This window comes from Epilithonimonas lactis, from assembly GCF_900110605.1.
Taxonomy (GTDB): Bacteria; Bacteroidota; Bacteroidia; order Flavobacteriales; family Weeksellaceae; genus Epilithonimonas; species Epilithonimonas lactis.
In genome coordinates this window covers 173,015-230,685 of sequence record NZ_FOFI01000004.1, presented here as the reverse complement: position 1 = coordinate 230,685, position 57,671 = coordinate 173,015, and the positions used below count along the sequence as shown (strand labels likewise).

Genomic DNA, 57,671 nt, shown 5'->3' with positions numbered 1-57,671 from the left:
ATAATGGGACAAATGCTGGAAGCGAGAGCGCATCAAAAAACAGGAAAAGCCATTGAAGCGTTGATGAATCTCTCGCCGGAAACAGCCAATTTAGTTGTTAATGAAAATGAGAAAAAAGTTTCGCTTTCTGAAATTAAAATCAATGATATTTTAAGAGTAAAACCGGGCGAAAAAATTCCGGTGGATGGCAAAATTATCGAAGGAAATTCTAACGTTGACGAATCGATGATTACGGGAGAACCAATTCCGTCAGAGAAAAAATCGGGCGACAAAGTCACATCCGGAACCATCAACGGGAACGGAACTTTCCTGATGAAAACGGAAAAAATCGGCGATGAAACCTTGCTTTCAAAAATCATCAAAATGGTGAACGATGCCAGCCGAAGCAAAGCGCCAATCCAGAAATTAGCGGATAAAGTTTCGAAGATATTTGTTCCAACTGTGATGGCGATTTCGGTTTTAACATTCGTTGCGTGGTACATTTTCGGTGGAGAAAATAAATTGACCTATGCTTTTATAAACGCTGTCGCTGTGTTGATTGTCGCTTGTCCGTGTGCTCTCGGATTAGCAACACCAATGAGTTTGATGGTCGGAATTGGGAAAGGTGCGCAGAATGGAATTTTGATAAAAAATGCTGAAGCCTTGGAACAAATGCACAAAATCAATGTCCTAATTACAGATAAAACGGGAACTTTGACGAAAGGAAAGCCAAGTCTGGACAACATCGAAACTTTAGAAAATCAAGATAAAAATACAATTCTGAAACTCGCTTCATCACTCAATCAAAATTCTGAACATCCTTTGTCGAATGCGGTTTTGAATGAATTTAAAAAATCCTTCGACTCAGCTCAGGATGACAAATTTGAAAAAGTAGAAAACTTTGAAAATATTTCGGGAAAAGGTGTGAAAGGAATCATTAATCAAGAAGAAATTCTATTAGGAAACGAATCTTTGCTGAATCATTTTAACATCAATATTCCAGAAAATCTAAAATTAAAAACCAACGAAAAACAAAACGAAGCGAAAACCATTTCTTATCTGGCAAAAGCTGGAAACGTTCTTGGATTTTTAAGTTTTTCGGATAACATTAAACCAACTTCAAAACAAGCAATTGAACTTCTGCAAAATCAAAACATCGAAGTGATAATGATGACGGGTGATAATGAAAACACGGCAAAAGTAGTCGCTGAACAACTCGGAATCAAAAATTTCAAAGCCAATTGTCTTCCCGAAGATAAAATGAACGAAATCAAAAAACTTCAAAACGAAGGAAAAATCGTGGCAATGACAGGCGACGGAATCAATGATGCGCCAGCTTTGGCTCAAGCCAACATCGGAATTGCAATGGGAACCGGAACCGATGTCGCGATAGAAAGTGCAGAAATCACATTGCTAAAAGGCGATATTCTCGGCGTTGCAAAAGCGAAAATCCTCAGTGAAAAATTATTGACAAACATCAAAGAAAATCTGTTCTTTGCCTTTATTTATAACGTTTTGGGAATTCCGCTCGCCGCAGGACTGCTCTACCCTTTCTTCGGCATTTTATTGAGTCCGATGATTGCGGCCGCAGCAATGAGTTTCAGTTCGGTTTCTGTGATTCTTAATTCTTTGAGATTGAATAATGCGAAATTGGATGTATGATTTGAACCACAAAAGTCACAAAAGAAAATTCTGAAAATCATTTTAAAAAGTTCAAAAAAGAAATTCCTGATTCTTTTTTGAACTTTTTGTTTTCGTAGAAATAAACTATAACCTTTTGTGACTTTTGTGGTTAAAAAAAACGACACCGAGGAAAACCCCGATGCCATTTCAAAACAAATATAAAACCTTAAAAAATCGTCTGATTAAAATGAGACAGTCAGCTTGCTGAAGACGTATCTTCCGTTTTGTCCAAACTGAGACGAAGAACGTGAGTAGATAAACTGGTCATTGTTCGTAGAAGCTGTCACATTCTTCGTGGGATAGATATCGAACAAGTTATTGGTTCCAACTGTCAGGTTGAAGTTTTTGCTGATATTGTAACCAATCGATAAATCGGTGATGATCTTGTCCGAAACCAATTGATGTTCGTTTGGTAAGATGATGCCGTCAAAGTTCGCATCTACAACGTCTGCTCCATACACTTTGCCGTAATAAGTATTTCTCAAATAGACACTGAAATCATTCCAAGTCAAACTGTGAGACAAACTCGCTTTTACTTTTGGAACTGAATCTTCCAAATAGACTCTGGATCTTTCACCAAAATATGTATTTTCCAAACCAGCATTTTTCAACAGATCAGATGCGTGAATATCGCCCACTTTTTTGGTTTTGTTAAAGTTGATTGCAAAATCGTTAGTCAGTTTCACATCGCCAGTTCTGTAGTTATGGCTGATGACCACGTCCAAACCTTTTGTCTCTGTATCGATGGAGTTGGCAAAGAATTGTGCGGCATTCACATTGTTTTTATCAAATTCCTGTTGTAGTGCTAACAGATTAGAATTGTTAGGATTATTAGCAATCTGCTGGTCTGTTGGTCTTGCAAATTGATCTGTCAATACAATTCTGTCATCAATTCTGATGAAATACGCATCTGCCGTGATATTCAAATTCAGAGCAGGAATCTTATACGTGAATCCTGTGCTTACAGATTTTGAAGTTTCTTGTTTCAATTTATTAATTCCCAATCCTCTTGCAACCGTAGAATCATTACTGAAAGTTCCTACTTCTACCAATGATGGTTGAGGGTTTGGATTCTCTGGCGTTGGCGGAAGTGTAGTAAATAAAGTTGATGTCGTGTTATAATAGATCTGATGAATCGATGGTGCGCGGAAACCTGTGGAACCTGCAAAACGGAAATTAAGATCGTTTGAAAGTTTGATCCTGGAAGCCAACTTGTAATTGAAAGTCGAACCAAAATCTGAATAATCCTCGTAACGAACCGCTGCATCTACCAATAACCAATTGGTAAAATTGAATTCTACATCAGCATATCCGGCGTAGGAATTTCTATTTTTATTCGTAGCATTCTCAGCTCTGAAGCCTGAGAAAACCTGAGAACTTCCTGCCAAAGCAGCTCCAAAAAAGTCAGTTGGTTTCAAAGAGTTTGGAGTCGTAGGTGTCTGAGGATTTCCGTTGATATCATAAGCTGTGTAAGAAGCTTCCTCACCTGGATTGATCCTGAAATTCTCGTGACGTTGTTCTGCTCCGAAAGCTACGTTAATCCCTTGGAAAACGTCAAACGATTTGCTGAAATCCAAATTGATCGTGTTCTGCAAAAACTGCAATCCACCAGCTTTGAAAGTGCTTGGAGAATTGAATCTTAAACTCGTATTTCCAGTATTTTCAATCGTGTAATCAAAACTGTTTTGTCCGAAAGTATTGCTTAGATCAACATTCCATCCATTCCATTTTCCCTTAACGCCTGCAGACAATGAAACATCCTGAATTCTTGTATGGATTTCTGGCAAATAACCGTCAATGTTAAGTCCTGTGAAAGTTCTCGCTTGGTTTGGTCTTCTGTAAAAACCGCCTGATTGCCCATCTCTGATAGAGTAACCTCCGAAAGTATAAGCTTTCCAATTGTCATTCAGTGGCACTTCTGCGTTTAAAAATAATTGGTGGTTGTTCAGTTTAGACTGCCCAACTTGCATGTTGAAGTCTTTTCTGGTTTGTCCTCTGTAAGCCAATTCATTATCAGTCACATTCGCGCCCAATAGACCTTGAAGGGCTGTAATTGTGGATGCATTTTGAATACTTGTTTGGAAACCAGAATCAAAATAACCAACGCCTTGAGAATATTGATGAATCAAATTCACAAAATCTTGTTCACCTGCAGTTCCTTTCAGATTTGTGATATTATTGAAATAAGACGAAAGATTGACGCCATTTTCAGCCGCTCTTTTCTCGATTGCGTTGTACGCGTTGTAGATTGAACTACTTTCTGTTCCAGCTCTTCTCGTAGGATCACGGAATTGGGAAGACCAGGTGATATTATAAAAACCACCTTTGTTGCCAATCTTATTTCCGTAGTTCAAATCCAATTGATATTGCTGACCGTCGTAGTTTCCTGTGTGGTCTTTCGCTGCGTTGGTCAGATAACCACCGTAGTTCAATTGTCCTGTTAGTTTCCCTGTATCTCTTTTCAACTGGAGGTTCATCACGCCTGCAATTGCATCAGAACCATATTGTGCAGACGCACCGTCTCTCAAAACCTCGATTCTGGAAAGTGCAAAAGCTGGGATGGCATTAAGGTCAGTTCCTACGGTTCCTCTTCCTGGAGCGCCATTCACATTTACCAAAGCTGATGTATGTCTTCTTTTGCCATTAACCAAAATCAAGGTCTGATCTGGTCCTAGACCTCTCAACTGTGCAGGATCTGAGTGATCCGATCCATCTGCATTGGTCTGAATGGTTGATGTAAAAGACGGCGCAATCGTATTAAGGATTTGATTGATGTTCGTCTGCGGCAAACTCTGCTGGATCTCTTTCAGGTTGAAAACGTCCACTGGAACCGGGCTGTCCGCTTTGGAACGTCCACCACTTCTGGATCCGACCAAAACCACTTCCTCAATCTGTTTGTCGGACACGGTATCTTTGGCAGGATTTGTTTCCTGAGCTTGTGCGAATGTAATCCCAGAAAAGAAAATTACCGCCGCTGTGAGCGCAATGCCTTTCCTTGAATTAATAATAGTTACTTTGTTCATATATTCTAAATTTTACGTTCTATAAATAAAAAAAAACTTCCCCCAGACAAGTCTAGAAGAAGTTATATAAGGATGTGTTTGGTCCAATAATAAAAACTTTTAAACTTATTTTTCCTTTTTTCAAAGGCTGAATGCAACACCTTTCCTCTCGGCAGGTTGTTAAGACGTCATAAGGTCAGTTCCCTCGGTCTTTCTTAATAAGTATGACAGCAATTCGTAATCACTTTGCAAAAGTAGGGTCAAAAGATTTATCCATCCAAATTTATTTCATACTAATTCGGTATGATAAATATCATAACAGATTTAATTAATTGATTTAATGATAATTGGCACAGAAATTAATCATTAATAAAAATGAAAACTTCGAAGACAAAATACCACATTGGCTGTTCCGGATTTTACAATGCAGACTGGAAAGGTTCGCTTTATCCTGCAGATTCTCAGAACAAGGATTTCCTGAAATTATATTCTCAGAGATTTGATATTGTGGAAATTAACAGCACATTTTACAGAAAACCAACGGCTAAAACACTTCAAAAATGGGTATATGAAACGCCAGATGACTTCAAATTCTTTATTAAAATTCCAAAAACGATTTCTCATCAAAAACCTTTTGAAAATAAGAAAGAGGAGATTGAAGAATTCTGCAATTACATCAAGACTCATCTTGGGGAAAAGTTGGCAGGCTTTCTTTTCCAATTTCCGCCTTCCTTTCATTACACATCAGAAAATCTGAAATGGCTTAATGAAAATCTGCCTGATGGCTTTCTAATTGTGGTAGAATTTCGTCATAATTCCTGGTGGAGTGACGAGATTTTAAAAATATTCAAAGACAAAAAATGGATTTTCAGCGGAACAAGTTTTCCAGGAAATTTATCCGAAGATATTATTGTCACCAATTCGAAAATCGGCTACTATCGCCTCCATGGGAAACCGACGCTTTATAAATCGCCTTATTCAGAAGACTTTTTAAATGACCTGGCAGAGAAAATTAAAAAAACTGAAAAGGAATTTTACATCATGTTCAATAACACTTGGGGAACTTCTGCGGTGGAAAATTCATTATATTTAAAGAAAATTTTAAATCAATGAAGAAACTGGTCGTGCTTTCCGGCGCAGGCATTTCAGCAGAAAGTGGTATCAAAACATTTCGTGATTCCAATGGACTTTGGGAAAATCACCGTGTGGAAGATGTCGCTTCGCCCGAAGGTTTTGCTAAAAACCCGAAGTTGGTTTTGGACTTTTATAATGCCAGAAGGAAACAGCTGAAAGACGTAGAACCCAATGCGGCTCACAAATTGCTTGCAGAACTGGAGGATTTCTTTGATGTTTACATCATCACGCAGAATGTGGATGATCTTCACGAGCGAGGCGGTTCCACCAAGATCATTCATCTTCACGGCGAACTTAAGAAAGCAAGATCTGTCGATAATGAAAATAAAATATTGGATTGGGAAGACGATATTCATTTAGGCGATCTTCATAGCGATGGCTCGCAACTTCGCCCTCACATTGTCTGGTTTGGCGAAATGGTTCCTGAGATGGACAATGCGATTGAGATTGCTTCACAAGCTGATTTGTTCCTGGTCATCGGAACTTCGATGCAGGTTTATCCCGCGGCTTCTGTCGTGAGATATGTTCCAAGTCATTGCGAAGTTTTTGTCATCGACCCTAACCTAGAAAATCCAAACTCGTTCACCCGAAATGAGAATTATTTCAAAGCCTCGGCCACGGAAGGAATGAAAACTTTAAAACAAATATTAATAGAAAAGTATAAATAATGCAGGTAGAAATTAGAAAATTGACCGTTGATGATTATGATGATCTGGCAGAAGCAATGCAGAAAGCCTATCCCGTGATTGACGACAATGTCTGGAGCAAAAGGAATATCCAAAAGCTGACATCCATATTTGCAGAAGGACAAATTTGCATCCTCGTCGATGGAAAATTGGCGGCAGCGGCTTTGTCCATCAATGTCAATTACGAGCTTTACGGCGACCAACATACCTACGATGAGATCACAGGAAATGGGACTTTCAACACGCACAGCAATATCGGAAATGTGCTTTACGGCATCGAGGTTTTCGTGGATCCCGATTTCAGAGCTTTGAGACTTGGCAGAAGATTGTACGACGCAAGAAAAGAACTCTGCGAAATTATGAATCTAAAATCCATCATCGTAGGTGGCAGAATCCCAAATTATCATTTATATAGCTCAGAGTTATCACCTCGAGAATACATCACGAAAGTGAGAAACAAGGAAATCTTCGACCCAGTTTTGAGTTTTCAAATTGGTAATAATTTCTCACCTGTCAAAATCCTGAAAGGTTATCTCAAAGGCGATTCCGAGTCCGAAGAATACGCTGTACTTCTGCAATGGAACAACATCTACTACACAGCGAAGAAAAATACGATGCAGGACAGTGTCATTCGCCTCGGCCTTATCCAGTGGCAGATGCGACCTTTAAAAGACATTGAGGAATTTTACAAACAAGTCGAATTTTTCGTAGATGCAGTCGCTGGCTACCAGTCAGATTTTTGTCTGTTCCCGGAACTCTTCAACACACCTCTACTCGCCCCTTTCAATCATTTGAATGAAAGAGAATCAATGGAAAAACTCTCTGAACTCACGGAAGAGATCAAAGAAAAAATTTCCGAAATGGCTATCAGCTACAATGTCAATATCATCTCCGGAAGTATGCCGATCTTGGAGGAAGGTCAACTGTTCAACGTGAGTTATCTCCTTCACCGAGACGGAAAAATCGATGAATATAGAAAAGTCCACATCACGCCAAACGAAAAGAAATATTACGGAATGACCGGCGGAAATGAGATCAAGGTCTTCGATACAGATTGTGGAAAAGTGGGCGTTATCATTTGCTATGATGTCGAGTTTCCAGAATTGCCTAGATTGCTGGCCGACCAAGGAATGAAAATTCTATTCGTCCCCTATCTTACAGATACTCAGAATGCTTACACGCGCGTTCGCCATTGCGCGGCCGCAAGAGCCATAGAAAATGAATGTTATGTCGCGATTGCAGGTTGCGTAGGGAATTTACCTGGCGTGAACAATATGGATATTCAATACGGTCAGGCCACGGTTTTCACGCCTTCGGATTTTGCGTTTCCGTCCAATGCCATCAAAGGTGAAGCAACGCCAAATACCGAGATGACCATCATTGTCGATGTGGATTTGAATTTATTGAAAGAGCTTCATTACAACGGTGCCGTGAAAACTTTGACCGACAGACGACAGGATTTGTACGATGTGATATTGCGAAATCAGAATTAAAATTTGGGCAGCTATTTCCGCCTTCCGTTCCCGCTTTTTTTGCCAAGGCTTTTCCCAATTCAAAAAAGAGCTCCACTCAAGTCGGGCTGCGGGATTGTGTATAACAATAACATTTTTCAGAAATTACTTTGTGAGTACATTTAACAACGCTTCAAATTAATCATCTAAATTTGTATAAAATTATAAATAATGAAAAAAACGATTTTCTTAGCTGCTGGTTTAATATTTTCAGTTTCCTCTCAAGCGCAAACGCAAACACAGATTTTTGATATTCTAAAATCAGCTGTCAAAACCAAAACAGGCGTAGATTTGAACAATACGAAAACACAAAACCCGACTACGACGGGTTCTACCACCACGACTACGAACTCAAATTCCAATATCAATCTCGGCAGTTTAACTTCCACTCAAATATCATCAGGCCTAAAAGAAGCTTTGAATCTTGGTGTGAAAGAAGGCGTACAAAAATTAGGTGTAACGGATGGTTTCCTAAAAAATGAAGCCGTTAAAATCTTAATGCCAGAAAAACTGAGAAAGATTGATACGACACTTAGAAGCATTGGTTTAGGAAGTCTGGCAGACCAAGGCGTTAAATTGCTCAACAGAGCGGCAGAAGACGCCGTGACAGAAGCAACTCCGATTTTTGCAAGCGCGATAACATCAATGACAATTACGGATGCAAAGAATATTCTTTTGGGAAGCAACAATGCAGCGACCAATTATCTTCAAACCAAAACGCAGACGCAACTTTTCACCGCTTTTCAGCCAAAAGTACAAGCTTCATTGAGTAAAGTTGGCGCAGACACGGTTTGGAAAAATATGATTTCAAAATACAACACCTTCACTGGACAAGCTGTAACGACGGACCTTAACGAATATGTGACCACAGAAACCATCAACGGTGTTTTCAAAATGGTGGCTGAAAAAGAAACTGGAATCAGAAACAATGCGGCTATGAGAACCACTTCTATTCTACAAAAGGTTTTTGGAGCGGTTAAAAAATAAATTTAGAATTTAGAATTTAGAATTTAGAATTTAGAATTTAGACAAAATTAAAGTCGCAAAGTGGAAACTCTGCGACTTTTTTAATCTTTTAATTATTTAATCTTTTAATTTTTAAAACTGCATCTCCGGAATCTCACCTTCAATAATCAAATCAGCTTCTGTTGCTTTGATAATTTCATCTACAGAAATTCCTGGAGCTCTTTCCAGAAGTTTGAAACCTTTGTCGGTCACTTCCAAAACGGCTAATTCTGTCACTACTTTTTTGACGCAATTCACACCTGTCAAAGGAAGCGTGCAATTCTTCAAAATCTTGGATTCTCCAGCTTTGTTCACGTGCATCATTGCGACGATGATATTTTCTGCCGACGCTACCAAATCCATTGCGCCACCCATTCCTTTCACCATTTTGCCTGGAATTTTCCAATTGGCAATATCGCCGTTTTCGGAAACTTCCATTGCGCCGAGAATCGTAAGGTCAACTTTTTGACTTCTAATCATCCCAAAACTGAAAGCCGAATCAAAAAAAGAACCGCCCGGTAGAATCGTGATGGTTTGTTTTCCCGCATTGATAAGGTCTGCATCTTCTTCGCCTTCGAATGGAAAAGGTCCCATTCCCAAGACACCATTTTCACTTTGGAATTCTACGGAAAGATTGTCTGGGACGTAGTTTGCCACCAATGTCGGAATCCCGATTCCGAGGTTTACGTAGTAGCCGTCTTTCACTTCTTTGGAGATGCGCTGTGCGATTTGTTCTTTTGTAAGCATAGTCAAATGTTGTCCTGCAATTTATATAAAAATCTTGATTACATAACATTTTTTAATAACATTTGCCTTTCATTATGCAAAATTTAAACGCAAAGATTTATTAAAACATTCATACTTAAGTTAGCAAAGAATCACCAATAAATTGATTTGATGAAGGTCAAAAAATTAATTACTTTTTGGATTGAAAGAATTCAACCGCAAGCTTCATCAACACAGATTTATCTGTCTTTGCAATCTAAAATTTTCAATTTTCAAATTAAATCTTTGCGTTTATTTTCTTTGTTATATAGTTAATCTTTGTCTATGTGGCTTCATCGATTTTATAGATTCTATTAATCCTAAATTATTTCTGAGTCAAGAGAAATTATATCAGTAATTTTGCACCAATTATTATGAAGACATTATTACACTATCTCAAACCTCACAAATGGTTGTTGATTACTTCCCTAATTTTAGCAACTATCAATCAGGTTTTTTCTTTGTTTGCGCCCGCTATCACAGGAAATATTCTCGACCAATTGGTCACACATCCCAACTTTTTTGATAAAGAAAAATTAATGCCCAGAAACCTGAATCAATTTCTTTATGGAAATGATGTTTTCCACGGTGCGTTTTATTTTCTTGGATTATTGATTGGAACCGCGATGATAAGCCGTATTGCTAAGGCTTTTCAGGATTATGTCGTGAGTGTGATTACGCAGAAATTTGGGGCGAATATTTTCACGGATGGTCTACAACACTCGATGGCGTTGCCGTATCAGGAATTTGAAGACCAGAGAAGTGGCGAGACCTTATCGATTTTAACTAAGGTTAGAGAAGATTCGGTGAAGTTTATTACCAATTTTATCAATATATTCTTTGGAATATTAGTCAGTATTATTTTCGTTTCCGTTTATGCGATTCGTTTGCATTGGTCGATAATGCCGGTTTATGTCGTTGGAATTTTTCTCATTGCTTTTATCACAAATCTATTAAGCAAAAGAATTAAAAATATCCAAAAAACAATTGTCACTGAAACCACGAGTTTAGCGGGAAGCACGACGGAAAGTTTGAGAAATATCGAAATCGTAAAAAGTTTGGGCTTAACCAAACAAGAAGTTAAACGTCTGAACAACAACACTTACAAAATCCTCGGACTTGAATTGAAGAAGGTCAAAAGCATCCGTTCATTAAGTTTCATCCAAGGAACGATGGTGAATTTTCTTCAACAATTGATTACGCTGACGCTTTTATATTTGATTTTCAGAAACATTGTGACGCCAGGACAATATTTGTCATTGATGTTCTACGGATTCTTTATTTTCGGTCCGATGCAGGAGATTGGAAACATCATCATTTCTTATCGAGAAGCCGAAGCGTCCTTGAAAAATTTCGATAACCTGATGAAGAAGCCAGTCGAAGAAAAACCTTTGACACCGAAACAAATTGGCGCGATTGAGGAACTTGAATTCAGACACGTCTCTTTCAAGCATCAGTCTGCGCAATACAAGGCTTTGAACAATATTTCATTTGATGTCAAAAATGGCGAAACGATTGCGTTTGTCGGGCCAAGTGGTTCCGGGAAAAGTACGTTGGTTAAGCTTCTGGTGGGACTTTATCGCGCTCAGGAAGGGAATATTTTTTATAATGAAATTAATGGGAAGGAATTTGATTTTGATGAATTGAGAAATCAAATCGGTTTTGTGACCCAAGACACGCAACTTTTCGCTGGAACTATCCGAGAAAATCTGCTTTTCGTAAATCCCGACGCCACCGAAGCTGATATCCAAATGGCTTTGAAAAAATCAAGTTGCACAGGCTTATTGGAACGCGCCGAAAAAGGAATTGAAACCGTCATCGGCGAAGGTGGATTGAAATTAAGTGGTGGCGAAAAACAAAGAATTGCAATTGCCAGAGCATTGTTGAGAAAACCACATCTTTTGATTTTTGACGAAGCCACTTCTGCTTTGGACAGCATCACGGAAGAAGAAATCACAACCACCATCAAAGATATTTCTGAACAAAAAGAACAAATTACCGTTCTCATCGCCCACCGATTGAGCACCATAATGCACGCCGACAGAATCTACGTTTTGGAACGCGGACAAGTCATAGAAATGGGTTCTCACGACAATCTGATTGCCGAAAAAGGTTTGTATTATGCAATGTGGAGACAGCAGATTGGAGAGAGGAAAATATAAAAATAGCTTTTTTTAATTGTAATTATTTACATTCAAGCGTTACCTACAATTTAAAAAAATGGAAAGAACAAAATCAAATTTAATTCACGAAAAGAGGGAAATGAACAAAATGAGTCTAGATTCATATGTTCTTGATAAACATAATGTTTTGGACAATCCAATTGACAAAATAATTGATGACTTAGGTAAGAAACTTAAGAACAACTGGAAAGAACACGATGAATGGCGAAAAATGGAGCAGGAAAATCCAGAAAAATATAATAATCTAAATGAAATTGCTGAACAAACAGGTCATAGCTTAGAACAACAATTATATGGTTATTACATAGAAAACGTATATATCGAAGAAGAAATCACAGCCTTATTAGAAGTGAAAATAATTTACGCCTTTAAACACTTTGAAATTAATCTAAAAAAACTAATTAAAGCAGCTTATGATGATAAGAATTTTGACAAAAATTACAAATGGGAATCTATTAGACAATATTTGTCTTTAAAAAACATCGAAATAAAGAACATTAAAAATTATACAGAAGTTAACCAACTTAGAGAAATTAATAACGCAATAAAACACTCTGAAAATTACTTTGAAAATAATGATTTAAAAAACAAAATTCCTGAGTTTAAAAATAAAGAACCATCAATAAGAGAATTGTATAAATTTTATAAAAGAATAAAAAAATGTCCAAATGTATTCCTACAATCTTTATGCTCTAAAATATATGAAGATTTATATGATTTTACAGAAGATAAAATTGAAGAATTAGCCGACTCAATTGCAATTAGAATGGATTTCAAAGAAGCAAAAATATTAATTGAAAAACTTAAAGAAAATTATTAAAAAACAGCTAATAGGATATTAATAAAGTAGGAACTTAAACTTTCTTCCTCACAGTCCTCTGCTCTATCCTTTTCTCATAATTCTCGCCTTGGAAAATCCTTTGGACCATAATTCCGGGAATGTGGATTTCATTCGGGTCCAATTGTCCTGGTTCTACCAACTCTTCCACTTCTGCAATCGTGATTTTTCCGGCGCCTGCCATTGGGAAATTAAAATTACGGGCTGAACCTTTGAAAATCAAGTTTCCGGCGTGGTCGCCTTTCCAGGCTTTTACGATGGAAAATTCTGCTTTGTAGGCGTGTTCCAAAATGTGTGGTTTCCCATCAAAATCTTTGACTTCTTTGCCTTCCGCCACTTCTGTCCCGAAACCTGCTGGTGTGTAGAATGCAGGAATCCCAGCTTGTGCTGACCTGCATTTTTCGGCAAGTGTTCCTTGTGGCGTGAGTTCTACTTCCAACTCTCCTGAGAGCATTTGTCGCTCGAATTCTGCGTTTTCGCCAACGTAGGACGAAATCATTTTTTTGATTTGTTTTTTCTGTAATAATAATCCCAATCCGAAGTCGTCAACGCCGGCATTGTTGGAAATGCAGGTCAAATCTGTTACATTTTTGTTGACCAATTCTGTGATGCAATTCTCAGGAATTCCGCAAAGTCCGAATCCGCCGAGCATTATCGTCATTCCGCTTTCTATATCTTTTACCGCTTCTTGGGCGTTTTTCACTCTTTTATCAATCATAAAATTGAGTTTTTGTCTTTCAGTTTCTTAGTTCATAAATATAAAAAATTCCGCTTGAGTAGAGGAAATAAAATGGAGAAAAGATTATTTCTATTGAGAAAGACTTCGACTCCGCTCAGCCTGACAATGTAATCAGACTTAATTTTTCTGAAAACTGATTGGATGCTGACGTGAAAATTCAATCACAAAACTTCCTATTTTGCGAAGCGCGCCCCGGCTTGAACGGAGCTCTTTTTGTTAGCGCAGGAAAAAGCCTTGGCACAAAAAAGCGGGAGTGGAAGACGGATAAAGGCGCCCAAATAAATCAAAAAAAAAGCCATATACGAGATTGCATATGACTTTCTTTAATAACAATTTAAACATTTATCTATTATCTATCGTGACACTCACAGGCATCACATAAGTCGTAGCCATCATATTTTGGTTCAGCTTGTTGACGTCCACTTTGTAAAGAAGATTGGCCAAAACGTTTTCCAGTTCCTTGCTTACATTTTTGCAGTCGCCTTTGGCGTGGATATTTGTGATTTTTCCGTTCTCAGCGAGACTGAATCTGAGGTCTGAATTGATGACGCCTTCCTTATATTCCGAAGCTGTGAAATCGAAATTATCTTTTACGAGTTTCCTAAGTTCCCCGAACGCATTGCCAGAGCGAAGCACCACTTCCTGTATATTTTTCTCAGATTCCTGAGCCTGAGCCACACTGAACAAACCTGCCAATACAAATATTGATAATGCAACCATTTTGCTAATCATTTTCATTTCCATAATCAATTGATTTTGAGTTAATATTTATCTTACCTAACGACAAAGTTACAACATTTTAATATTCCGTTCATATTAAATTAACATTGAAGTTAAAAATTTAACATTGGGATTTCAAAAAAAAATTCCAAGAAAACGAATCTCCTGGAATTTCTAAATTTTATTTTAAATATTTATTTACGATGTCCTGGCGCGAAAGGCCTTGCAGACTTGCTTCCGTAAACTTTTTTAGCGTGTCCGGGTGGCATTGGTCGCGCACCGTGTCTTGGATGCTTTGGTGGTTTCGGTGGTCTTGGTGGTGCGACGCAAGAAAAACTAAGAAGGAAAATACCAGTTGCTAAATAAATTTTTAAAGATTTCATAACTTTTATTTTTATGATTAATGACAAAATTGATACCATTTGAAAATTTTCGGTCGGAGCAAGTGGTTCATATTTGGTTTTTCTAATGATAATCAATAAATTTGATTTTACTGAATTAAGAATATCAATATGTCCATCACCAACGAGTCAGAATTAATCGGAATGCAAAAGGCCAGCGAGGCTGTAGCTTATGCTTTGAAGGAAATGAGAAACTTTGCCAAAGCAGGGATTTCGACTAAGGAATTGGATGATTTTGGCGGAAAAATATTAGAAGAAATGGGTGCCAAATCTGCTCCGTATTTGACTTATGGATTTCCCGGTTACACTTGCATCAGCGTCAATAATGAATTCTGCCACGGGATTCCGTCCGAGAAAACGATTCTGAAAGAAGGCGATTTGATAAACATCGATGTTTCTGCTGAGCTGGATGGATTTTGGTCAGACAACGGCGGTTCTTTTGTGATTGGCGAAGACATTAACCACCATCAAAAACTGATTGACGCTTCAAAGGAAATCCTGCAAAAAGCAATTTCCAATATCAAAGGTGGCGTGAAAATCTCAGACATTGGTCATCTGATGGAAACCGAAGCCAAGAAACGCGGTTACAAAGTCATCAAAAACCTGACTGGACACGGCGTTGGCAGAAGTTTGCACGAGGAACCTCACGAGATTGCCAATTACCGGGACCGATTCAATACACAACGATTCAAGAAAAATTCTGTGGTGGCGATTGAGACTTTCATTTCCACAACTTCCACAATAGCGAACACTCAGAAGGACGGCTGGACAATGGTTGGAAACAAAGGTGGTTTTATGGCGCAACACGAACATACGATTGTTGTGACGGATGGAAAACCAATGATTCTGACGGAAGCTAATGGGATTTATAATTAAAAATATCAAACAAAAAATGTCACTCCACTTGGACTGACATTTTTTATTTATTTACAAAGTCTAACTTCTAAAATCTAAGCTCTAGCTTCCAATTAAGTTACATTTCCTTTTTCAAAAACTTCGCTGTCAAACTTTTCTTGGATTTGATAATCTGCTCAGGCGTTCCTTCCGCAATGATTTGTCCGCCGTGTTTTCCACCTTCCGGGCCGACATCGATAATGTGGTCAGCGAGTTTGATAACATCCATATTATGCTCAATGATGATGAAAGAGTTTCCTAATTCAACTAATTGATTGATGGCTTCCATCAAAACTTTCACGTCTTCAAAATGAAGTCCTGTTGTCGGCTCATCAAGAATATATAAAGTGTTTCCAGTTTGTCTTTTTGAAAGTTCCGTCGCCAATTTTACACGCTGTGCTTCTCCTCCACTCAAAGTCGTGGATTGCTGACCAATCGTGATGTAACCCAAACCAACATCCTGCAAAGTTTTCACTCTGATGTAGATTTTCGGAATCGGCTGGAAGAATTCTACCGCTTCATTGATGGTCATTTCCAAAACATCAGAAATCGATTTTCCTTTGTAACGCACTTCCAAAGTCTCACGATTGAAACGTTTTCCGTGGCAGGTTTCGCAATGCACGTAAACATCGGGCAGGAAATTCATTTCAATCACTTTTAAACCGCCTCCCTGACAAGTTTCGCAACGTCCACCTTTTACGTTGAAAGAAAATCTTCCGGCTTTGTAACCACGAATTTTACTTTCTGGCAACTCCGCAAAGAGATTACGAATATCCGTAAACATTCCCGTGTAAGTCGCTGGATTTGAACGTGGTGTTCTACCAATCGGACTTTGGTCAACATCTACGATTTTGTCGATATTATCGATGCCTTCGATGCTTTTGTAAGGCAAAGGTTCCTGAATCGCTCTGTAAAAATGGCGGTTCAGAATTGGATAAAGCGTTCCATTAATCAAAGACGATTTTCCACTTCCGGAAATCCCCGAAACGACCACCAATTTTCCTAATGGAATTTCAAGGTTTACATTTTTAAGGTTGTTTCCAGTTGCACCTTTCAGAACAATTGATTTTCCGTTTCCGGCTCTTCGTTCTGCAGGAATCTCGATTTTTCTTTTTCCCGTTAAATAATCTGCCGTAATTGTATTGGCTTTTTTGATGTCTTTCGGATGACCTTGCCAAAGGATTTCACCACCAAATTTCCCCGCTCTCGGACCAATATCCAAAACGTGGTCGGCTTCCAAAATCATATCTTTATCGTGCTCAACAACTAGAACCGAATTCCCAATATCACGAAGATGTTTCAAGGAATTAATCAATCTTTCATTATCTCTTTGATGAAGACCAATCGAAGGCTCATCCAAAATATAAAGAACGTTCACGAGTTGAGAACCAATTTGTGTTGCCAAACGGATTCGCTGAGATTCGCCTCCAGAAAGAGTTTTTGAGCTTCTGCTGAGACTCAGATAATCCAAACCGACATCCAGAAGGAATTGCAATCTGGTTTCGATTTCTCTAAGGATTTCGTACGCGATGATTTTATTTTTCTCGCTGAAAGTATCTTTCACATCGGCCAACCATTCTTTCAAATCTAACAAAGAAAGGCCGTTGATTTCTGCAATATTTTTTCCATCAATCTTGAAACTCAAACTTTCCTGACGAAGACGCGCACCTTTACAAGTCGGGCAAACTTCCTCAGTTGTGAAATTTCTTTCCACCAAAACAGCGTCATAATTTTCACGTTCGTCCACGATTTCTTCCAGAATATGAACCAAACCTTCGAAGTTGATTTTAATCTTTTTCGAGATTCCGGCGTGTTTCAGTTCTTTCGTAATGTCCTTATTATGACCGTAATAGATGTATTCCAAAGCTTCTTTCGGAATATCTTTGAACGGCGTTGTCAAACTCAAATCGAAAACTTCCAGGATTAATTTAATCTGAGAAAGAATCCATTTGTTGGATTTGATTTGCTCAAGTGGCAACAGCGCACCTTGATTGATTGATAATTTATCGTTTTCGACAAAATAGTCGGTGTTCACTTTTTTAACCGTTCCGAGACCTTTGCAAGTTTCGCAACTTCCTTTCGGTGAGTTGAATGAGAACGTATTCGGTTCCGGCAAAGCCATCGAATCTCCCGTGATATCGTCCATCAAATTCTTAGAGAAAAAATGAATTTCTTCACTTCCCATTTCCTGAATCGCAATCAATCCTTCGCCCATATCAGAAGCGGTTTTCAGAGATTTCTGCATTCTCAGTTCAGTCGCAGATTCTCCGATAATCCATCTGTCCACCACTACTTCTACGTCGTGGGTTTTGTAACGGTCGAGTTTCAAATCATATTCGATGTCTTGAAGAACACCATCGATTCTGGCTTGTGAATAACCTTTTTTGGAAAGATGAATGAACAATTCGTGGTAATGTCCTTTTCTGGAACGCACAACCGGCGCCATCAGATAGACTTTTTTCCCTTTGAAGTTTTCCTTGATGGTCTCAAGAATCTGGTCTTCCGTGTAACTCACCAAACGCTTCCCCGAGCTCATTGAATAAGCATCCGAAACCCTTGCGAACAACAGTCTCAGATAATCATAAAGTTCGGTAATGGTTCCAACGGTTGAACGTGGATTTTTGTTGGTCGTTTTTTGTTCGATGGCGATAACTGGAGAAAGTCCTTCAATTTTATCAACATCCGGACGTTCCAATCCGCCAAGAAACTGCCTTGCATACGCAGAAAACGTCTCGATATAACGCCTTTGCCCTTCTGCAAAAATCGTATCAAATGCGAGGGAAGATTTTCCGCTTCCGGAAAGTCCTGTGATGACCACCAATTCGTTGCGTGGGATTTTGACGGTGATGTTCTTGAGGTTGTGTTCTCGAGCGCCGTATATTTCGATAAATTCCTGATTATCTTTCATTTATAGATATTCATTTCTTTTTTAAAGGTCCAATGGAATCGCTAATTTTTATTGTTTTCTTCACTTTTTAATGACAGCGATTTCATTGAAAAGTCCAATTCTGGGAAAACGCAAATTTACGGAAATTAACTTGTTTATGAATCATTGCAGAGTACCAAGTTTTGTTAAATTAGTAAGGTTTGAAAAGTCGTAAGTGAAAAACTTTGAGCTTAGTATTTAACACAAAGACACAAGAAAAATCCGTTGAAAACAGTTTAAGGCACGGGAAAATCAAAGATTTTCATTTTATAGCTATTTTGATATTATAATTTGTCTTTGTGTAATAATTTAATCAGCGTCAGAATCCAAGTTTAATAATATTTAACAGAGTTTTGGACTTAAATAAATTTTTGATAGACCTATCTTTGCGACTTGAAATAAATTAAAAAAATGAAAAGTATTTTATCAAAATTCACATTTGCTGTTTTAATATTCTCATCGTTCTATTGCTTCGCTTGGGGATTGACGGGACATCGCGTGATTGCGGAGATTGCTCAACATCACTTGAGTTCGAAAGCCGAAAGAAAAATCAAGAAACTTCTGGAAAATCAGAAATTGGCTTACTACGCGAACTGGCCGGATTTCATCAAGTCTGATACAACTGGCGTTTGGAAGGAAACGTCGTCCTGGCATTATGTGAACATCAATGCACAGAAGAATTTTCAGCAATTCAAAGATTCTTTGGAGGCTCAGAAAAGTCCGAATCTTTACACGCAAATCGAAAGTCTAGCAATAAAAATCAAAGATAAAAACACATCGGAATCTGATAAAAGAAATGCTCTGATTTTCTTGGTCCATTTGGTGGGTGACCTACATCAGCCACTTCACGTTGGGCGTTTCGAAGATTTGGGAGGAAATAAAATCAATGTGACTTATTTTGGACAAAACACCAATCTACATTCACTTTGGGATTCGAAAATGGTAGAGGACAGAAAATATTCTTACACAGAATTTGCCAATCTCTTGGACATCAAATCTAAAGATGATGTGAAAAATATCCAGGGCGGAACTTTGCAGGATTGGTTGTACGACAGTCAGAAAATTGCAAATTCAATCTATTTTCACACGCCGAAAGATTCAAAATTGAGCTACGACTATAATTACCGTTTTGAATCTACTGTTGAAAGACAATTGTTGTACGGCGGATTGCGTTTGGCGAAAGTGCTGAATGACGTTTTCGGATAAGTAAAATTTAAAATCACTTCTTTATTAAGTCCAATTCCAGCAGGTTATTGGACTTTTTTATTTCTTCCTTCAACCGTTTTTCTCTTTCGCGGAGATAGTCATTTTTGTTGACCATTTTTCCATTATCATTGACCTCGTCCATCTCACTCAAAGTTTGTCGAATCGACTTATTCGGGTCATCTCTGAATTCTTTTAAAATCTGTTTATACTTGTCCTGAGACACATTTTGATTGGTTCCGAAATCGAAAACAAAATTATCATCTTTTGAATAGACACTTTTTAATTTCCGAATTCCAGCCAGTGTTAAAGTATGAGAATTAGTAGAATCGTGAATCTTTAAAATGAGTCCCGGCAAACCTCTGAATTTGTACGGACCTTCCTGAATTGGAATTTCCGTCGTGAACCAAGCTGTCCATTTTCTGCCAGCAAATTCGGTTTCTGCTTTTTGGATTTTAAAATTTCCCAACACATCATTTTCAGGTGAAATGTTCCAACTAATAGTCCTATCGTCTTTGACATTATATTTAACCTGACCAATTCTAGAAATCATTAAAACAGAAAAATCAGGATAATTTTTGATGATAAAGTACGAGTTTTTACTTTTTTTAATTTTTAAATTTGAATCAGAAATCCCTTTGTCAACATTCGATTTTGAGATTGAATCATATTTAAAATTATCGTAGCTGTAGAATTTTGAAAATCTGTCTGAGACATCCAGAGCCATCAGTTCTGATTCAATTTTGTCACGATTGAGAGAATCCGAAATAGATTTGTATTCGTAAAGAAATCGCTGGTTTTGGGATTTTAAATTGAAAGAAATGGTAAGTAATATAAAAAGGAGTTTTAACTTCATTCGAAAATCATTTCAAATAAAGATAAGAAAATTTTAGTCTAATTTTTTAATCATCCAAAGATTACAGCCAGAATGCCCGGAATTCCCCAAAGGTTTTTCCAAGTATTGAAATCCTTGTTTTTCATAAATAGAAACTGCTTTGCTAAATTCTGGAATACTTTCGAGATAAACTTTTTTATAACCTAATTCTTCAGCTTTTTCCAGACATTTTTCGAGTAATAATTTTCCAATTCCTTTTCCTCTTGACTCTTTTGAAAGGTAAAATTTGGCGAGTTCAGTTGTATCTTCAGGCAAATTGTCGGTTGGAAAAATTCCGCAACAACCTAAAATCAAACCATCATCTTCTGCTACAAACAAAGCTGATTTTTCAGTTTGAAATAATGAATATAAATCATCTGTGGTTGGGTCAGAATAAACTGTTCCGTTGGTGCAACTTACTTCAAAATCGTGGAATGCTGTTCTGATGATTTTGGAAAGAATGGCGTTGTCTTCAGCTTTGTTTTCTCTAATGATTACTGACATTTTTTTGAGAATATTTTAAATTAACCAAGGATATTTGTGATAGATTCCGTCCAAAAGCATTGCCAGAATTCCGAAGAAAATCCAAAGTCTCAGAAGATTCAAAGATTTGAATTTGTCGTTTTTTTGATTTCTGAACAACATATAAACTGTTCCCAGAATCACAATTGTTGTCAGTAGAAAATACCAAGCAATAATATTTTTGAAACCAATTCCAATACTTAAAATCAATGAAACAATCAAGGTGATAATTAATAAAATTAATAAAATCGACCTCGTGTTTTGAAATCCCAATCGATTCGCAATCGTCTCGTAGCCAAACATTTTATCGGCATTTCTCGTCAAAGTATCTTTTGTAACATCGATGATGAAAAGCATTAGGAAAAGGAAGATTGCCAGAAATAAAATCTTCAGCGAAAACGTTTGATAATAAATCAACATTCCAAAGAAAGGATATAGCGTCAACGCTACGAAAGTGAAGTTATTAAGGACAATGATTTTGCTGAGTTTGTGGCTGTAAAACCACATCAAAAACTGATAAATCAAGAAGAAAATAAAAACCCGATGCGATACGAAAAACGCCAACCCAAGCGATAATGCATTGAGAATGACATATGCGGTCAAAAAATATTTTTCTTTGAGGAAATTCTGTAATCTGGAACGGAAAGGTTTTACCAACTGGTCTTTTTCCTTATCATAAAACCGATTGATAATTCCGCCAGCTAATATGCTGAGAACGGAACAAATGATGATGAAGTGAACCTTATAATCGAAGACAAAATTCCTGAAACTCTCTTCACGATTGAACAAGAAAAACGTGGAAACGTAAAGTGCAAAAGTGAGCAAAACCGCCACGAAAAAACGTGCGCCCAACAGAAAACCCATCAACTGAGAAACACGGTACAGGGCATTTCGGGAAGCAGGTTTTGTTTCGTTGGTCATTTTTTATTTTTGATAAATCTTTTAACCACAAAAGTCACAAAAGATTTTGATACAATTGATAATTCAAAAAGTAAATTCAAAAGAGCAAAAAGGCGAAACTTTGTAGACTTTTAAGTAAAATCTTCAAGCTATACTTTTGTGACTTTTGTGGTTGAAACTAGAATCTGTAAATCACTTCTTTGTGAAAACCTTCCAGCATTTTCTCCGCCTTTTCATAATCTTTGGAGAAGCCGAGAATATAGCCTCCGCCTCCACTACCACAAAGTTTTAGGTAATAAGCATTAGAATCGATTCCCTTTTTCCAGATGTTGAAAAGATTTTCCGGAATCATCGGACGGAAATGTTCGTAAGCCCAAACGGATAATTTCTTCAGGTTTTTGAAAAACGGATTCATATCTTTTCTAAGGAAAGCGTCGATGCAAGCGTTGTTGTAACGGATGAATTCTTCTTTCAAAGTTTTGCGGAAACCTTCGTTTTTCAACTTTTCAAAGAAGATTTGAATCATTGGTCCAGTTTCGCCAATCGTTCCAGAATCAATCAGGAAAATTGCGCCTTTGCCCAATTCTTCTGCAGGGATGGAAACTTTGTCAACGCTGTCTTTGCTTTCAATCAGAATCGGAAGATTCATAAAGCAAATTAGAGGGTCGATTCCTGAACTTTTTCCGTGGAAATAACTTTCCAACTGACCGAAAATCATTTTCAAATCTTTCAGTTCGTTTTTGGAAATCGTATCAGGTTCTCTTTTCGTGAAAGAATATTTTTCGAAAATCGCGGCCACCAACGCGCCAGAACTCCCTACTCCATAACCTTGCGGTATATTGGAATCGAAGAACAAACCTTTTGCGATGTCTGCTTTGAAAGATTGTACGTTGAGTTTAAATTCCTCAGGCAATTCCAAATCCAAAAGATAATTGGAATATTTTTCCAGAGATTGGTTGGATTTCTTTTCAAAATCGTTGTCCAAATCGGAAAATTTAAGTGTTCCTTTATAAAAACTGTACGGTAAAGTGAGCCCTTGAGCATCCTCAATAATGCCATACTCACCGAAGAGAAGAATTTTAGCGTAAAATAAAGGGTTTGTCATAGTGTGTTTTGATGTTGCAAATTTACAAAAAATAAACTATTCGACTATTATCAAAAAATGAACCGCGATTTTAAATTTTTATTAATAATCCAAAATTAATCTGATGATGGATACAATTTCAAAAATCCTTCGTAAACACTTCGGTGCAAAATGGTTGCGTGATTGTCGTCCTGCATTAGATTATATTCTAATTTCAATTTCTTTTTACCTGAATTTTTGAGAACTTGAAAAAGTGAATCCGCATCTTTCACCATTGTTTTATGTTCATTTTTCCCAACAGAAACATAAACAAATCTTTCTTCATCTTTTTGTGAGGAAAGTAATGAATTAGCCTTATTCAAAAGACTTTCATCGTCCCACCAAAGACTTGGACTGATGATGAAATAATGGGTGAAAAGTTCTGGCTTATTCAATAAAATCTCAGTTGCCAAAAGTCCGCCGAGAGATTGACCAATGATATATTTTGTCTTATCTGTCTTATAATTTTTATTGATGAAAGGTTGCAATTCTTTTTCAACAAATTCAATAAACTTGTCGGAATGTCCTGTCGTTGGATAATCTTTCTGCAAATCTTTCAAATCTGTATGGAACGTGAAATCCCTTTTTCTATCAACGTTTGCAATACCAACAATGATGAAATCCGGCATTTTGAACTGCATACTAAAAAATTGCTGAAGTCCCACCAAATGCAGGAAATCCTCATTCATACTTCCGTCCAGAATATAAATGACAGGATAACTTTTCGTCTTGTCATAAGTCTGTGGAAGATAGATATTGAGTGTTCTCTTTTCGTTAAGAATCTTAGAATCCAAAGTGATTTTCTTCCCAATAATCAAATCTTCTGAAATCGAAGTTTGAGCGTTGAAAGCTGTAAACAGTAATAAGAACAGGAAACCTAAAATTCTCAAAATGATAATTATTTGGTATTATTTTTCACTTTCATAAAACGAATCAATATCAATCCAATCGCGAAGAAAATCGTCATCGATAAAGCGGCGTAACGCATATTGTTGTAATATTCTATCAACGTTGCGAAGATGAAAGTTCCTAAGATAATGGCAATTTTTTCCAAGACATCATAAAAGCTAAAGAACGTCGTGTTGTCCATAGAATCCTGTGGCAACAACTTGGAATAGGTTGACCGCGACATCGCCTGCAAACCGCCCATCACCAAACCAATCACAGCAGCGATTCCGTAGAATTGATATTCTACATTCGGATTTTCTTTGTTCAAATAATAGGCTGAAAGACAAGCGCCAATCCACAAAGCAACGGTGATGCTAATGACATTTTTGTTCCCGATTTTCTTTGATAACCAAGAGAAAAACAAGGCTCCGATAATCGCCTCGATTTGAATTAATAAAAGTGTCATTATCAATTTATCCTGCGCCATATTGATTTCACGCTTTCCAAATAATGTTGCCATTAGGAAAATCGTCTGCATCCCAACACTGTAGAAAAAGAAACTGGAGAGGAAGAATTTCAAATTTTTATCGGCAAAAAGATGACCGCCAACTTTGAACAATTCGCGGAAACTTTGTTTGAATACGTCAAAATAAAACCCGAAATTATCTTTCAAAACTTCGAAGAAACCACCTTGTTCTCTGTGACTTTTGAAGATATTTTTATAATTAAGCAAAACCAAATCTTTCGGCAATTGCTCCTTAACCTGACCAAATTGCGGTAAATGTTTGAAGGTATATTGAGAAAAGCCAAACCACCAAGCACCAGTCAAAAGGAAACTTACACGCGTGTAAATCTGCGCCTGCTTAGGCGTTTCCGCACAAACCTGAATCAAAATCAAACAAATAATTACCAAAATAACTGAACCGATGTAACCGTAAACGTAACCTTTTGCAGAAAGCGCATCCTGCTTGTCGGGCGTTGCAATATCCGGCAAAAAGGAATTATAGAAAACCAAACTTCCCCAGAAACCAACACTCGCCGTAACGCTGAACAATAATCCCAGCCAAACAGTTCCCATTCCTGTAAACATCGCCAATCCCATACAAGATGTTGCGCCCAGATAACAGAAAAACTGAAGGAAAGATTTCTTGTTCCCTATCGTGTCTGCCAATGACGATAAAATCGGGGAAAGCAAAACGACAATCAAAAAGGAAAGCGTGAGAGAATAACCATAAACCGTGTCTGGATGGTATTCTTTGCCAAATATCTTAATCATATGCGGAACTGCAACATCAATCCACTGTTTGGTTTCTGCAACATATTCTTTCTTTTCATACGCCGTCGTAAGAATTGCGTAATAAATTGGAAAAATTGTGGACGTGATAACCAAGGAATAAACCGAGTTTGCCCAATCATACAACGCCCAGGCGCGCATAATTTTCGGATTATTTTTGATTGAGTTTTCTGGAATTGTTTTTTCTATTTCGGACATTGGAAATAATTATTTAGACAAAAGTAAAAAAAGGAATTACAAGTTGACAAAAAAATGCGTTTGTATCAAAAATTTAATAACAAAAACCCTTTCAAACTTGAAATCTGAAAGGGTTTTGAAATTTATTTTAATATTTCAACCACAAAAGTCACAAAAGCCGAAGTCTATTTTTACTTAGTAAAAGTTCAAAAAAGAAGTCATTCTAAAAATTTTTTTTTGGGATTTTCTTTTGTGCCTTTTGTGGTTTTAAAAATCTATTGCAAATTCTCAATCACAATAGCGGTTGCGCCACCGCCACCGTTGCAAATTGCGGCCGCACCATATTTCCCATTGTTTTGTTTCAAAACATTAATCAAAGTGACAATAATTCTGGAACCAGAACTTCCAAGCGGATGGCCGATAGAAACTGCGCCACCATTCACATTCACTTTTGAAGCGTCCAATCCTAAAACTTTGGTATTAGCCAAACCAACTACCGAAAAAGCTTCATTCAATTCGAAGAAATCGATGTCATCTTTTGTCAAGTTTGCTTTCTTTAGTGCAATTGGCAAAGCTTTCGAAGGTGCCATTGTGAATCTTTCAGGTTCTACAGCTGCATCAGCGTAAGAAATAATTTTCGCCAGAGGTTTCAATCCCAATTCTTCCATTTTTTCTTTTGACATCAAAATCAAAGCAGATGCGCCGTCATTCAATGTTGATGCGTTGGCAGCAGTTACTGTTCCATTTTCTTTTTGAAAAACTGTGCCTAATGTTGGGATTTTATCAAACTTAACCGTTTTATATTCTTCATCTTCCGAGAAAATAATCGGGTCGCCTTTTCGTTGAGGAATCGAAACAGGAACAACTTCGTCTGCAAATTTTCCAGCTTCCCAAGCCGATGCGGCTCTTTTGTAAGATTGGATTGCAAAAGCATCTTGTTCTTCTCTCGTGATGTCGTTTTCTTTCGCGCACAATTCTGCGCAAACGCCCATATGCTGTTTGTTGTAAACATCGGTCAAACCATCTTTCAGAATGCCGTCCTGCATTTTGATTTCGCCTAATTTCACACCATTTCTTCCATCAATATAATGAGGAACCATCGACATATTTTCCATTCCGCCAGCTACGATGATATCGACGTCGCCAGCTTTTATCGCCTGAGTTGCCATTGTTACGGCTTTCATTCCCGAAGCACAAACTTTATTGATGGTAGTAGAAGGTGTATGATTGGACAAACCTGCGCCCAAAGCCACTTGTCTCGCCGGAGCCTGACCTTCGCCAGCCTGCAAAACATTTCCCATATAGATTTCCTCGACCAAACTCGGGTCAAGGTTGATTTTGTCTAAAGCTCCTTTTACAGCAACAGTTCCCAATTGTGTTGCAGGAACCGTCGAAAGACTTCCCATAAAACTTCCCATTGGTGTTCTGACCGCTGATACAATGAATACTTCTTTCATAATATTTTTAATTTTTTTTGATTTAATATTAATTCTTAACACAAAGTGCACAAAGTTTTTTTTTAACTACTAAATGTTTTAAGGTCACAAGGTTTGACTTTGTCAAATTTCAAAAATCAATTGTGCTCATTGTGCAAATCTTTGTGACTTTGTGGTTTAATTTTACTTTTTCTAAATGCAATTAAAATAACAACTGCGCCCAGAAACTCGATGAACCATCCCCAGGATAATTTCACGATTCCTGCGAATGTGGATTGCCAGGATTTGAAAGGCAAAAAACTGAAATAATCTAAAGATTTCAGCTTAATGGCAACAATTGTGAAAACAAAAAGCAATATCTTTAAAAATGACATTATTCTCACCAATTTAGTTTTGTCAATCAGGATGAAAACCAGCGTCAATAAAGAAAATCCCCAAAGTACGATGGCGAGTGTGTTATCCACTTTCCAATAGTTCCAGTTTCCAACAATTGGAATATGGACCAACGGCAAAAAACTGCCTGCCACAACCAAAAACAATCCGATTAACTGTAAATTTTTCATTTCTAAATCCTGTTTGCCAATGTAAATAAAAATTTAGACTTGCAAAAGTGATGCTGAGATGAATTTTTTAAGTTTATTATTTTGTAATTTGGTTTTCTATAACAAGCTTATTATAATGATAAAGACAATTAATAAATACAGACAAATCATTTTCTTTCTAATTTATTTTATTTTAACTTTTCCGTTTATAAGCATTGCTTATTCTTTAGATTTCTTCAATTATCCTAGCATCAATTTTATTCTAGAATTTGGAATTTTAAATTTTATCCTTGCTCACTATTTCCTTAAATTAAATACCTATTTGAACATTCTGTTTGCATTCATTACTTCCTCGGTAGGCATTGCAATTGTTTATTTAGGCTGGCATTTTAAAATCGCTCCTGATTGGGATGATTATGGAATCTTTACAGCTATTTTTTCTAATATATTAATCTCGATGTTATTTTGGGAAATAGCATTCAGATTGAAGAATAGCTATTTTAAAGACTAAAAAAGCACACTTTTTTCAAAGTATGCTTTCAGAAAATAATAATAAAAATAGTGTTCTGTGTAAAATGTTATCAATTAAAAATCAATATTAGCAATCTCGATTCCAATTTGGATTCCGTTTTTGTTTGGTAAAATGGTTTTGTCATTGAAGATTGGTGTGAAATCTTTCTTAATAAATAAAGTTACACCGCCATAACCCAGACTGAATTTTCCTCCGAAAAGAAAAGCATTCACGCCGTCATCCAAAGTATAATCATACTTTTTGAAGTTGCCATTTTCGTTGTAATATTTCACTTTTACGATACTTCTCGTATTGACACCGGCGTAAGCTCCTACTCCAACCTTCCACATTTTTTTTCGCACGTCGAGATATTGTTTCCCGTCGTATTCTGTGTATTTTGGATTTAGATAAAGCTGGAATTCGATTGGTAAGGTCAAATAAACATTTCTGAGTTTTGAACGTTTCAATCTGCCTTCTTCGAAATCCTCAAGGAACAATTGCGAATTTTCCTGGACAAAAACCTGCGGACGTTTCGGCATATAAGTGTCGGTTCTGTAAGCCAAACCGTATCTCAAAACCCACGGACTAGTGAAACTCCCCAACTGACGGTCTTTTCTGAACTGAACTTCAACGCTGTGAGAATTCCCGATTCTCATTTCGGAATCACTTTCAAAAGGATTGAAACTGCCTTTGTCTTTGGTCAGATTTGCGAAAGCGTAACTAACACTTAATGAGCTTTGATTTATATATTCCTTTGGCGATTTATCTTTCTTTTTTATCGAAAGAGATAATCCATTTCCTCCAAGAGACAATTCGGCTTGTGAAGCAGTTTTCCCGTTGAAAGGTTTTTCGTAGATGGATTCTTTGACAGTTTCTTTCGTAATTTCATCCAAATGATTTCTTTCGTTTTCGATTTTTTCATTGATGAGTGTTTCGTACTTTTTAGAAACCGCTTCTTTCTGAGCAATTTGTTCTGCTTTTGTGATTTTCCCAGAGTTGAAAGCTTCATCGATTTTGTCGGTTTCAGATTTCATATTCGCTTTTTCTGTCGCTACGATGGAATTGACTTTCTCGGTGTAAGATTTCATTTGATTATCGAGCGTAGTTTGGGCTGTAGCAAAGCTTGAAAGCATTGCCAAAAGTAGAATTTTGACTTTCATAGTTTAATTATTTAGTTGTTATAGAATCTTTGTCGTAGAGCGTAATTCCGAAGAGTTTGATTCGTTTTGGATTGGGAAAATCCGAATCAATTTTAGGTTTTGAAATATTGATTCCCATTGCCGATTTTGGCGTTTCGGTTTTCGCTTTGTCTATTTCCACGCCGAAAAGTAAATCGGAGGAGGAAACATATTTTGGTCGTTCTTTAGGTTTTTGAATTTCATTCTGAGCCAGTTTTTCTTCCGGCTGAGGAATAGAAATTTCTTCTTTTTTGATTAAAATTTCTTTCTCAGAAACCATATTCTTATTTTGATTTTCTTTATTAATTGATTCTGAAGTCGAAGGATTCACATTTTCAACAGCCAATCTTTGATTATCAGCTTCAAAATTATTGATTGGATTTTTTTTCCCAACTTCATTTCTTTCTGATGGTTTAATTATATTTGAATTAGAATTTTGATTTTCACTTTCAGTCTGATTTGCAAATTCCTGATTATCCTTAATATCAGATTTGCTATTAATCATCCAAAAACTTCCACCCAAACCAATCATTAACAAAATCACCGCAACAAATCTCCACCAAAAGACTTTCGGTTTCTTCTTTTCCGCAGGAACTTGGTCAAGTTTCTCTTCCAATCTGTCCCAAAGACCGTCGGAAACTTTCATTTCCTTTTGTTCGTATTTAGATTTCAGATTCTGCATTTTGTTTCGTGTTTTGTTGATTAAAATAATCTTGTAGCCATTTTTTCGCCTTACTCAGCTGACTTTTGCTGGTTCCTTCCGAGATATTCAAGATTTCCGCAATCTCCTGATGTTTCTTTTCCTCAAAAACCGAAAGGTTGAAAACCAACTTATAACCAATCGGCATTTCCCTGAAAATCACTTCCAAATCAATATCCTGAGAAATCGCATCCACATCTTCCGTCTGTTCCGCAACCGAATCCGTAAATTCAGTTTCTGCATACAGAATATGCTTGTTTGTCCGAATAAAACTAATCGCATCATTCACCACAATTTTCCTCAGCCAAAATGGAAACGATTCGTAATTTTTACAATCCGAGAGCTTCGTAAACGCCTTGTAGAAAGCATTCATCAATACATCTTCCGCATCATCCCGATTATTGATGTAAGAATTCGCCACCGACAACATTTTCCCCGAAAACATCTCGAACAAACTCTTCTGAGCCAGTCGGTCATTTTTCTTTGCTTTGGAAAAGATATGTTGTAAATCTTGATTCATTTTCTCTTTCTGACTATAAGACGGCAAAATACCAAAATGGTTGCCTCGGTTTTCAAAACAATTTGAAATTAATTTACAAACAACTGATTATCAATAAAATAAATTCAAATACTTTTTACATTTTACATCCTACATTTTACAATTATGGCAATCCCCTCGCCTTTCCAAATCCCACCGCTCGGGTCGGGCTATCCGCTACAATCTTTTTTGTGGAAGACGTTTCTCAATTTAATTGGAACATTTCCCAACCACAAAAAAGGATTTCCACTACTATCCCTATTGCAGGATTTGCCATAGAAACAAAGTTTTCACCAACCATTACGCACTAAACCATAATTTTGTCATTCCGTAGGAATCTAGGCAGTTGAGATTCCTACGGAATGACAATATTGTAAAAAATGATTCTTATGTGAGCGAAGCGCCTTTGTGGACCTTTAAAATATTTTCAGAGAGATTAAAAAAATCTTCGTGCACTTTGTGTTAAAATTTCTGTATCAAACATTAATTCCAAACATTCATTCCGCAAAATATTAGCAGTTGAGATTCCTACGGAATGACAATATTATGTAAGAAAAGATTCTTTGATGAGTTTTACGTCTTTGCGAACCTTAAAATATTTTCAAAAATCTCACAAAAATCTTCGTGCACTTTGTGTTAAAATTTCTGTATCAAACATTAATTCCTAACATTCATTCCGTAAAATATTAGCAGTTGAAATTCCTAGGGAATGACAATGTTATGCAAGAAAAGATTCTTTGATGAGTTTACGTCTTTGCGAACCTTAAAAAATATTTTCAATTAGATAAAAAAAACCTTAGCGGACTTTGCGTTAAAATTTCTCCTTCAAGCATTATTTCCCAACATTCATCAATTTCTTCTTATTTTTGCAAAAATTAAAACAAACGTGGTAAACACAGACCAAATAAAAGATATCCAATCCAGAATAGAAGACCTGCACAAGTTCCTCCAAATCGAAAAGAAAAAAATCGAAATTTCCAACGACGACGAAAAAACCGCAGCACCAGAATTCTGGAACAACTCAAAAGAAGCTGAAGTGTTTCTGAAACAACTCCGTTCCAAGAAAAAATGGGTGGAAGGTTACGACGACATCAAAACAGAATTTGAAGACCTTCAGGTTCTGTTGGAATTTGCAAAAGAAGACCCAGATTCCGAAAAAGAATTGGACGAGACTTTCCCAAAATTGGTAGAGAAAATCGAAAATCTGGAATTCAAAAATATGCTTTCCAACGAAGGCGATGAATTGTCAGCCGTTCTTCAAATCACTGCCGGAGCTGGCGGTACAGAATCTTGTGATTGGGCAAGTATGCTAATGCGGATGTACACAATGTGGGCGGACAAGCAAGGCTACAAACTCCGTGAACTCAACTTTCAGGAAGGTGATGTGGCAGGAATAAAAACAGTAACGATAGAAATCGACGGTGAGTTTGCTTTCGGATATTTGAAAGGTGAAAATGGCGTTCACAGGTTGGTGAGAATTTCGCCTTTTGACAGCAACGCAAAACGTCACACGAGTTTCGTTTCAGTTTATGTTTATCCTTTGGTGGACGATACGATTGAAATTAATATCAACCCAGCCGACATCAGTTTCGAAACAATGCGAAGTTCCGGAGCCGGTGGACAGAACGTAAATAAAGTAGAAACCGCCGTTCGTCTTCGCCACGCACCGACAGGAATTATCATTGAAAACTCAGAATCACGTTCTCAGCTTCAGAATAAGGAAAAGGCAATGCAACTCCTGAAATCCCGACTTTATCAAATCGAACTTGATGAACGCCTGAAAGCCAGAAACGAAATTGAAGCCGGAAAAATGAAAATCGAATGGGGTTCTCAAATCCGAAATTATGTAATGCAACCTTATAAATTGGTAAAAGATGTACGTTCTGGATACGAAACTTCTGACGTGGACAGTGTAATGAACGGGAATATCACGCCTTTCCTGAAAGCCTATCTGATGAATGAAGGACAAGCTGGAAGTGGGGAGATGGATGATTTGTAGAAAAATGTGAAGTTAATTTGAGATAATATTTCTAAATTTGATTTAAAGTATTGAAATAATGAATACACAAATTCTAAATAAAAAACTTGAATTAATCCAATGGTTATCAACCTTAGAGGATAAGTCCATTATAGAAAAACTATTAAAATTCCGACAAGAAGAAACCAAAGATTGGTGGGAATCAATTTCTGATGAAGAAAAAAAATCCATTGAAAAAGGAATTTCCGAAGCTAACAACAATGATTTAAAACCACATTCTGAAGCAAAGAAACTCTATGAAAAGTGGTTATGATATTGTTTGGACGCCAAATGCGCTAATTGAATTGGAACAAACTATTGAATATCTTAGTCAAAATTTTTCTGAAAAAGAAATTAAAAAACTGGCTGAAAAAATTGAAAGCACTATTGTATTAATCTCAAAAAATCCAAACCTTTTTCCAATTTCAAAAAATCGCAATTTTCATAAAGTGGTTATAATGAAATACAATTCGATGTACTATCGTATCAAAAATGAGAATATTGAAATTTTATCATTCTTCTCCAACAGACAATCTCCAGATAAAAGAAAAACATAAAAAAAAGCCTCAGAAAATTCTGAGGCTTTGATTTTATATTTCTGTATTGAGGTCCCAATTTTCGAGATAATCGTTGACGTGTTTCAGGAACATTCCGCCTAAACTTCCGTCCACTACTCTATGGTCATAAGAATGTGACATAAACATCTTCTGACGGATGGCAATTACATCGCCGAACTCAGTTTCGATAACGGCCGGTTTCTTCACAATCGCACCAACTGCCAAAATTGCAACCTGAGGCTGAGGAATAATCGGTGTTCCCATCAGGTTTCCGAAAGTTCCAACATTTGAAATGGTGTAAGTCGCACCTTGCGTATCGGCTGGCGTCAGTTTTTTATTTCTTGCTCTGTAAGCCAAATCGTTAATTGCTTTTGCCAATCCGGACAAACTTAATTGGTCAGCATTTTTGATTACTGGAACAATCAGATTTCCGTCCGGAAGCGCTGTTGCCATTCCAATATTTATATTTTTCTTCTTAATAATCTTATCGCCATCCACAGAAACGTTAATCATTGGAAAATCCTGAATCGCTTTCACGACCGCTCTGATGAAAATTGGCATAAAAGTCAGTTTCTCACCTTCTCTTTTCTGATAGGAATCTTTGTTCTTCGCTCTCCAGGTCACGACATTCGTCACGTCGGATTCTATGAAAGAAGTCACGTGTGGCGAAGTGTGTTTGCTATTCACCATCGCTTCTGCAATGATTTTGCGCACACGATCCATTTGGATGATCTCATCGCCTTCGGAGAGTTGGAGGGTTGGAGCGTTTGAGGGTTTAGGAGCAGGTGCTGAAGTCTGAGTAGGCTGAGAGATAACTTGCTGTGCAGGCGCGGATTTAGTTTCAGCATTATTCCCTCTATTTTTAACAAAATCAAGAATATCTTCTTTTGTGATTCTGCCATCTAGTCCGCTTCCTTTGATATTTTTAAGTTCAGAATCAGAAATATTTTCCTGCTGAACAATATTTTTGACTAACGGCGATAGATATAAATCTGAATTCTGATTAGCAGCATTTTCAAAAACATTGGTCAATGGCTGCTCCAAAGTATTGATTACTTCTGGCTCAGGCTGGTGGATCTGGTCTTTTACTTCTTCATAAGATTTCGGTTCCGGTGTCTCGGATTCCGAAGAACCGCTTTCCGTTTCCAAAATCGCAATGGCCTCACCGATCTTTGCAACATCATCTTTCTGTTTCAGAATCTTGACGATCTTCCCCGAAACTGGTGTTGGAACGTCGGAATCTACTTTGTCTGTCGCAATTTCTACTACAGAGTCATCCTCTTTTACAAAGTCACCTTCATTGAACATCCAGCTGATAATTGTTGCTTCCATAACGCCTTCGCCCATGCTTGGGAGCAATAGTTTGTATTCTGCCATTGTTTCTTTTTTGAATTTCCCCAAAAATACATTTTTTTTTATTAATTATATAATTCTATTTTTCAAATTTTATAAGAATCATTTTTTAATAAATTTGATGATCTTAAATTTTAAAATAAATCCATGAACATTTACTTAAGCGCGGTCTTTCATATCAAAGAAAACTCTATGATGGACGCCATAGAATTACTGAAAAAACTGGTCATAGAAACCCGTAGGGAGAAAGGCTGCATCCAATATGACCTTTATGAGGACAATAGGAACAAAGGTGTGTTCTTCATCCACGAGAATTGGGAATCCAACGAAGATCTGCATAACCATCAGGTATCTGACCATATGATGAAGTTTAGAGAAGCTATAGTTTCATTAACAGAAAACCCCACCCTGGTTTACGCTGGGAACAAATTATTCTAATTGCATTATCAATAAATTTTTAGTTAAAGTTTTAACAAATGATTAAACATTTGAAAATTGTTTATATTTAATTCATTAAAAAAGAAAATTTTAAATATTTTTGTTAATCATTTTTTTTAAATAAATTTAATTATAATATGAAAATAAATCAACTATCTAAATGCGCCGGCATTGGCGTTTTCTTTTTGTTTGCCAATCTCAATGCACAATCTACGGACAAGATCATCAAGAATTTTATACAGAATGATGTCAGCTTTCGAAACACTGGAAATGTAGAATTCAAAATCATTAATGAAGAAAATTCGGCAAGTCTAAAATCGGATATTGTCAACGTTCAGCAATACCATGGTAATACACCTATCTATAAATCGTTGGCAAAAGCTGTTATCAGAGAAGGTAAAGTTCTTTCTTTCAATAATAATTTCCAAAAGATCAGTAATACAGTGATTGCGGATAAAATTGACAAATCAGAAGCCTTGTCAACTGCTTTAAGATTTTTGGATATTAAGGACAATGGATTCCAACTTATGGATGAGAATGATGGTGACCTAATTAACCTTCCCGATAATAAAGTGGCTAGCGTTAGATTTTATTTTGAAAAAAATAATTCATTAATTCCAGCCCAATTATTTTTCATCAACCAAAGTAAAGACAATAAATTTTTTGGGACTTTAGTAAGTCTTACGACTGGTGAGATTTTAGAGAATAACAAGATGATTGACGAGTGTTCTTTCGATGCGGATCATTTTTCCGGTGAAACTTCTGCAGAGGTCTCTAATCATTTGGTAGCTCATTTCAACAATCACACAGCTACGAAAAATACATCAAAAGCTGCGACAGATGCTTCTTATAGCGTCTTTCCATTCCCAATAGAGGCACCAACTTTTGGAGCAAAAAGCACCGTTACCAACCCTTGGGACCTTACTGCGTCTCCAGAAGGATGGCATTCCAACGGTACAGTAAACTATACTAATACTTACGGTAACAATGTACTTGCCTATGTAGACAACAGTGCTACCAATACCGCTGGATTTTCGCCAGTAAGTACCACAACTGGAAGTTTGACATTTGATTTTCCTTTTGCTGAGGGTGCAGCACTTAGCGCCTATGAAAATAGAGCATCAGCCGTGACCAATTTGTTTTATGCCAATAATATGATACATGATATCATGTACAAATTTGGATTTACTGAATCTTCAAGAAACTTCCAAAGCAACAATTTTGGAAAAGGAGGTGCAGGTAACGATGCTGTGAGAGCAGAAGCATTTGACGGAAGTGGCTACAACAATGCTAATTTTGCTTCTGGTTACGAAATTTTAAACAGCAATGGCTCATACACTACACAAGCACCAAGAATGCAGATGTACCTATGGAACTACAGCGTGCCACAAAAGAAAAGATTGTTCTACACAGACCCAGTATTAGCAGCAAGACCGGCAGTGAATACAGGTGTTACTAATTTCGGAAGACAATTGATGGAAACTGGTATTACTGGTGACATTGCTATTCCGTCTGACATTACAGGATGTACCGCTTTGACAGCTGGAAGTTTAACAGGAAAAATTGCGATGGTGAACACCACTGGCTGCGCATATAATATCAAGGCAAAAACCGTACAAGACGCTGGCGCAATTGGGATGATTGTACACAGGACATCTTCGAATACTGTGACCGATATTTCAATAAACAATGTGACCAATGTTAGTATTTCCTCAATTATGATCCCTAGAGACGAGGGCGACTTCATTAACTCAGAGATCACGGCCGGCAGAACTGTTAATGTCAACCTGAAAGATCTTGCCGTAGGTTACAAAAACTCAAGTTTTGACAATGGCATCATGATCCATGAGTACGGACATGGAGTTTCCAACAGATTGACAGGACAAGGTTACAACTGCCTTACCAATCTAGAGCAGATGGGTGAAGGTTGGTCAGATTTCCTAGCTTTGATGTTGACAAATACACCAAATTACACTTCCACGACAGGAAGAGGGATTGCAACCTACTCCGTGAATACTGGTACAACAGGATTGGGAATCAGATCGTACAGATACACCACCAATATGACCGCAAATCCATTCACTTATGCATCCACCAACACAACAGGAGGACAGCCACACGCTGTTGGTCAGATCTGGGCAACCATGCTTTGGGACCTTCATTGGAAGATGGCAGAAAAATATGGTTACAATTATGACATCACAGCAGATGCTAATTCAGGAAGTGCAAAGGCGCTTCAACTAGTAATGGATGGTATGAAACTGCAACCTTGTAATCCTAACTTCGTGTCTGGTAGAGATGCTATCCTACAAGCGGACCAATTAGCTGGAGGTGCAGACAACTGTTTGATTTGGAACGTATTTGCAAGAAGAGGTCTAGGACTCAATGCTTCTGCGGGAACTGCTGCTAGTATCTCCGATCAGGTAGAGGATTTCACAGTGCCGGCTGCTTGTATATTAGGAACAGACGACATTATCAAAAACAAGAGCTTTGGCATCTATCCGAATCCAGCTAAAGGTGAATTCTTCATCAAAGCTGCTCCAACGGTTGGCAACACCAATATCAAAGTGGAAGTTCTTGACTTGAACGGAAAACTTGTAAAATCTCTTGAGAGAAAGAAAAACAGTTCAGAATCAATCTCTACAAAAGGATTGGTAAAAGGAACTTACCTTGTAGTTATTACAGAAAATGGTAAATCGAACGCAGAAAAACTGATCGTAGAATAACCATTCACATAAATTCAAAGTAAAACCTTTTCAGTTCATTCTGGAAAGGTTTTTTTTATTTTTAGATCTTAACAAAATTTATAACTGTAAATAATTGGCATCAATCTTGAAAACCTAAATTTGCAAATAATAAATCGCAAATAATTAAAATGAAAAACGCCATTCAATCTTTTTCTATTGTTACTTTTTTAGGAGTCAGCCTAATGACTTTTGGTCAAACCATTGACACGAAATCCAAAACAATATTAGATGATGTCACCAAAAGCTACAAAGCCAAAAAAAATTCTTACTTCAAGTTCGCCTATACATCTGGAGCATCCAGCCAAACAGGGATTTTCTATTCTGACAACAACAGATACAAATTGAAGATTATGGGAACAGAGCAGATCTTTGACGGCAATAAGGTCTACAGCATTAGTGATGAAGACAAAGAAGTCACCATTGCGAAACCTAATGACAACCAGGCCGCTTTTTCTCCTTTAAGCTATTTGGATTCTTACAAAAAGGATTATAATGTGAGCTACTCAGGAAAGAAGACAATTAGTGGAATTCCTGTGGACGTGATCAAAATGACACCAGTAAAAGCAAACGGTTTGAAAAGTGTCACTCTGTACGTCAACACGCCTCAGAAAAAACTAATCAAACTAGAACAGGTTTCTACAAACAATGATCTGGCGGTGATCACAATTAGCAACTACAAAGAAAATCAAACACTTTCGCCTTCTATTTTTACATTTGACAAGTCAAAATATCAGAATTATCTGATCACAGAATTATAGACAGAGAGCAAATCAATACAAAGATGCATTACCGAAACGTAATGCATTTTTTGTTTTACGACGGAATGACTTTGGAATCTCCACATTGCTATTTTAATATTCATTAATTATATTTACAGAACAAATAGCAATCTTCCATGTCCGCCGATCCAATTGAAAATTTAGAAATATTCTACCCAGAAAATCCCAACCAATGGCGTGACTGGCTGAGAGAAAATCACAACCGCGACAAAGGCATTTGGCTCCTTCAATACAACAAGAGATCTTGCAGACCAACGATCAGCTGGAGCGATGCCGTGGACGAAGCGCTTTGTTTCGGTTGGATAGATAGTCTCAAGAAAAAACGGGATGACGAATCCTCCATCCAATACTTCGGGAAACGAAAACCCAAAAGCACCTGGTCCAAGATCAACAAACAAAAGATCGAAAGACTAACCGCCGAAGACCGAATGTCTCAGGCCGGATTGGACATCATCATCCTCGCAAAAGAAAATGGCTCTTGGGAAATCTTGGACGGTGTAGAAGAACTCCTGATTCCGGAAGATCTAATGCTTGAACTATCAACCAGACCAGGTGCCATCGGGTTTTTTCATAGCCTTAGCAAATCAGTCAAGAAGATGATACTCCAGTGGATCGTCCTCGCCAAAAGACCAGAAACCAGACAAAAGAGAATCTTGGAGATCGCCAAAGCTGCAGAAAATAAAATGAAACCAAAACAATTCTAATAATTTACAATTCATCAGATCAATGAATCCCCTCATCAAGAAGTTTAAAGAATACGGAAATCTAACACTCGAAATCGAGGAAGAACTTTCCAAAAAGATCATCTCTCAGACCAAGCAGAAAGGAGATTTTTTCTTGAAGCAAGGTCAGATCGTTTCTAGTTTGTTTATCATAGAGACTGGTCTGGTTCGTTCTTTTTATATTAAAGATGATCGGGAGATCAACTCGTGGTTTGGTTTTGAAAATATTATTTTAGGTTCTATTTTGCCTTTGTTCTACAAAAAACCTTCTTTCGAAAACATCCAGTTTTTGGAGACTTCCAAGATCCATTACATCTCCACAGATGACCTTAATGGTCTTTATAAAAAATACCACGCCATGGAAACCATCGGAAGACTAATGTCAGAGGAATACTGCAAAATCCTAGAAGACCGGATCATGTCACTCCAGACTTTATCTGCGGAAGAGCGCTACCAGACATTGCTGAAGCAAGAGCCCAACGTCTCTCAGCGCATCGCTCTTGGTCACATTGCTTCTTATCTTGGCATCACGCAGGAGACACTCAGCCGCATAAGAAAAAGGTAAATTTTTTTTGATTTTTGTCAAAAAAATTAAGCCAATTATGCCCTTCCTTTGCATCATAAATTGAATAAGTTATGATAATGATAACAGGCGCAGCAGGTCATTTGGGAACTGCAGTCATCGACCATCTTTTAACTAAAATTGCAAGAGATCAAATCATTGCATTGGTAAGAACCGTCGACAAAGTAAAATCTCTAGAAAACAAAGGTCTTGAAGTGCGCATTGGCGACTATGCCGATAAATCCTCATTGGAAAAAGCCTTCCATGGTATTACAAAATTACTACTTGTAAGCAGCAATAGCGAAGAAGCTTTCGCAGAGCATAAGAATGTTATCGATGCGGCCAAAGATGAAGGCATTTCACAGATCTACTACACCAGTGGAGCGAGGAATGAGAATGTGGCGGAATCCAAACTGGGACCGTTGACAGACGCGTGTGTGACCACAGAAAATTACATTATCAAAAGCGGTTTGCCCTACACCATTTTCCAGAACGGATTGTACGCAGAGACACTACCCTTTTTCATAGGCTACGATGTCGTGAACACCGGGATTTTCTTCCCGGCCGGAGACGGAAGAGCTTCTTTCGCCAAACGCGATGAGATGGGAAAAGCCATTGCCAACGTTTTAGCCACAAACGGTCACCACAACAAAATCTACCAGCTCACGGGTGCACTTTCCTACTCTTTTTCAGAGATTGCAGAGTTGCTATCAGAATTTTCTGGGAAGCAAATACCTTATCAAAGTCCTGACCCAAAAGATTACGAAACTCAACTGAAAGATTACGGCGTCAGTAAAATGGACATTTGGTACTCCGCACTTCTCGCTTCCATCATCAGGAATGATGAGTACAATGTGGTTTCATCGGACCTTGAACTTCTCTTGGGAAGTCGGTCGACCGACCTTGAGATCTATTTGGAAGAAACCTTTATTAATTAATATAATATGAAATATCTTTTCCTTGGTCTTGCCATCATCTTCGAGGTGGTGGGTTCCAGTTTCATGAAGGCGTCAGACGGCTTTACCAAATGGCTTCCATCTGCGATTACAGCAGCAGCCTATCTCATCTGTTTCTACTTCTTGTCCTTAGCTTTGAAGAGCATTCCGCTCGGCGTGGCCTATGCCATCTGGGCAGGTTTGGGAATCGTACTCACGGCGGCAGTCTCAGTTCTCATCTTTAAACAAAAACTGGATCTGGCAGGCATTGTGGGAATCATCTTCATCGTGATCGGTGTGGTCATCATGAATTTCTTTTCCAAGTCAGCGCATTGATAAGACATTAAATTTTTTTCGTAATAGTTAAAAAATTAGAGCCTCGTCTACAAGCGAGGTTCTTTCATGATGTTCCATAATTAAAATAATTCTCAAATTCTACGGATATCCTAAAAATCCTAAGACTTATTAATGATATCTTTGTATTATCTAGGACGATGTTAATAATACTACATCAATTTAATAAAGGCATGAGCAAGATGGTTATGCTAGCTAAAATTCTACAAATTTAAATTATAAAAAATGTCATCAATTTCTGAAAGCATACAGATTTTGAATCAAGCAGAAAGATTCAAAAATTCAGCAGATTTACTTTTTGCAAATGTTCATAACGATGTAAATTCTTATTTCATTCCTGCTCAAGTTTTAGCCGCTTTGTCAATCGAATTACACATTAAAGCATTGGCATTATTTGAGAATGGAACTTATAGTAGAGGTCATGATATCTTTGCAATCTATAAAAAACTAAGTGCAAAAACACAGTTAGATATCAAAGAAATGATGGAGAAGAAAATTATTCAATTCGATTTGGAAACTTCAAATCAGAGAATAGAATTGGAGAAGATTTCAGGCGTTGAAATATCAAAAGACTTAGATAAGATATTACAGGACATATCATTAATATTTGTAAACATTCGATATATATTTGACAAGCAAAAACCAATCTCATTTTATTATATCGATTTGGTAAGAATAGTTTTGGAGGATTTTTGCCAAAAAATTAAATTATAGTTTCCATTTTGTTTAATTTTAGGATTAATAAATACATCCGCTAGCGCGAGCGTCCCGCTAGTGCTCAACAGCAAAAGACACTAGCAAGATGCTCGCGCCAACATATGATTACAAAACCCTCGCCCCAAGCGAGGGTTTTGTATTATATTTAACATAATATCATTTTTGCATAAAAAATTACCGAACATTCATTTTGATTCGATATTAATTTTATATTTGTGATAAGAACACATAAAAAAACAAAAATGATGACCACAACAATTTATCCTTCTGCCTGTGCAAGGATCTTTGCCGGCACTCCTATTATTACTTTTAGACCAATTACCACTCCGTAGCGCCAGAAAAGCATTACGAAACTGCGAACAAGCGTTACGATGAGGCTTTCAACCGTTTAGTTAGGTAAATCAATCACTTAGTCATTTCGTACAATCGTTTTGTTGGAGGAGTCAACCATTTAGTTGAGGCTTTGAAACATTTAGTTAAGGCATTCAACTATTTAGTGGAGCCGTTCAACCACTTAGTTGAGGCAATCAAGTACAATTTACTACATATCAATACTTTACAGCCATGTCTTAAAGCTGTAATCAAAAAAGATAATAATTATTTTATACAATTTTCACATCTATTTTATTAACTCAAAAACCAAATTTTATCATGAAAAAAGAACAAGTAAAAAGAGATGTCATTTTGGCAGATGCCGTACTGAAACAGAAAGCAGATGAGTTCATCAATCTCATCGACAGAGACATCACCGAGTTCACAGACCGGGGTTACAATACGGCCAAGAAAAGGGAGTTCAGCACCGCCCGCGCTACGGTAGATGAGTTCCCGAGCGACGAACAATTGGAAGCGATCAAAATGGAATTGACCACGCAGAAAGATGTTGCCAGAAGAGCTTTGGAGAAGACCATGCGCAGCATTTTCAATATGGCTCAGAATGTTTTCGGAAAATTTAGTGCAAAGTATAAGGAATTTGGCAATGCCATGATCAGCCAACAGAGTGATTCTGAATTGGTACGTACTGCCAAAAGCACCACCACCACAGCAACCAAATATCTGGATGAGCTTTCTGCGGAAGGCCTTACGGAAGAGAAGATCAACATTTTGACCAGTCAGCGAGAGACTCTGGATACGGCAATAGATACCCAGGCACAAGCAATCTCCGACCGGGATGTTGCCACAGAAGACCGAATCGAAGCATTGAACAACCTCTATCAATTGATCATAAAGTATGCAGGCATAGGCCAGGATATCTTCTACGAAACGGATGAAGCCAAGTACAACGACTACATCATCTATGATACCCCAAGCGGATTGCCGGATGTTCCGCCTCCAGCACCGTTGTAAAAACTTAATAACAAAACCTCTCAATCACTTGAGAGGTTTTGTTTATCAATCATTCAATCAAAAAAAGACTGCCACAAGTGGCAGCCTCCGAATTAGAATTGTAAAATTTATTTTGCTTTAAAATACACTCTTCTATTTGCTTTGTTTTTCCATTCAGGACATTTTGATGCTGGATCACATTCTGGATATTTAAGGTCCATTTTACCGTTTCCTTGTACATCCAATTTGGAAGCATTTGCACCGTTTGTGATCAAATATTGTTTTACGTTCCCTGCTCTTCTTTCTGATAGAGCCTGGTTGTAACTCTCTGTCCCTCTAGCATCGGTAGCACCTACAATTGTGTAAGAACCATTAGTAGAGTTGATATAGTTTACTGCATTGTTTAGAATTGGTGTGTTGCTTGGCAAGATTCTATCTGAGTTAAGATCGAATTCTACACCAGCTACAGCAGTTTCGTCAGTTGAAACGCCACCTGTGTTTGTCACTGGACATCCGTTGTTTTCAACTGGTCCTGGAACAGTCACACATTTATCGTTTAGGTCGATCACGCCGTCCATATCTACGTCCAAAGCTACACCTGCACCGTCAACTCTCGCACCTGCTGGTGTATCAAGCTGTCTGTCCCAGTCGTCGCAAACGCCATCATTGTCAGCATCTCCGCTTTTACACAATTGGATATTGTCAACTTTCGTCTCCAATTCATCGATCTTGGTGTAAGCCTCTTCCAATGGATCATGCCACATCAAGCTAGAACTGTGTTTACCTAAATGTACTGTAAGACCCAATGTTCCGTTGAAGAAATTATCAGAATTCTTAGCACTGATTCTGTTCACTGCGCTGTACTGGTCAGTTCCGCCACCATCAAAGGCATCATCTCCGGTCAAGACGTACATTAGTCTACCTTCGATATCTACTCTATTGCTGATCTTGTATTTCAAACCTGCACCAGCCTGTCCGAACAATGAATTGAATTTGAATGGTTTAATTTCAGTCATCAATCTTTGGCTGAATTCGTCTTTTTGATAAGCTCTGTAAGCTAAAACTCCTACACCTGCGTATCCGTGGATCGCCCATCTGTAATCTGCATCGCTATCTACTCTTCTCAACAGGTTGGACAAATTGATGTCTCCCAATAATGAGATCGCATCATATTGAGTTCTTCCACCTACTTGCAAGTTTGCTGCTGCATTTGCTGGCGCTGCATCCTTTGTATTGAAATAACCTTGTCTTGTTTCACCACGGTCGTATTGTAATTTCAATCCGAAAGAGTGAGAAAGAGCTTTATCAATACTGAAGTAAGCAGAGTAACCAACAAGTGTATTACCATTGCTGATAGACTTCAGGTCGGCGTTTTGCATCAATGGAACACCACCACCAAAGGAAACAGACCAGCTGTTGAATCTTGGAGAGACGTCTTTTGTTACTACAGGAGTTGTTTCAGTCGTTGAAGTTGTCTGCATCATTTCTTGCGAGAACATCACTGCCGGGCATGCCAAGGCCAACGACAAAATAGCTAATTTTGATTTCATAAAATATAATTTTAAATTGTTTTACTTATTAAAAGTATAATTAGATTAATTACACCAATCACCCTGAACATCCTTTCATTAGGTGATGCGCATTCCCTTATCCAATTACCATACCAATAAAAATAAAACCTTATTATTTATAATTATTCAAAACATAACATTTGATGTTTTTATAGGTTAAACTACCACGGAATTAATCTGTTAGATGGATTAAAATAAAACATAAAAAAAACCTCTCAATTATTTGAGAGGTTTTTTATTCAATTCCAAAAACAAACTTTAAAGTAAAAATCTAAGTTCTAATACCTAAAGTCTAATTTCTATTATTACATATAAGCTTCAATCGGCTCACAAGTACAAATCAAGTTTCTGTCACCATACGCTTCATCGATTCTGGCAACCGTAGCAAAGAATTTATGCGTTCTCACCCATTCTAATGGATAAGCTGCCTTCTCTCTGCCGTAAGGTTTGTCCCAAGAATCTGAAATCACCAATTGCTCGGTGTGAGGCGCATTTTTCAAGACATTGTTTTCTCTGTCTGCGTCGCCATTTGCAATCTCATCAATTTCTTTTTTGATGTTGATCAATGCTTCTGCAAATCTATCGATCTCATCTTTGTTTTCAGACTCGGTTGGTTCTATCATCAATGTTCCTGCTACAGGGAAACTCACTGTTGGCGCGTGGAAACCATAATCCATCAAACGTTTCGCGATATCAGCCACTTCAATTCCCAAAGATTTGAACTGACGGAAGTCCACGATACACTCGTGTGCTACTCTGCCTTTGTCATTTGCATAAAGGATCGGAAAATGCTCAGCTAAGATTTCTTTTAAATAGTTAGCATTAAGGATTGCATGTTCGGTTGCTTTTTTCAAACCTGAAGTTCCCAACATTTTGATATAAGCATAAGAGATATTCAAGATCAATCCAGAACCGTAAGGTGCTGCAGAGATCCCTTCAATAGCTTCTTTTCCAACGATCGAGATGTTCGCATTGGTAGGTAAGAATGGAACCAAATGCTCCGCCACACAGATCGGGCCAACACCAGGTCCACCTCCACCGTGAGGAATTGCGAAAGTTTTGTGAAGATTCAGGTGACAAACGTCTGCCCCGATATTTCCAGGACTTGTAAATCCAACCTGTGCATTCATATTCGCGCCATCCATGTAGACTTGTCCACCGTGCTCGTGCGTCAGTTTTGTAATTTCTTTGATATTCGCATCGAAGAATCCGTAAGTGGACGGATAAGTGATCATGATGCAAGATAAATTCTCAGAATGCAATTCCGTTTTCGCTTTGAAATCTTCAAAATCGATCTCTCCATTTTCAAGATTTTTAACAACCACAATTTTCATTCCTGCCATCGCTGCGGAAGCCGGATTGGTTCCGTGTGCAGACTGAGGAATGAGAACGATATTTCTGTGACCTTCGCCTCTGTTTTTATGATATTCTCTGATGACCATTAGTCCAGCATACTCGCCTTGCGCACCAGAATTTGGTTGAAGAGAAGTTCCTGCGAAACCAGTGATCTCAGCCAGGTCTTTCTCCAATTCTTTGATCATTTCCTGATATCCGCCAGCCTGATCTGTTGGTACAAATGGGTGAACACTTCCCCATTCTCCCCAAGATAATGGGATCATTTGAGTGGCTGCGTTCAGTTTCATTGTACAAGAACCAAGCGAGATCATCGAATGCGTCAATGAAAGATCTTTTCTTTCCAGACGTTTGATGTAACGCATCAACTCTGTTTCAGTATGGTATTTGTTGAAGACTTCTTCTTCAAGAATTTTATCTTCTCTCAACAATTCAGCTGGGATAGAATATTCTTCTTTCAAAGTTACTTTGTAACCTTGTTTCCCTTTGAACTGAGCAAAAGCTTCGATCAAATGGTTTAGTTTGTCAACTGTCGTTGTTTCATTGATGGAAATACTAATGATGCCTTGAGAGAAATAATTAAGATTGATCTTCTGGTCTCTCATTTTCATTCTCAAAGATGATTTTTCTTCCTCGTGCAATCTGAATTTAACAGTATCAAAAACTGGCTCGTCAACAATATCATAACCTAAAACTTTCAGCGCATCGCCCAAAGCATTGGTTTTATAATGGATCTGGTCAGCAATAAAATTCAAACCTTTAGGTCCGTGATAAACAGCATACATACCAGCCATCACTGCAAGAAGCACTTGAGCTGTACAGATGTTGGAAGTTGCTCTTTCTCTCTTGATGTGCTGCTCTCTGGTTTGAAGCGCCATTCTCAACGCACGTTTACCGTACATATCCTGAGAAACCCCAATGATCCTTCCTGGAATATCTCTTTTATAATCTTCTTTACAAGTGAAGAAAGCGGCGTGAGGACCACCATAACCCATCGGAATCCCAAATCTTTGGGAAGTTCCAACCGCACAATCTGCGCCCATATCAGCCGGAGATTTTAGCTTTACCAAAGCCATTGGATCACAAGCAACAACTACCTGAAGATTGAATTCTTTATAGTAAGTGATATTTTCTGTATAGTCTAAAACAATTCCGTTTTTCCCTGGATATTGCAGTAAAACACCATAGTAAGAATCATTGAACTGATGGTTGCTGTGATTGCCTACAATGATATCAATACCAAGACCTTCCGCTTTTGTTTTAAGAACAGAAACTGTTTGTGGAAGAACTAGATCTGAGATAAAAAACTTAGTTGCATTGGCTTTCTTTTGATCTTTCGTTCTGTTGTTGAAGAACATATGCATTGCTTCTGCAGCAGCGGTAGATTCGTCAAGAAGAGAGGCATTTGCCAAAGGAAAACCAGTCAGATCGGAAACTACAGTCTGAAAATTAAGCAAAGCTTCTAATCTCCCCTGTGCGATCTCAGCCTGGTAAGGCGTGTAAGCCGTGTACCAGCTCGGATTCTCCAGGATATTTCTCTGGATCGGAGAAGGCAAAATGGTATTGTGGTATCCAAAACCGATATAGTTGTCGAAATTCAGGTTTTTAGATGCCAACTCTTTGGAATGTAAAAGCATCTCATACTCGGAAAGTGGCTCCGAGATGTCCAGATCTTTCTCCAGTCTGATGGCATCCGGAATGGTTTGTGAGATCAGTTCTTCAATACTCGCTGCTCCTACTTTCTTTAGCATTTCCGCTTTATCAGACTCATTAAGGCTGATGTGGCGATTTACGAATTGTTGTGTATTCATTTATAAAACTTCAAATTAGATTCTTATTATAAGGCTTGTAAATTTAATCAATTCTAAAAATATTTGTAACGTCAAGAATTTGATAAAAACTATCGTAACAATATTATTTATTACACAGGATTTAGTTTTTGATTCTATTTATTATAAATCATATTGATTTTCCCTGCATATTTTTCGAGAACAATATTTCTTTTAATTTTTAAGGTGGGTGTGATCTCTCCGCTTTGGATCTCAAAATCGGCCGGCATCAAGATAAACTTTTTAATTTTCTCAAAACCAGAGAGATTCACCTGGATGTCATCAATTAGTTTTTGGTAGAAAGCCTGTACTTTTTCGTTTTCTACAACTTCTTTCCAATTGGTGAATGTGATGCCAAGAGTTTTCACCTTCTCTTCCAAAGTTTCAAAATTCGGAACGATCAAAGCAGAAACAAAAGGTTTGTCATCCGCGATCAATAAGATTTGATTGATGTAACTGTTGTTGGAAAACATATTCTCGATTGGTTGCGGCGCAATGTATTTTCCGTTGGAAGTTTTCATTAAATCTTTGATCCTATCTGTGATGGTCAGATTTCCTTCATTATCCAAAACACCTGCATCACCAGTTTTCATCCAACCGTCTTCTGTAAAAATCTTCGCTGTTTCTTCTGGATTTTTGTAGTAACCTTTCATTATACCGCTTCCTTTCACCAAAATTTCTTCATTATCTCCGATTTTGATTTGAGAATCGCCGATCAGTTTTCCTGCTGTTCCGTATTTGTATTTTGTAAAAGGAAAAGCCGTGATGGTCGCAGTAGTTTCCGTCATCCCATAACCTACGGTGATATGAATTCCCATCGCATCGAAAAATTGCGTCACTTCCTTAGAAATAGACGCACCACCGCAAGGCATAAACCAAAGTCTGCCGCCCAATTTTGTTTTGATTTTATTGAAAACCAAAGCGTTCGCAATCTTATATTTTTGATTTAATAAAAAAGGAATATTTTGCTGATCTCTTTTTCTTTCCGAAACTTGAGTTCCTGTTTCAATCGCCCAAGCGAAGATTTTTTTCTTGGTTGGAGAGGCTGTCACAAGCATTTCGTTGATGCCTGCATAGATCTTCTGATAGAATCTCGGGACAGAACACATCGTCGTAGGTTTTACTTCCTGTAAAGCGTTTGCGATCAACTTTGGATTCTCCAGAAAGCTGACTTTAGCACCAACTGAAAAGCAGAACAAGGTCCAACATCTTTCGAAAACGTGGCTGAGTGGTAAAAATGCCAATGATTGTTCTTTCTCAAAATCCTTGAAATCAAAAAAGTCAATGTGCGCGTCAAATGCTTTTTGGAAGTTGCCGTGCGTCAGCATCACACCTTTCGGAATTCCAGATGTTCCGGATGTGTAGATTATTGTCGCCAGATCTTCATCTGACCTTTCTACAATCTTGAATTTATCTGAAGCTTTCTCTATAAAGTCTGATAGAAATATGGAATTATCCTTTAAAGTAAAATTCTTTTTAGCAGCGATAATCTGTTCGACACCAGTAGTTTTACCTAATAATTGATGACAGGTTTCGTACTGCTCTTGGTCGCCTGTCAAAATGATTTTCGGCTCTGCGTGGTTAATGATATATTCTACCTGATCGGCGCCGTTTGTGGAATAGACAGGAACTGTAACCGCACCAATTGCAAGTGTGGCAACATCCATAATGATCCATTCCGGAGAGTTGTCTGCGTAGATCGCCACTTTATCATTCTCCTTCACACCAGCCTCTACCAAGGCGTTGGCAGTGCGGAAAACCATCTGCTTGAATCTCATCCAAGTCAGTTCCTTCCATTCATTATCTTTTTTGAAACCCACAGCTGCTTTCTGTGGAAATCGTTTGGTGTTCTTGTTCAGAAATTCCGTAATGTTCATTAATTGGATTTTGATATGCTTTGTGCATAATTTTTAAGATGGAAATCTACACTTTCATCTATCGGAATGAATTCGTAATTCAAAGTCTCACGAATTTTGTTGTTGGTGATCTTCGAATCTGACTTGATCGTTTCAACATTTGTTCTGTTGGCTAATTTCAAAATTGGAATGAACCAGCCGAAGATCACAGAGAAAAATGGAAGAATATCTAAGATCGAATTTGATATTAATTTTGCTGGCGTCTTTCCAAAAGTCTTTCGAACTTTATCCGCCATATATTTGTATTTTACAACTTCTGAGGTCAAAATGAAACGTTGTCCGAAAATTGATCTTTCCATCAATTCAACAGCAATTTTTGCGACATCTCTCACATCAACATAAGCTGTCGACCCTGGAAAAGTAAATCCATTCGACATCTCTTTGAATAGTTTTCCGCTGCTGTGATTCCAGTTTCCAGATCCGATAATTAAGCCAGGATTGATGATAATCGTATTCAAACCTTCTGCAGATGCGCGCCAGACTTCCATTTCGGAAAGATATTTAGAGATCGCATAATTGGAATGGTCTAACTTCTCGTTGAAATCGGAGTTTTCGTCCATTTCACCTTTGTCATTATAACCATCAAGAACTGCGATGGAACTTACGAAAAGAAACTTTTTGACCTTATCTGGATCGATCGCGAAGAGTAATTTCTCTGTTGCTTCAGAATTATTTCGGTACAATTCCTTCGCTGCACTAGGATTGAAGCTGACCTTCGCGGCGCAATGATACACTTCATCCACATCTTTCAAAGCGTTTTCCAGGGAATCTTGGTCATCAAAATCAATATCGACCCACTCTATTTGATCAAAATAAAAATCTGGTCGATCAGTATAGAATTTATAAGAATCTTTGACTTCCGGCAAATTACTGGAGCTGCGTTTTGTGGCGCGAACGTTCTGTCCTTTTTTGAGAAGTTCCAAAGCAATTACCCGTCCTAAAATCCCTGTGCCACCTGTGATCAATATCATTCTACGTCGGAAATTTGAGGTTGGATATCAGAATTCTTTTTGAAGTTCTGAATCAATAAAATAAAGTTTGCAATAGAATAAACTGCGATAATCCCTACGAAATACCAGAAACTTTTGCCCTCCAGGAAGTAATCTCCTGCTCCGGAAAATGAATCCTTCAGAACAAAAAATAAAAGTCCTATCAAAAAAAGATTGACAAGAACCGAAAAAAACAAAATGACCTTGTAAATAGTCTCCTGGTATTTTTTCATTAAAGATTTTTACAAAGATAATTCAATTCTATAAAAAATCTCTTATTCGGATATTGAAATCTATCAGGAAATTAATGCGTGTTCTGTTTCATAAACTCCAATGTTTTTTCCATCATCAATTGGTGTCCAGCTTCTTCATTTAGGCCGTGATTTCCTTTATCGATGGGAATGAGTTCATTTTTGACATTATTTTCATCTAGTTTTTTCTTAAGAATTTCGGATTGGGAATATGGAACGATCCGGTCTTTGTTACCGTGAATCATCAAAGTCGGAACCGAACTTTGGTTAATGTAAGTCACTGGCGAATAGATTTTAAGACCATCAATCGCTTCTTGTTTTTGTTCTTTGATATCTTTCGTCGTAAAGCCTCTGATCATATCGTTGCGCATTGTGTAGATCTTCGGAAAGATCAGTTTGAAAATGAAAATTTTGAAGTCAGCTTCTTCGGTTCTTAGAAGTTTGTTCAAGTCAGATGGACCGAAATAATCAATTACGTAATTGACCTTTGCAGATTGAGAAGGAAAATTGCTGTGTTCAGAAAACTTACTGTCATCCGAATAGGCCGCGACCATCCCGATCTGTGCGCCTGCGGAAGCGCCCCAAAGTCCTATATTTTTCTCATCAAAATTGTATTTGTCAGCATTTGCCCGAATCCATCGTACTGCTTCTTTTGAATCTTCAATAGGTTTTGGGAAATTGGTATTTTTATCTAATAACGTATAGTTGACGCTGACTACGGCGTAACCATTTTGAACAAATTTCAGAATGAAATCATTCATATAGAACTTTTCCGGAAAGGCTTTGTCGCCGCCAATCCAGCCGCCACCGTGAAGGAAGACGAGAACGGGAAATTTTTTATTTGATCGTTCGGGAAGGTAGATATCCAGTTTATGGTCGATGGAATCTGACGTTTTATAGGTAACATCGGGAATTTTCGAAACTTCGGAAATGGTAGTCTGAGATTTGAAAAACGTTAAACAAAGGATCAGGATGATCGATAACTTCCATTTCATAAAGATAATTTTAATTCAGATCCGATAATACAAGGCTTGTACCATTATCAAATCTGAATTAATATGTCATTATCTATGATAAAAGAAAATCTTTGACCGCTGCGTTGAAATCTACAGGATTGTTGGCCTGGACCCAATGTTCTGCGTTGGCGATCTTAATGATTTTGGAATCCGGAAATTGCTGTCTGATCAAGAGTTCATCCTGTGGCAAAATGTAATTGGAATTGGCGCCGGCAACGAACAACGTTGGTCCTTTGAAAACACCAAATTTTATCGCATTGGAAACAAACTCCGTATATTTTTCCGCCAAAGTATTGAGGTTGAATCGCCAAGCTAAATTCTTATCCTCGGTCCAATAAAGATTCTTCATCAAAAACTGGATCACAAATTTCTCGTGAATATATTCTCCCAAAACTTTCTCAACATCCTGTCTGGAAGTTACAGTTTCGAAATCAACCGTTTGAAGCGCTTTGATAATTCCCTGATGATGCGGCGGATAAGCTTTCGGAGAAATATCGACCACTATCAGCTTGTTCAGCTTTTCTGGGAATTTGATTGCGAATTGCATCACTGCTTTCCCGCCAAGCGAATGTCCGAGAAGATTGGCTTTTTCTATTTTATGAAATTCCATATAATTCAGAATGTCATTAGCCAGATCATCGTGCGACATTGAATCTGAATGAAAACTGCGGCCGTGATTTCTAAGGTCGATCACGTGTGTTGGCATCAATTCTCCAAATTCTTTTCCGAAACTTCCCCAATTGTCCAGCATTCCGAACAATCCGTGGAATACCAAAAGTGGCGTTTCTGTTCTTTCTTCTCCGTATAATTTTGAGTGTAGGATTTCCATTTTATTTTTAAAAGAAAACTTAATTTATTTTTTAATTTTAAAAACAGATTTAAATAAAGATGATATTAAAATTAGATATGTTATAATAAACATCACAAACTGAATCACAAAAACTGGTAATAGAGAATCTGCTTCTGCATATCTATATCCAAAACTAATAATTGTCACTGGAAATGTAATTAACAATACAACTAAAGACCAATTTCCATAGAACAAATCTTTAGGATAAATTGAGCAAACGGCTAAAGTCCCTATTCCAACATAAATTGCTGAAAGAATTAGCTCTATTTTTCTAGATTTTACGAAAGATTTGAACTCATTCATTCTACCATTTCGCCAATCTCTTCAAATAAGCCTGAACCGTATTTTCCAATCCAAGATACAGTGCTTCCGAAATCAAAGCGTGACCGATTGAAACTTCTAAAAGATTCGGGATGTTGTCTGAGAAATATTTTAGATTATCCAAACTAAGATCGTGACCAGCGTTGATTCCCAAACCAAACTTCTCCGCTTCAATTGCTGTATCAACATATGATTTGATGGCCTTTTCTTTATCTTTAGGATAATTGGTTGCGTAAGCTTCTGTATAAAGTTCAATCCTGTCTGTGCCTGTTTCCGCCGCAAATTTCACCATTTCTGGATTTGGGTCAAGGAAAATAGACGTTCTGATTCCAGCATTTTTGAATTCCGAGATTACAGATTTCAGGAAATCAAGATTCTTCTCACAATCCCAACCAGCGTTGGATGTAATGGCGTTATCAGCATCCGGAACCAATGTCACTTGCTCAGGTTTTACTTCCAAAACCATATCGATGAATGGTCTGTGCGGATTTCCTTCGATATTGAATTCCGTTTTCACCAAAGGTTTCAGGTCGTAAACGTCTTTTCTAGTGATATGTCTCTCGTCTGGTCTGGGGTGAATAGTGATTCCCTGCGCTCCAAATCTTTCCAGATCTACAGCTACTTGGGTTACACTTGGAACATCGCCTCCTCTAGCATTTCTGAGCGTTGCAATTTTATTGATGTTGACACTTAATTTTGTCATGATTTTATTATTGATAAATGATGATTGATTGATATTGATTAAGCTTTCTGAACCACATCGAGTTCAAATTCTTTGGCCGCTGATAACAGATGGTCAAAAATATCGGACTGGATATTCTCATACTTCTCCGTGTCAGCTTCGGTTGCGAAACAATAGATCTCCAATGGCAAACCTTCCGGCATACTTTGAAGTTGTCTCACAAGGATGATTTCCTTCTGATCGATTTGATCATTATTATTAAGATAATTCTGAACATATTTTCGGAAAACACCAATGTTTGTCAGCTGAGTTCCGTTGATGATCTCATCCGGATTTTCGATAGAATTTTTCTCGTCCTCGATTTCTTTTTCTTTCAAACCAAGGTAGGTTTTGATCAGATTGATCTTCTTCAAACGTGCCATCAGATCATCGTCCACGAACTTCAGAGATTTCATATTGAACATGATGGATTTTTTGATGCGCCTTGTGTTGCCGTCGGAAATGACCTGATAATTTTTGATTTCGGTGGTCAAAAGATCGTAAGTTGGAATCGTTGAAATGGTTTTGTCAAAATTCTTGATCTTGGTTGTCAGAAGGTCGATGCCTTCGATGTTTCCTTCGATATTATATTTTGGAATGGCAACCCAATCTCCAGGTTTCAGATTCTTGGATGTTGCAACATGAATTCCCGTCACAAAACCCAATATCGTGTCGCGGAAAATCAAAACAATCACCGCTGTAATGGCTCCTAAACTTCCTAAAACCGTGCTACTACCAATGCCGAAGATCACACAGATCGCAATGACGGTAAAAATGAAAATCCCGAATATCTTTACCGTTTGCGTTATGGAATTGATTGCTAATATTTTATAATAATCTTTTTTGATCTCATAATAAGTTTGTAGAACGCGGATAAATCGGAAAGCCATGTTGGCAATCGTCAAGACGATGAGAAAACCTACCAATCTTTCCAGGAAAACAAAACTTTTTGGATGTCTGTAGAAAATGGAGAACAGTGCATAGTTCCCAAATCCCAAAGCGAAAATATTGGCAACCGAATTGGTAACTTTCGCTTTATAGATCGACTTCATCACAGGATATTTCTCCTTATCAAAAAAGAATCGGAAGATCAGGTTGATCAAATTTCTCAGCAAAAATGCCAACAAAAATATGAGTCCGATAAAAAATACAAACTTCACAAAGATCTGACCAGACAAAACAAACTCGTTCGGCAAAAAATCCTTACAAAAGAAATGGATCTTGTCGCTGATCTGTTGCAGAAAATCTTTGTAATCTTTGAGTTCGTCCTTCATAGTCTAATAATAAGCAACAAATTTAAGGATAATAAATTTTCTACTTTACTCTGAATATTGTATTTTTAATAAAATTATAAAATTGGATCCAACATTAATCAACATTGTCTCACTAGCGCTGCTCTTCATCGGTCTATTGGGAACTTTTCTTCCCGTTTTGCCGGGATTATTATTAAGTCTCTGCGGACTTTTGATCTTCAAATTCGGGACAGAGAACGATATGCCGATGATCTACGTCTGGATATTTGTACTCTTGACAATTGTTTCAACCGTTTTGAATTACGTCATTCCGGCAAAGACCAACAAAAAATATGGTGGAACGCGCTACGGAAGTATCGGTTCATTTGTAGGGACCATCGTCGGACTGATCTTCATACCGATTCCTTTTGGCTTTTTAATAGGAATGTTGTTAGGCGTTTTCCTCGGAGAATTGCTTCACGACATGAGCGACACCAGAAAAGCACTCAACTCTATGAAAGGTGCATTCGTAGGATTCATCTACGGAACTGGATTCAACTTAATGGTTGGATTGGCCATGTTTTTGGTAGTTGGATACTATATTTTCTTTTAAAAAATCAAAATGATGAACATTAAAACCTTTTTCTGCATTCCTCTTTTATTATTAATGAGCAATTGCAAAACACAAACTTCCCAGTCTGAGACAGCTAATGCAACTAATAAAACTGTTGTGATCGGCTTGGAAAAACAAAGTAAAATTCCTAATTCTAACGTGAGTCTTCACTTTAAAGATGTCGTGGAGGAAAGTCGCTGCCCTGTGGATGTCACCTGTGTTTGGGAAGGCATTGCGATAATCAATGTTGAAGCCACGTCTGGAAATCAAAAAGCTAATTTCCAAGTTGCAACCAGAGATTTCGGTCCGAAAAATGTTTCCAATTCTTTCAGTTTTTCTGGCTACAAATTTACATTAACGGAATTGAAACCACAGCCTGGAGGCAAAGAAGAGCCGGAAACAGTCAGCTTCAAATACGAAAAAGAAAATTAGATCTTCTTTCAAACTCTCCAACTCTTTAACCTAGTTATCCCCAATTAATCGGCTCTTTCCCTTTTTCCTTAAGATAATTATTGATCTTTGAAAAAGGATGACTTCCGAAAAATCCTCTGTAAACAGAAAATGGTGAAGGATGTGCGGATTGTATAATAAAATGCTTGGTCTCGTCTATCAGCGAGGCCTTTTTTTGTGCAAATGCGCCCCAAAGTACGAAGACCACATTTTCTTTTTGATCCGAAATTTGTTTGATGATAAAATCCGTAAACGTTTCCCAGCCGATATTTTTGTGAGAATTGGGTTCGTGAGCCTGCACGGTCAAAGTCGCATTCAGAAGGAGAACGCCTTGCTTTGCCCAGTCTTGCAAATCATTACTTTTCCTTTCTATGCCAATATCATCTTTCAATTCGATGAAAATATTTTTGAGCGATGGTGGCGCTTTCACGTTTTCAGAAACTGAAAAACAAAGTCCGTTGGCCTGCCCATCATTATGATATGGATCTTGCCCGATGATTACGACCTTAATATCTTCAAATTCCGTCAATTCCAAAGCACGGAAGATCTGCTTTGTTGGTGGAAAACATTTTTTAGAATTAAATTCCAGTTTCACATTCTCCCAAAGGTTGATAAAATAAGAACTTTCTTTAATCGGTTTCAGAACTTCGGTCCAGGTCATAGCAAGATTTTTGCAAAATTAAATTTCGAAATCGATTAATGCAAATCCCGTGACAATTAGATCAATTAAAGTTAATTAATCACAAATATCGTTTGGCTTAATTTTATATGTAATAAATTCGCGGAAAATTTACATTTTCCCATCACTTTTAGAATGAAAATCTGGAACAGCTTTATCTTTTCAATCATTTTTATGGCCAACATCTCAGCTCAAAATACCATCATCGTAGGAACTTACACCAATAGCGATAAGTGTACGAGTGGCGGTATCTATATTTTTGATTTTGATGAGAATACGTACGATTACAATCTCAAATTCCACACAGAGAACGTCATCAATCCAAGTTTTGTGAGCTTAAGTCCAGACAAAAAATTTCTCTTCTCCGTGAACGAAGATGGTGATAAAAGTACAGTTACTTCTTTTTCGATTGATGAAACCGATGGAAAATTAATAAAAAAAGACCAAAAGAAAACCCAAGGCGAAGACCCAGCTTTTCTGATCTCTGACGAAGAAAATGTCATCACAGCCAACTATTCCGGCGGAAGCATCGATGTTTTCAAACGTTATGTGGATGGTAAATTATCCGATGTTTTTCAGAATATCAAATTCGAAGGTGTTGGTTTGAATCCGAAACGTCAGGAAAAATCGCACATTCATCAGGTTCAATTTTCTCCGGACCATCAATATGTTTTGGCGACCGATCTTGGATTGGACAAGATCTATGTCTTTAAATATAATAAAATAGACGAAAAAGTTTTAGAAAAAGCTGGAGAGTTTGATGCGAAAAAAGGCTCTGGACCAAGACATATTGCATTTGATAAAACAGGAAAATTGATTTATCTTGTTCAGGAATTGAGTGGTGACTTGTCTGTTTTAAGTTTCAATGAAGGTAAGATTGAATTGATCCAGGAAGAAACCTTGTTGTCACGAAAAGTTAGATTTAATTTCCGTGCGGCAGACATTCATCTGTCTAATAATGAAAGATTTGTCTATGTTACGAATCGTGATGATGCAGATGACATCACCGTTTTCAAAAGAAAAA

Annotated in this window: 53 protein-coding genes and 1 riboswitch (2 of these 54 running past the window's edge); of the genes, 24 read left to right on the top strand and 29 right to left on the bottom strand. The window is 37.5% G+C overall.

The genetic code is table 11. The annotated features are described in order from the left end of the window. Window positions 1–1,641: the 3' portion of a copper-transporting P-type ATPase gene (locus BMW39_RS14915; RefSeq protein WP_034974609.1), read on the top strand. Its footprint begins 906 nt before the window's first position; the window shows 1,641 of its 2,547 coding nt (coding positions 907–2,547); the start codon falls outside the window, past its left edge; the stop codon is at window positions 1,639–1,641. 203 nt (window positions 1,642–1,844) lie between these two features. On the opposite strand, the gene BMW39_RS14910 is transcribed toward BMW39_RS14915, so the two are convergent. Beyond that, entirely contained in the window at window positions 1,845–4,685 is a 2,841-nt protein-coding gene (locus tag BMW39_RS14910; protein WP_051879884.1) for a TonB-dependent receptor plug domain-containing protein, read from the bottom strand. Between the two features lie 102 nt (window positions 4,686–4,787). Beyond that, window positions 4,788–4,889: riboswitch (SAM riboswitch) on the bottom strand. A 150-nt stretch (window positions 4,890–5,039) separates the two neighbouring features. On the opposite strand from BMW39_RS14910, the gene BMW39_RS14905 reads away from it, so the two are divergent. The 4 genes from BMW39_RS14905 (at window position 5,040) to BMW39_RS14890 (ending at window position 8,982) form a co-directional block, all read left to right on the top strand. Further along, a complete protein-coding gene (locus tag BMW39_RS14905) occupies window positions 5,040–5,777 on the top strand; it encodes a DUF72 domain-containing protein (protein ID WP_034974608.1) in 738 nt (245 codons plus the stop codon). Beyond that, on the top strand, window positions 5,774–6,466 hold the full coding sequence (locus BMW39_RS14900) for an SIR2 family NAD-dependent protein deacylase (RefSeq protein ID WP_034974607.1): 693 nt from the start codon (window positions 5,774–5,776) through the stop codon (window positions 6,464–6,466). The genes BMW39_RS14905 and BMW39_RS14900 overlap by 4 nt, the downstream gene beginning before the upstream one ends. Further along, the gene (locus BMW39_RS14895) at window positions 6,466–7,977 is read left to right on the top strand and encodes a carbon-nitrogen hydrolase family protein (RefSeq protein ID WP_034974606.1); all 1,512 of its coding nucleotides are present in this window, start codon (window positions 6,466–6,468) and stop codon (window positions 7,975–7,977) included. The genes BMW39_RS14900 and BMW39_RS14895 overlap by 1 nt, the downstream gene beginning before the upstream one ends. A gap of 189 nt (window positions 7,978–8,166) precedes the next feature. Then, window positions 8,167–8,982, top strand: coding sequence for a DUF4197 domain-containing protein (locus BMW39_RS14890; protein ID WP_034974605.1), 816 nt, complete (start codon window positions 8,167–8,169; stop codon window positions 8,980–8,982). 111 nt (window positions 8,983–9,093) lie between these two features. Here BMW39_RS14890 and BMW39_RS14885 read toward each other — a convergent pair whose 3' ends face one another. Continuing rightward, complete coding sequence (locus BMW39_RS14885; protein ID WP_034974604.1) at window positions 9,094–9,747, bottom strand: CoA transferase subunit B; 654 nt, start codon at window positions 9,745–9,747, stop codon at window positions 9,094–9,096. 392 nt (window positions 9,748–10,139) lie between these two features. Here BMW39_RS14885 and BMW39_RS14880 point away from each other — a divergent pair, with 392 nt between their 5' ends. Together BMW39_RS14880 and BMW39_RS14875 are read left to right on the top strand one after the other, a co-directional pair. Next, the gene (locus tag BMW39_RS14880; protein ID WP_034974603.1) at window positions 10,140–11,927 is read left to right on the top strand and encodes an ABC transporter ATP-binding protein; all 1,788 of its coding nucleotides are present in this window, start codon (window positions 10,140–10,142) and stop codon (window positions 11,925–11,927) included. 58 nt (window positions 11,928–11,985) lie between these two features. Continuing rightward, a complete protein-coding gene (locus tag BMW39_RS14875; RefSeq protein WP_034974602.1) occupies window positions 11,986–12,768 on the top strand; it encodes a hypothetical protein in 783 nt (260 codons plus the stop codon). Between the two features lie 34 nt (window positions 12,769–12,802). On the opposite strand, the gene BMW39_RS14870 is transcribed toward BMW39_RS14875, so the two are convergent. From BMW39_RS14870 to BMW39_RS14855, 3 genes are all read right to left on the bottom strand, one after another. Next, window positions 12,803–13,504 carry a CoA transferase subunit A gene (locus tag BMW39_RS14870; protein WP_034974601.1) on the bottom strand — a complete coding sequence of 234 codons (702 nt, stop codon included), beginning with the start codon at window positions 13,502–13,504 and terminating at the stop codon, window positions 12,803–12,805. A 363-nt stretch (window positions 13,505–13,867) separates the two neighbouring features. Continuing rightward, window positions 13,868–14,269, bottom strand: a complete 402-nt coding sequence (locus BMW39_RS14860; protein WP_034974599.1) for a hypothetical protein — start codon at window positions 14,267–14,269, stop codon at window positions 13,868–13,870. A gap of 170 nt (window positions 14,270–14,439) precedes the next feature. Beyond that, window positions 14,440–14,628, bottom strand: a complete 189-nt coding sequence (locus BMW39_RS14855; protein ID WP_074719359.1) for a hypothetical protein — start codon at window positions 14,626–14,628, stop codon at window positions 14,440–14,442. A 129-nt stretch (window positions 14,629–14,757) separates the two neighbouring features. Between BMW39_RS14855 and map the strand changes: the two genes are divergently transcribed. Further along, window positions 14,758–15,522, top strand: a complete 765-nt coding sequence (gene map, locus BMW39_RS14850; RefSeq protein WP_034974597.1) for a type I methionyl aminopeptidase — start codon at window positions 14,758–14,760, stop codon at window positions 15,520–15,522. Between the two features lie 97 nt (window positions 15,523–15,619). Here map and uvrA read toward each other — a convergent pair whose 3' ends face one another. Beyond that, window positions 15,620–18,448: an excinuclease ABC subunit UvrA gene (gene uvrA, locus BMW39_RS14845; RefSeq protein ID WP_034974596.1), complete on the bottom strand. Its 2,829-nt coding sequence runs from the start codon at window positions 18,446–18,448 to the stop codon at window positions 15,620–15,622. 429 nt (window positions 18,449–18,877) lie between these two features. On the opposite strand from uvrA, the gene BMW39_RS14840 reads away from it, so the two are divergent. After that, complete coding sequence (locus BMW39_RS14840; protein ID WP_034974595.1) at window positions 18,878–19,672, top strand: S1/P1 nuclease; 795 nt, start codon at window positions 18,878–18,880, stop codon at window positions 19,670–19,672. Window positions 19,673–19,685: 13 nt separating this feature from the next. On the opposite strand, the gene BMW39_RS14835 is transcribed toward BMW39_RS14840, so the two are convergent. The 11 genes from BMW39_RS14835 to BMW39_RS14780 all read right to left on the bottom strand — a co-directional run bounded on the left by BMW39_RS14835 (window position 19,686) and on the right by BMW39_RS14780 (window position 30,334). Continuing rightward, window positions 19,686–20,525 (bottom strand): GLPGLI family protein, encoded by an 840-nt coding sequence (locus tag BMW39_RS14835; RefSeq protein WP_034974594.1) that lies wholly within the window; start codon window positions 20,523–20,525, stop codon window positions 19,686–19,688. Between the two features lie 33 nt (window positions 20,526–20,558). Beyond that, the gene (locus tag BMW39_RS14830) at window positions 20,559–21,047 is read right to left on the bottom strand and encodes a GNAT family N-acetyltransferase (protein WP_034974593.1); all 489 of its coding nucleotides are present in this window, start codon (window positions 21,045–21,047) and stop codon (window positions 20,559–20,561) included. Between the two features lie 15 nt (window positions 21,048–21,062). Next, complete coding sequence (locus BMW39_RS14825) at window positions 21,063–21,986, bottom strand: UbiA family prenyltransferase (protein WP_051879883.1); 924 nt, start codon at window positions 21,984–21,986, stop codon at window positions 21,063–21,065. 157 nt (window positions 21,987–22,143) lie between these two features. Beyond that, window positions 22,144–23,070 (bottom strand): mevalonate kinase family protein, encoded by a 927-nt coding sequence (locus BMW39_RS14820; protein WP_034974592.1) that lies wholly within the window; start codon window positions 23,068–23,070, stop codon window positions 22,144–22,146. A gap of 95 nt (window positions 23,071–23,165) precedes the next feature. Further along, the gene (locus BMW39_RS14815) at window positions 23,166–23,978 is read right to left on the bottom strand and encodes an alpha/beta hydrolase (RefSeq protein WP_083391936.1); all 813 of its coding nucleotides are present in this window, start codon (window positions 23,976–23,978) and stop codon (window positions 23,166–23,168) included. Window positions 23,979–23,986: 8 nt separating this feature from the next. Continuing rightward, complete coding sequence (locus BMW39_RS14810; RefSeq protein WP_034965587.1) at window positions 23,987–25,468, bottom strand: MFS transporter; 1,482 nt, start codon at window positions 25,466–25,468, stop codon at window positions 23,987–23,989. Window positions 25,469–25,722: 254 nt separating this feature from the next. Next, complete coding sequence (locus BMW39_RS14805; RefSeq protein ID WP_034974590.1) at window positions 25,723–26,904, bottom strand: acetyl-CoA C-acyltransferase; 1,182 nt, start codon at window positions 26,902–26,904, stop codon at window positions 25,723–25,725. 116 nt (window positions 26,905–27,020) lie between these two features. After that, on the bottom strand, window positions 27,021–27,446 hold the full coding sequence (locus BMW39_RS14800; protein WP_034974589.1) for a hypothetical protein: 426 nt from the start codon (window positions 27,444–27,446) through the stop codon (window positions 27,021–27,023). Window positions 27,447–28,010: 564 nt separating this feature from the next. Continuing rightward, window positions 28,011–29,096: a hypothetical protein gene (locus tag BMW39_RS14790; RefSeq protein WP_034974587.1), complete on the bottom strand. Its 1,086-nt coding sequence runs from the start codon at window positions 29,094–29,096 to the stop codon at window positions 28,011–28,013. Window positions 29,097–29,103: 7 nt separating this feature from the next. Beyond that, the gene (locus tag BMW39_RS14785) at window positions 29,104–29,796 is read right to left on the bottom strand and encodes a hypothetical protein (protein ID WP_034974586.1); all 693 of its coding nucleotides are present in this window, start codon (window positions 29,794–29,796) and stop codon (window positions 29,104–29,106) included. Then, window positions 29,777–30,334 carry an RNA polymerase sigma factor gene (locus tag BMW39_RS14780; protein ID WP_034974585.1) on the bottom strand — a complete coding sequence of 186 codons (558 nt, stop codon included), beginning with the start codon at window positions 30,332–30,334 and terminating at the stop codon, window positions 29,777–29,779. Before BMW39_RS14780 ends, BMW39_RS14785 begins: the two co-directional genes overlap by 20 nt. Window positions 30,335–31,238: 904 nt before the next feature. Between BMW39_RS14780 and prfB the strand changes: the two genes are divergently transcribed. From prfB to BMW39_RS14760, 3 genes are read left to right on the top strand one after another with little or no spacing between them, the layout of a single operon-like run. After that, entirely contained in the window at window positions 31,239–32,351 is a 1,113-nt protein-coding gene (gene prfB / locus BMW39_RS14770) for a peptide chain release factor 2 (RefSeq protein WP_034974583.1), read from the top strand. Between the two features lie 58 nt (window positions 32,352–32,409). Beyond that, entirely contained in the window at window positions 32,410–32,643 is a 234-nt protein-coding gene (locus tag BMW39_RS14765; protein WP_034974582.1) for a hypothetical protein, read from the top strand. After that, on the top strand, window positions 32,627–32,926 hold the full coding sequence (locus BMW39_RS14760; RefSeq protein WP_034974581.1) for a type II toxin-antitoxin system RelE/ParE family toxin: 300 nt from the start codon (window positions 32,627–32,629) through the stop codon (window positions 32,924–32,926). The genes BMW39_RS14765 and BMW39_RS14760 overlap by 17 nt, the downstream gene beginning before the upstream one ends. Window positions 32,927–32,959: 33 nt before the next feature. Here BMW39_RS14760 and BMW39_RS14755 read toward each other — a convergent pair whose 3' ends face one another. After that, window positions 32,960–34,303, bottom strand: coding sequence for a dihydrolipoamide acetyltransferase family protein (locus tag BMW39_RS14755; RefSeq protein ID WP_034974580.1), 1,344 nt, complete (start codon window positions 34,301–34,303; stop codon window positions 32,960–32,962). 123 nt (window positions 34,304–34,426) lie between these two features. Between BMW39_RS14755 and BMW39_RS14750 the strand changes: the two genes are divergently transcribed. The 9 genes from BMW39_RS14750 to BMW39_RS14710 all read left to right on the top strand — a co-directional run bounded on the left by BMW39_RS14750 (window position 34,427) and on the right by BMW39_RS14710 (window position 42,877). Next, a complete protein-coding gene (locus tag BMW39_RS14750) occupies window positions 34,427–34,717 on the top strand; it encodes a putative quinol monooxygenase (protein WP_034974579.1) in 291 nt (96 codons plus the stop codon). A 137-nt stretch (window positions 34,718–34,854) separates the two neighbouring features. Next, window positions 34,855–37,443 carry a M36 family metallopeptidase gene (locus tag BMW39_RS14745; RefSeq protein ID WP_034974578.1) on the top strand — a complete coding sequence of 863 codons (2,589 nt, stop codon included), beginning with the start codon at window positions 34,855–34,857 and terminating at the stop codon, window positions 37,441–37,443. Window positions 37,444–37,592: 149 nt separating this feature from the next. After that, on the top strand, window positions 37,593–38,222 hold the full coding sequence (locus tag BMW39_RS14740) for a LolA family protein (RefSeq protein WP_034974577.1): 630 nt from the start codon (window positions 37,593–37,595) through the stop codon (window positions 38,220–38,222). A gap of 137 nt (window positions 38,223–38,359) precedes the next feature. Beyond that, a complete protein-coding gene (locus BMW39_RS14735; RefSeq protein WP_034974576.1) occupies window positions 38,360–38,947 on the top strand; it encodes a YdeI/OmpD-associated family protein in 588 nt (195 codons plus the stop codon). 22 nt (window positions 38,948–38,969) lie between these two features. Next, window positions 38,970–39,530 carry a Crp/Fnr family transcriptional regulator gene (locus BMW39_RS14730; RefSeq protein ID WP_034974575.1) on the top strand — a complete coding sequence of 187 codons (561 nt, stop codon included), beginning with the start codon at window positions 38,970–38,972 and terminating at the stop codon, window positions 39,528–39,530. Window positions 39,531–39,601: 71 nt separating this feature from the next. Then, the gene (locus BMW39_RS14725; protein WP_034974574.1) at window positions 39,602–40,465 is read left to right on the top strand and encodes an SDR family oxidoreductase; all 864 of its coding nucleotides are present in this window, start codon (window positions 39,602–39,604) and stop codon (window positions 40,463–40,465) included. Window positions 40,466–40,471: 6 nt separating this feature from the next. Beyond that, a complete protein-coding gene (locus BMW39_RS14720) occupies window positions 40,472–40,798 on the top strand; it encodes a DMT family transporter (protein WP_034974573.1) in 327 nt (108 codons plus the stop codon). A 243-nt stretch (window positions 40,799–41,041) separates the two neighbouring features. Next, entirely contained in the window at window positions 41,042–41,530 is a 489-nt protein-coding gene (locus BMW39_RS14715) for a hypothetical protein (RefSeq protein WP_034974572.1), read from the top strand. 654 nt (window positions 41,531–42,184) lie between these two features. Beyond that, window positions 42,185–42,877: a hypothetical protein gene (locus tag BMW39_RS14710; protein ID WP_034974571.1), complete on the top strand. Its 693-nt coding sequence runs from the start codon at window positions 42,185–42,187 to the stop codon at window positions 42,875–42,877. A 107-nt stretch (window positions 42,878–42,984) separates the two neighbouring features. Here the strand turns inward: BMW39_RS14710 and BMW39_RS14705 are convergent, their stop codons facing one another. The 10 genes from BMW39_RS14705 to BMW39_RS14660 form a co-directional block, all read right to left on the bottom strand. After that, window positions 42,985–44,406, bottom strand: a complete 1,422-nt coding sequence (locus BMW39_RS14705; protein WP_034974570.1) for an OmpA family protein — start codon at window positions 44,404–44,406, stop codon at window positions 42,985–42,987. A gap of 326 nt (window positions 44,407–44,732) precedes the next feature. Further along, window positions 44,733–47,591: an aminomethyl-transferring glycine dehydrogenase gene (gene gcvP / locus BMW39_RS14700; RefSeq protein WP_034974569.1), complete on the bottom strand. Its 2,859-nt coding sequence runs from the start codon at window positions 47,589–47,591 to the stop codon at window positions 44,733–44,735. 134 nt (window positions 47,592–47,725) lie between these two features. Further along, the gene (locus BMW39_RS14695; RefSeq protein WP_034974568.1) at window positions 47,726–49,486 is read right to left on the bottom strand and encodes an AMP-dependent synthetase/ligase; all 1,761 of its coding nucleotides are present in this window, start codon (window positions 49,484–49,486) and stop codon (window positions 47,726–47,728) included. Continuing rightward, window positions 49,486–50,496 (bottom strand): NAD-dependent epimerase/dehydratase family protein, encoded by a 1,011-nt coding sequence (locus BMW39_RS14690; protein ID WP_034974567.1) that lies wholly within the window; start codon window positions 50,494–50,496, stop codon window positions 49,486–49,488. Before BMW39_RS14690 ends, BMW39_RS14695 begins: the two co-directional genes overlap by 1 nt. Beyond that, on the bottom strand, window positions 50,493–50,747 hold the full coding sequence (locus BMW39_RS14685; protein WP_034974566.1) for a hypothetical protein: 255 nt from the start codon (window positions 50,745–50,747) through the stop codon (window positions 50,493–50,495). Before BMW39_RS14685 ends, BMW39_RS14690 begins: the two co-directional genes overlap by 4 nt. Before the next feature lie 71 nt (window positions 50,748–50,818). Beyond that, complete coding sequence (locus BMW39_RS14680; RefSeq protein ID WP_051879881.1) at window positions 50,819–51,760, bottom strand: alpha/beta hydrolase; 942 nt, start codon at window positions 51,758–51,760, stop codon at window positions 50,819–50,821. A gap of 73 nt (window positions 51,761–51,833) precedes the next feature. Next, entirely contained in the window at window positions 51,834–52,610 is a 777-nt protein-coding gene (locus BMW39_RS14675) for an alpha/beta fold hydrolase (protein WP_034974565.1), read from the bottom strand. Window positions 52,611–52,634: 24 nt separating this feature from the next. Next, window positions 52,635–52,934, bottom strand: coding sequence for a hypothetical protein (locus tag BMW39_RS14670; RefSeq protein WP_034974564.1), 300 nt, complete (start codon window positions 52,932–52,934; stop codon window positions 52,635–52,637). A gap of 1 nt (window position 52,935) precedes the next feature. After that, window positions 52,936–53,655, bottom strand: coding sequence for a pyridoxine 5'-phosphate synthase (locus tag BMW39_RS14665; protein WP_034974563.1), 720 nt, complete (start codon window positions 53,653–53,655; stop codon window positions 52,936–52,938). Between the two features lie 38 nt (window positions 53,656–53,693). Continuing rightward, window positions 53,694–54,947: a mechanosensitive ion channel family protein gene (locus BMW39_RS14660; RefSeq protein ID WP_034974562.1), complete on the bottom strand. Its 1,254-nt coding sequence runs from the start codon at window positions 54,945–54,947 to the stop codon at window positions 53,694–53,696. Between the two features lie 82 nt (window positions 54,948–55,029). On the opposite strand from BMW39_RS14660, the gene BMW39_RS14655 reads away from it, so the two are divergent. After that, window positions 55,030–55,518, top strand: coding sequence for a DUF456 domain-containing protein (locus BMW39_RS14655; protein WP_034974561.1), 489 nt, complete (start codon window positions 55,030–55,032; stop codon window positions 55,516–55,518). 9 nt (window positions 55,519–55,527) lie between these two features. Further along, window positions 55,528–55,950: a hypothetical protein gene (locus tag BMW39_RS14650; RefSeq protein WP_131474291.1), complete on the top strand. Its 423-nt coding sequence runs from the start codon at window positions 55,528–55,530 to the stop codon at window positions 55,948–55,950. A gap of 34 nt (window positions 55,951–55,984) precedes the next feature. Here BMW39_RS14650 and BMW39_RS14645 read toward each other — a convergent pair whose 3' ends face one another. Further along, window positions 55,985–56,629 carry a uracil-DNA glycosylase gene (locus BMW39_RS14645; protein WP_034974559.1) on the bottom strand — a complete coding sequence of 215 codons (645 nt, stop codon included), beginning with the start codon at window positions 56,627–56,629 and terminating at the stop codon, window positions 55,985–55,987. Window positions 56,630–56,782: 153 nt separating this feature from the next. Here BMW39_RS14645 and BMW39_RS14640 point away from each other — a divergent pair, with 153 nt between their 5' ends. Then, window positions 56,783–57,671 carry the 5' portion of a lactonase family protein gene (locus BMW39_RS14640; protein WP_034974558.1) on the top strand. 224 nt of this gene lie beyond the right edge of the window, so the window shows 889 of its 1,113 coding nt (coding positions 1–889); the start codon lies at window positions 56,783–56,785; the stop codon falls past the right edge of the window.

What these genes read in the sequence shown, in the direction of transcription:
- BMW39_RS14805 (WP_034974590.1), bottom strand. Translation starts at nt 26,904, where the DNA reads ATGAAAGAAGTATTCATTGTATCAGCGGTCAGAACACCAATGGGAAGT.
- BMW39_RS14660 (WP_034974562.1), bottom strand. Translation starts at nt 54,947, where the DNA reads ATGAAGGACGAACTCAAAGATTACAAAGATTTTCTGCAACAGATCAGC.
- BMW39_RS14855 (WP_074719359.1), bottom strand. Translation starts at nt 14,628, where the DNA reads ATGAAATCTTTAAAAATTTATTTAGCAACTGGTATTTTCCTTCTTAGT.
- BMW39_RS14835 (WP_034974594.1), bottom strand. Translation starts at nt 20,525, where the DNA reads ATGAAGTTAAAACTCCTTTTTATATTACTTACCATTTCTTTCAATTTA.
- BMW39_RS14790 (WP_034974587.1), bottom strand. Translation starts at nt 29,096, where the DNA reads ATGAAAGTCAAAATTCTACTTTTGGCAATGCTTTCAAGCTTTGCTACA.
- BMW39_RS14645 (WP_034974559.1), bottom strand. Translation starts at nt 56,629, where the DNA reads ATGACCTGGACCGAAGTTCTGAAACCGATTAAAGAAAGTTCTTATTTT.
- BMW39_RS14895 (WP_034974606.1), top strand. Translation starts at nt 6,466, where the DNA reads ATGCAGGTAGAAATTAGAAAATTGACCGTTGATGATTATGATGATCTG.
- BMW39_RS14760 (WP_034974581.1), top strand. Translation starts at nt 32,627, where the DNA reads ATGAAAAGTGGTTATGATATTGTTTGGACGCCAAATGCGCTAATTGAA.
- BMW39_RS14730 (WP_034974575.1), top strand. Translation starts at nt 38,970, where the DNA reads ATGAATCCCCTCATCAAGAAGTTTAAAGAATACGGAAATCTAACACTC.
- BMW39_RS14800 (WP_034974589.1), bottom strand. Translation starts at nt 27,446, where the DNA reads ATGAAAAATTTACAGTTAATCGGATTGTTTTTGGTTGTGGCAGGCAGT.
- BMW39_RS14905 (WP_034974608.1), top strand. Translation starts at nt 5,040, where the DNA reads ATGAAAACTTCGAAGACAAAATACCACATTGGCTGTTCCGGATTTTAC.
- BMW39_RS14755 (WP_034974580.1), bottom strand. Translation starts at nt 34,303, where the DNA reads ATGGCAGAATACAAACTATTGCTCCCAAGCATGGGCGAAGGCGTTATG.
- BMW39_RS14745 (WP_034974578.1), top strand. Translation starts at nt 34,855, where the DNA reads ATGAAAATAAATCAACTATCTAAATGCGCCGGCATTGGCGTTTTCTTT.
- BMW39_RS14885 (WP_034974604.1), bottom strand. Translation starts at nt 9,747, where the DNA reads ATGCTTACAAAAGAACAAATCGCACAGCGCATCTCCAAAGAAGTGAAA.
- BMW39_RS14910 (WP_051879884.1), bottom strand. Translation starts at nt 4,685, where the DNA reads ATGAACAAAGTAACTATTATTAATTCAAGGAAAGGCATTGCGCTCACA.
- BMW39_RS14820 (WP_034974592.1), bottom strand. Translation starts at nt 23,070, where the DNA reads ATGACAAACCCTTTATTTTACGCTAAAATTCTTCTCTTCGGTGAGTAT.
- BMW39_RS14830 (WP_034974593.1), bottom strand. Translation starts at nt 21,047, where the DNA reads ATGTCAGTAATCATTAGAGAAAACAAAGCTGAAGACAACGCCATTCTT.
- BMW39_RS14825 (WP_051879883.1), bottom strand. Translation starts at nt 21,986, where the DNA reads ATGACCAACGAAACAAAACCTGCTTCCCGAAATGCCCTGTACCGTGTT.
- BMW39_RS14735 (WP_034974576.1), top strand. Translation starts at nt 38,360, where the DNA reads ATGTCCGCCGATCCAATTGAAAATTTAGAAATATTCTACCCAGAAAAT.
- BMW39_RS14685 (WP_034974566.1), bottom strand. Translation starts at nt 50,747, where the DNA reads ATGAAAAAATACCAGGAGACTATTTACAAGGTCATTTTGTTTTTTTCG.
- BMW39_RS14875 (WP_034974602.1), top strand. Translation starts at nt 11,986, where the DNA reads ATGGAAAGAACAAAATCAAATTTAATTCACGAAAAGAGGGAAATGAAC.
- BMW39_RS14785 (WP_034974586.1), bottom strand. Translation starts at nt 29,796, where the DNA reads ATGCAGAATCTGAAATCTAAATACGAACAAAAGGAAATGAAAGTTTCC.
- uvrA (WP_034974596.1), bottom strand. Translation starts at nt 18,448, where the DNA reads ATGAAAGATAATCAGGAATTTATCGAAATATACGGCGCTCGAGAACAC.
- BMW39_RS14710 (WP_034974571.1), top strand. Translation starts at nt 42,185, where the DNA reads ATGAAAAAAGAACAAGTAAAAAGAGATGTCATTTTGGCAGATGCCGTA.
- BMW39_RS14880 (WP_034974603.1), top strand. Translation starts at nt 10,140, where the DNA reads ATGAAGACATTATTACACTATCTCAAACCTCACAAATGGTTGTTGATT.
- BMW39_RS14780 (WP_034974585.1), bottom strand. Translation starts at nt 30,334, where the DNA reads ATGAATCAAGATTTACAACATATCTTTTCCAAAGCAAAGAAAAATGAC.
- BMW39_RS14650 (WP_131474291.1), top strand. Translation starts at nt 55,528, where the DNA reads ATGATGAACATTAAAACCTTTTTCTGCATTCCTCTTTTATTATTAATG.
- BMW39_RS14665 (WP_034974563.1), bottom strand. Translation starts at nt 53,655, where the DNA reads ATGACAAAATTAAGTGTCAACATCAATAAAATTGCAACGCTCAGAAAT.
- BMW39_RS14715 (WP_034974572.1), top strand. Translation starts at nt 41,042, where the DNA reads ATGTCATCAATTTCTGAAAGCATACAGATTTTGAATCAAGCAGAAAGA.
- BMW39_RS14765 (WP_034974582.1), top strand. Translation starts at nt 32,410, where the DNA reads ATGAATACACAAATTCTAAATAAAAAACTTGAATTAATCCAATGGTTA.
- BMW39_RS14860 (WP_034974599.1), bottom strand. Translation starts at nt 14,269, where the DNA reads ATGGAAATGAAAATGATTAGCAAAATGGTTGCATTATCAATATTTGTA.
- gcvP (WP_034974569.1), bottom strand. Translation starts at nt 47,591, where the DNA reads ATGAATACACAACAATTCGTAAATCGCCACATCAGCCTTAATGAGTCT.
- BMW39_RS14695 (WP_034974568.1), bottom strand. Translation starts at nt 49,486, where the DNA reads ATGAACATTACGGAATTTCTGAACAAGAACACCAAACGATTTCCACAG.
- BMW39_RS14750 (WP_034974579.1), top strand. Translation starts at nt 34,427, where the DNA reads ATGAACATTTACTTAAGCGCGGTCTTTCATATCAAAGAAAACTCTATG.
- BMW39_RS14705 (WP_034974570.1), bottom strand. Translation starts at nt 44,406, where the DNA reads ATGAAATCAAAATTAGCTATTTTGTCGTTGGCCTTGGCATGCCCGGCA.
- BMW39_RS14870 (WP_034974601.1), bottom strand. Translation starts at nt 13,504, where the DNA reads ATGATTGATAAAAGAGTGAAAAACGCCCAAGAAGCGGTAAAAGATATA.
- BMW39_RS14680 (WP_051879881.1), bottom strand. Translation starts at nt 51,760, where the DNA reads ATGAAATGGAAGTTATCGATCATCCTGATCCTTTGTTTAACGTTTTTC.
- BMW39_RS14900 (WP_034974607.1), top strand. Translation starts at nt 5,774, where the DNA reads ATGAAGAAACTGGTCGTGCTTTCCGGCGCAGGCATTTCAGCAGAAAGT.
- BMW39_RS14810 (WP_034965587.1), bottom strand. Translation starts at nt 25,468, where the DNA reads ATGTCCGAAATAGAAAAAACAATTCCAGAAAACTCAATCAAAAATAAT.
- BMW39_RS14720 (WP_034974573.1), top strand. Translation starts at nt 40,472, where the DNA reads ATGAAATATCTTTTCCTTGGTCTTGCCATCATCTTCGAGGTGGTGGGT.
- BMW39_RS14675 (WP_034974565.1), bottom strand. Translation starts at nt 52,610, where the DNA reads ATGGAAATCCTACACTCAAAATTATACGGAGAAGAAAGAACAGAAACG.
- BMW39_RS14670 (WP_034974564.1), bottom strand. Translation starts at nt 52,934, where the DNA reads ATGAATGAGTTCAAATCTTTCGTAAAATCTAGAAAAATAGAGCTAATT.
- BMW39_RS14890 (WP_034974605.1), top strand. Translation starts at nt 8,167, where the DNA reads ATGAAAAAAACGATTTTCTTAGCTGCTGGTTTAATATTTTCAGTTTCC.
- BMW39_RS14690 (WP_034974567.1), bottom strand. Translation starts at nt 50,496, where the DNA reads ATGATATTGATCACAGGTGGCACAGGGATTTTAGGACGGGTAATTGCT.
- map (WP_034974597.1), top strand. Translation starts at nt 14,758, where the DNA reads ATGTCCATCACCAACGAGTCAGAATTAATCGGAATGCAAAAGGCCAGC.
- BMW39_RS14840 (WP_034974595.1), top strand. Translation starts at nt 18,878, where the DNA reads ATGAAAAGTATTTTATCAAAATTCACATTTGCTGTTTTAATATTCTCA.
- BMW39_RS14725 (WP_034974574.1), top strand. Translation starts at nt 39,602, where the DNA reads ATGATAATGATAACAGGCGCAGCAGGTCATTTGGGAACTGCAGTCATC.
- BMW39_RS14740 (WP_034974577.1), top strand. Translation starts at nt 37,593, where the DNA reads ATGAAAAACGCCATTCAATCTTTTTCTATTGTTACTTTTTTAGGAGTC.